Below are 57,671 nucleotides of genomic sequence, written 5' to 3' on the forward strand. Positions count from 1 at the left end.
CCTGCTACTCTTCCCGACCCAAAAACTCATAAAATATATTTTGATTTTGGAACTGAAGGATTAGATGCAGAATATGAACCTTTTCAAAAACAAGTAGATCAAATGATGAAAGAAAAAGGATATACCAAAGGCACTAATTGGGTTACTAAAAAGTTTGAAGGTGATGGGCATAATGAAAAAAGCTGGAATGAGCGCGTTCATATTCCAATTGAGTTTTTATTAAAATAGTTAAGCATTAAAAATGAATAAGTTTTTTTTTATTGGATTTCTTTTTAGTTCCTTATCCTCGATCATCGCGCAAACTTCCCTTTTTAATGAACATCAGAATTTTACAAGACAGGATACATTAAGAGGTTCTATTACTCCTGAAAGATCTTGGTGGGATCTTACCTACTATCATTTGGACATAACGGTAGATCCCGATGAAAAAACAATTAAAGGAAAAAATACAATTGTATATAAAGTTTTAGAAAATCAGCATATACTTCAAGTTGATCTTCAACCTCCAATGACCATAGAAAAAGTGGAACAAGATGGAAAAATACTAAAAGTTCGATCTGAAGAAAATGCTCATTTTATTGAGTTAAACAAAAAACAAGAAAAAGGAAGTCTTAATTCTATAATTGTTTATTATAGTGGTCACCCAAGAGAAGCAGTTAAAGCTCCTTGGGATGGTGGTATTTCTTGGAAAAAAGATACCAATGACAAACATTTTATAGCATCTTCTTGCCAAGGTTTAGGAGCTAGTGTTTGGTGGCCAAACAAAGATCATATGTACGATGAAGTAGATAGTATGCTAGTGAGTGTTACTGTTCCTAAAAACCTGATGAATATATCCAATGGAAGATTACGTAAAATTGAGGAAAGAAACCCAACTACAAAAACATATCATTGGTTTGTAGATAATCCTATCAATAATTATGGAGTCAATATTAATATAGGAGATTATGTTCATTTTGGAGAAAAATATACTGGAGAGAAAGGCGAATTAGATATGGATTATTATGTGCTAAGAGATAATCTCGAAGCTGCTAAGAAACAATTCAAAGATGCTCCAAAAATGATGAAAGCTTTCGAACATTGGTTTGGGCCATATCCATTTTATGAAGATAGTTTTAAATTGGTAGAAGCTCCCTATTTGGGAATGGAACATCAAAGTTCGGTAACCTATGGCAATCAATTTAAAAATGGATATTTGGGTAATGACCTATCAGGTACCGGTTGGGGTTTAAAATTTGATTTCATCATTATTCATGAATCTGGTCATGAATGGTTCGCTAATAACATCAYCAATAAAGATATTGCAGATATGTGGATACATGAAAGTTTTACAGCGTATTCCGAGAACCTATTTCTGGATTACTATTATGGTAAAGAAGCTGCAGCGGAGTATGTAATCGGAACAAGGAAAAGAATAAGAAATGACAAACCGATTATTGGTCATTATGATGTGAATAATGAAGGATCTGGTGATATGTATTATAAAGGTGCTAATATGTTACATACGCTCCGTCAACTGATTGAAGATGATGAAAAATGGCGATCTATCCTTCGAGGTCTAAATAAAGAATTTTATCATAAAACGGTAACTACAAAAGAAATTGAAGATTATGTTAGTCAAAAATCAAATATTGACTTAACTGCTTTCTTTAATCAATATTTACGTGATACAAGAATACCTACCTTAGAATATAGTCTAGATAAAAAAGGTTTAAAATATAGATACACCAATATTGTAAAGGATTTTGATATGCCAGTACGATTGAAAATTGATGGAACATATAAATGGATACAACCTAATTCTCAATGGCAAATCATGAAAATAAAAGGCGATAAAATTGATATCGATCCTAATTTTTATGTAGATACAAAATCAATCTAGTTCAAACAAAACTCAACATTAAAATTAAAACTCGTGAAGTTATATTTTCCACAATGGCAAGGATCAGGAACAGGTAAGATTATAGAGGATGGAGCCCGTACAATTTTAGAATACTTAAAAGATCCAGAATTTATTAATGTTCCTCTATCTGAAATTAAAGCAGGTTCAAATGGAGAAAAGAAACACAACATTAATAACTATGACGCAATTTTTGAGCAATTAGCTAGGCTTCAAAAGAAAATAGAAGAAGAGCAACCAAAAAAAATTACAACAATTGGTGGGGATTGTGGTTTAGAGATTATTCCTGTTTCATATCTTAATCAAAAATATCCTAATCTTGGAGTTATCTGGTTCGATGCCCATGCTGATATTAATACTCCAAATGATTCTCCTAGCTGTAATTTTCATGGTATGCCCTTACGTACTCTTTTAGGTGAAGGTTCAAAACATATGGACCCATTACTTTTTTCTACCATTGATGCCTCACAAATTCATTATATTGGTGTTCGTGATATTGATGATGGAGAACAAACAAGGATTCAAAATGGAAACATTTATGCTCCAAAAAAAGTAGATATCCAAGAGCTTATTACTCTTTTAAAATCAAAAGAGATTACGAATCTCTATCTACATTTTGATTTTGATTGCTTGGAACCAGATGATTATGACAAAACTTATTATCAGGTATCTGAAGGTGTAAAAATTCTCGAAGCAGAAATGTATATCGAAGCATTACAAGAAAACTTCAATATTGTAGGTAGTAGTGTTTTAGAATCTACTACCGTAGAAATTTCAGAACTAACCCCAATAAAAAAAATTATTCATTCATTAGTTTAGTATCTTTTCATTTCTATATACAATTGAAAAATGGAAGTCATTATTACAAAAGGTAAAAAAAGAAATATTCTCACATGTAAAAGAGAAGATGGGACTTCGACGAGTATAAACTTAGGTCCTGATATTCCTAATCATGATATTGCTCATTATATTGTAGAAAAACAATTTAATTTGCAAAATGGTTTTTATGGGAAAATCAAATCTGGAATGACGATCGATGAATTATCAAATAAAGAAATCATAAAAACCTTGGGTTCCGAAACATGGTTGTCTGAAATCATGGCAAGAAATTTACAATCTATTGGTTCGGGAGCAGCAAAAACAGAACAGTTTATTGAATTGATCAACTGGGAAGCGCAAACCATAGATGGAATTCAAGTACCTGCTATGAGTTTAGAAGAAATTAGAAAAATGAAAATGGATTTTGATCAACTGTGTAATGAATGGGATTTAATACCTGAAAATGGAGAACTAAAACTACTATTTACATAAAAACACAACATATATAAAAACATATTTCATCTAAAAGCTTATACCATATGTCAGGAGGAAATTGGAAAGATATGCTACTAGCATCACAAACAGGAGATTTTGAACTCGTAAAATACTATATCAAAAATGGTATTGATATCAATTATCAACATCCTGAAGCAATGACTACACCTTTGATTGAAAGTATAAGATTTGGAAACCTTGAAATTGCAAAATTTCTTTTGGAAAATGGAGCTGATCTTCATGCTAAAGAAGGTTTTAGTGGGGAAACAGCGATGTCCGTTGCAACAGATAAGGGTAATAAAAAAGCATTAGTTTTATTGAATAGCTATCTTAAATAATACTATTTTACTAGTATATATTATCTAGAATCTATATAAAGACTCTTATAAAAAAGTTATTTAAGATAACTTTCTCATCTGTTTAAACCATTACCGTTTATCTTTAAATAAAACAAAAACTATGTTTACTTTATTTAAGAAAAAAACGGAGAGAGAACGTTTACAAAAAAAATACAAAACGTTAATGGAAGAGTCTTACAAGTTATCACATACTAATCGTAAGGCAAGTGATGAGAAACAAGCTGAAGCTGCTGATGTCCTAAAAAAAATTGAACAACTCCCAGAATAATAACAAAGTGCTGATTAATAAAAAATGTACTTATCTTATTTTTTTATTGTATTGACAACTTCTTTTCTTATCATTTTCGATTTTAATAACACCAGTGATTTATCTAATTGGAATGTGATAAACGATGGTGTTATGGGTGGTTTGTCCCAAGGAAAGTTAACACTTAACAGTGACGGTAATGTTATATTTTCGGGTACTGTTTCTTTAGAAAACAATGGTGGATTCTCTTTAGTACGTTATCGCTTTCCTTCTAAATCGGTAAAAGGATATACGAAAGCATTGATAACGCTAAAAGGTGATGGAAAGAAATATCAATTTAGAGTAAAATCAAAAGCACAAGATCCTCATTCCTATATCTCACATTTTGTCACCTCAGGAGATTGGCAAACTATTGAAATATCATTACCTGACATGTATCCTGCTTTTAGAGGAAGACAACTTAATATGCAAAAATATCCATGCTTAAATATGCAAGAAATTGCGTTCTTAATCGGAAATAAAAAACAAGAGAATTTCAGATTAGAAATAGATAAAATTATTTTAAAATAAGCGTGACTAATTCTTTAAATGAATTTCTCTAAGATTTTCCATTCTATTCCTTTCTAAGAAAGCATCTATTGTTTCAAAGTGTTCAATTACTCTTTTATCTTTAAATTCAAACACTTTGTTGGATAAACCTGTCAGAAAATCTCTATCATGTGATACTAATATCAAAGTACCATCAAAAGACAAGAGTGCTTCTTTTAATACATCCTTAGATCGAATGTCCAGATGATTCGTAGGCTCATCCAAAATCAACACATTTACAGGTTCTAAAAGTAACTTCACCATTGCCAATCTAGTTCTTTCTCCACCAGAAAGTACACCTACCTTTTTATCAATATGATCACCGCTAAACATAAATTGTCCCAGAATATTCTTTATTTGCGTGCGAACATCTCCTTTCGCAACCTCATCAACGGTTTGAAAAACAGTAAGGTTTGGATCCAATAATGCAGCTTGGTTTTGGGCAAAATATCCTACTTTAGCATTATGTCCTAAAGCGCATTCTCCTTCAAAATCAATTTCTCCCATAATAGCTTTGATCATGGTAGATTTTCCTTCTCCATTTCTACCCACAAAAGATACTTTTTCTCCTCTTGCTATAGACATGCTTGCTTCTCTAAAAACAATATGATCCCCATACTTTTTTGATAGATCTTTAGCTATCACTGGATAATCACCAGAACGCGCAGATGGCGGAAACCTAAGTTTTAACGCAGAAGTGTCGACTTCATCAATTTCTATAAGCTCCAATTTCTCCAACATTCGCTCCCTAGAATTTACTTGATTAGTTTTGGAATATGTTCCTTTAAACCTTTCTATAAATTGTTTGGTATCTGCGATAAACTTTTGTTGTTCCTGATATGCTTTTATCTGATGTGATCTTCGCTCCTCTCGTAATTGTAAATAATGGGTGTAATTTGCCTTATAATCATAAATTCTACCCATTGTTACCTCTACAGTTCTATTGGTAATATTATCAATAAAAGCCTTATCATGAGAAATTACAATGACCGCTTTGGCCTTATTGATTAAAAAGTCTTCTAGCCATATTACAGATTCTATATCCACATGATTCGTAGGCTCATCCAATAATATTAAATCTGGTTTTTGTAATAAAATCTTAGCCAATTCAATTCGCATTCTCCATCCACCACTAAACTCACTTGTAGGTCTCGTAAAATCTTCTCTTTTAAAACCTAATCCTTGTAATGCTTTTTCTACTTCTGCATCATAATTAATTTCTTCAATTGCATAAAATTTCTCTCCTAGATCCGTTACTTTTTGAATAATTCCCATATACTCTTCAGAATCATAATCTGTTCGAGTTTCCAATTCTTTGTTTAACCGATCCATCTCTCGTTGCATTTCATGAATTTCATGAAAGGCTTTGGAGGCTTCTTCAAAAACAGTACAATCATCATCTGTAAGTAAATGCTGAGGTAAATATGCAATTACAGTTTCTTTGGGGCAGCGAACACTACCACGTGTTGCTTTTTGAGCTCCAGCGATAATCTTCATCATTGTAGATTTCCCAGCTCCATTTTTCCCCATAAGGGCAATCTTATCGTTCTCATTAATAACAAAAGAAACGTTACTAAATAAGGTTTCTCCGCTAAATTCTACAGCAAGTCCATCTACAGAAATCATATGTTTTCATTTTTAAAAGTGCAAAACTATAAAAAAGGATGAGATCAACTAAAATCATAGTCTTAGAATTTCTAATATCTTGCTTAAATCATACTTCTTCCAACTTTTTTAGGGAAAACAACCCTTTTAAAATCCGTCATACACCTGATTCAAAATAGTTTTTCACTTATTGATTAACAGACACTTACACTATAATTTTGTTTTCAAATGATGCTTCCGGAACATCTTAATCAATTATTTAAATACTTTTAAAACTTAAACAATGAAAACAACAATTTTTAAAACCTTTGCTTTTGCAGGAATAATAGGTATTTCACTTTTATCATGTGAAAACAAGGAAGAAGAATTATACGATGATGAAGTACAGGAGATTCAAGAAACTCCTACTGAAAATGCTAAATATGTTGATATATTAGATCAAACTTCTTTTGAAGTTGCTAAAATTCAGAAAGATGGTCATGAATATCATTTTATTGCTGTAGGTGATGATGATGAAATGATCGTAGCAGAAACCTTATATGGTGACGCAGCTAAAAACACTGAAGAAAGTCTTCACAGTATTGACCAATCACCATTTAATCTATTCATTTCATTAACTAATACTTCTATTTCTGTTCCTGATAGAATTGCAAAGACCGCACAACAATCAGAACTAGTAACATCTGGAAGAAAAGTTGACAATAGTAGTTCATTACTTGAAATTAACGATCCTGAATATTTGAATATCAACCAAAAATCATGTTATGATATTGGGGCCACTAACTTTATGAATTCTTATTGCGGAGGAGTTCCTGTAACTTCTACGCCTACAGATATTAGATTTTGTGATAACGGATTATGGAACTCATTAACACGTAGTTCTTATTATGGAGGTGATTGGAAAGAATTAGATGATACTTATACACGTACCAATGTGGTTTGTGGTTTAACTAGATTACAATTCTACGCATGGGAAAATACTGCTTCCTGGCCTTTTAGTGACTGGAAATGGGTTCTAAAATATCAAGTAGATTTGCCAAATGGATATTGGTATTACTATTACTATACTTCTACGAATACAGAAAGACAAGTAAAACGTACAAGACCATATAATACTGGAAACTTTAGAGCCTATACCAGATTCTATTAAAAAACGGATTACACAAAAAATTCAACCCATACTATTGCAATTATAGTATGGGTTATTTTATAAAACTTCTCATTTTTTTGTACATTCCATAAAAGAAGACAAAGAATATGTTTCATCGATATATACTTATTTTGACATGTTGTTTTTCAGTTACTTCCACCCTATCGGGATATGCTCAAAATAAAGTTGAAAAAGAGTATAGAATAAAAAAAACTGAAGTCCCAAAGAATGCCCTGGATTTTATTAATAAATGTTCTTTCAAAAAGAAAATCAAATGGTATGCTGAAGAAAGTCAAGATGGTAAAAGTATAGAAGCTAAAACCTATCACCAAAACAGAAAATATAGTATCGAATTTGATAGTTCAGGAAAACCTGAAGATGTTGAAATAAAAATACCTTTTTCAACCATCCCTAATGATCTACAAAATAGAATCCAATCTTCATTAGATAGTATTTTCGTAAAATCAAAAATCAAGAAAATTCAGAAACAATGGATCAGTGATCGATCTACACTAATTTCTTTAATAAAACGAGAAACTACTCGGAATAAACATACCACCAATTATGAATTAATCATAAAAGGCAAAAAAGAAAAACATTCGGATTATTATGAATTACTGTATTCTGATAAGGGAGTTTTATTACAAATGTTACGAATTGTTAGTGCTAACACAGATAATCTGATCTATTAACGATGAACTTTAAGTCTGTTATAGTTACTTTTTTCTGTTGCTTGTTATATCATTATAATCATGCCCAAGTATCATTTACTACTGGACTATTACCTAAAATCGTAATCTCTCATAAATTATCAGATCGTATTAAATTAATTCATAGCGTAGAATCACGTCAGCAATTATGGGAACTTGAACCTTCTGAAGATTTTTCTTATGATTATTTGCTTACAGATTTCACAAATATTCTCTCCTACAAATTATCTTCTGATCACGTATTTAATATTGGGTATTTATTACGAGTTGAAAAAGATCAACTTGTGCATCGTTCTATATTTCAATATTCAATAGCACAACAATTAGAAACAATAAGAATAGCGCATCGTTTTGTAACTGATCAGACCTTTAGTTCTATAGAATCTGCAGAATTCAGATTACGATATCGATTTACAATAGAAATACCGTTTAACGGTTATAGAGTTGACCCAAAAGAGTTTTATTTGAAAGTTAACAACGAATATCTTGGATCTTATCAGGATAATAACTCAGATCTAGAATTACGACTCATTCCTTTAGTGGGTTATGAAGTAAATGATAAAAGTAAAATCGAAATTGGTCCTGATTATAGAATAAGTCAATTCTTAAAATCATCAACTAAAAATAGATTGTGGTTCAGTATAAATTACTATTATGCTTTTGCCCACAAAAAACTATAAGCATATGGATTCAAAACCCGAATTATATTTTAAAAACGATAAAGAATGGAGACGTTGGTTACATAAAAACCATGCAGATAGTGACGGAGTTTATTTGATTTTTTATAAAGTAGAAAGTAATCATCCAAGTATGCGCTGGGAAGAAGCTGTAAAAGTTGCTCTTTGTTATGGCTGGATTGACTCAACGGTTAAAAAAATTGACGATGAAAAACGAAGGCAATATTTCTGTCCTAGAAAACCCAAAAGTGTTTGGAGTAAACTCAACAAAACTTATATCGTTGATCTAATTAAAAACAATTTGATGCAGGAAAGTGGGTTAAAATCTATAGAAATTGCTAAACAAAATGGATCTTGGATCGCTCTTGATGATGTAGAAAATGGTATTATTCCTGAAGATCTGAAAAGAGCATTTCAGAAATCTCCAATAGCATTTAAAAACTATGAAAACTTTGCCAAAAGTTATCGAAAAAACTATTTGTATTGGTTAAATCAAGCAAAAAGACAAGAAACCAGAGACAAAAGAATAAAAGAAATTATAAGACTTTGTAAAGCGAATACAAAAGCCAGAGATCAAGGGAGATAAATACAAAAAAAAGAATAATCCATAAACTCTAAAATTGATATTCTTACTTAACAACTCTTTAAGACATTTTGATTTCTTTATCCTTATTTTAGATTTAAAACAACCACACACATGCAACTAGCACAAGTAAATATTGCGGAGATGTTAGCTCCTATCGATGATCCAATAATGGCTGATTTTGTGAACAATTTAGATAGAATTAATGAGTTAGCCGAAAAGAGTGATGGATTCATTTGGCGATTAAAAGGTGACGAGGGGAATGCAACCGCAATTACTGTTTTTGACAATCTGTTCTTAATAATTAATATGTCTGTTTGGAACAGCATGAAAGATCTTTTTAATTTCACTTATAATTCTGCACATGTAGAAATTTTAAAACGTAAGAAAGAATGGTTTCATAAAATGCCTAGGATGCATATGGCATTTTGGTATGTTGAGGATGGACATGAACCAAGTCCTTCAGAAGCTAAAGAAAGATTATATTATTTACAAGAACATGGCGAAACACCTTATGCTTTTTCTTTTAAAAGTAAATTTACACCAGAAGATGCTATCAACTATCAAAAGCTATAACATATAAGTCTATGTCAGCAATTATTAATGTTATTCCATTAGGATTTACTTGGGAAACTCAAGATCCATTTCTATTTTGTGCGTATCATGAAGATCTGTACCCAAAAGGAAATTCTAAGTTAGGACCAGACGCTTCTTTGGCAGGTCGAAATATTGGACAAGATTTTCAAGGCAAAGATGGATGGAATATGTATCACGGTAATACGGTTCCAGGTTTTCCCGCTCATCCGCATCGCGGATTTGAGACCGTTACGATTGTACAAAAAGGATTAGTGGACCATTCCGATTCTCTAGGTGCTGCAGGACGCTTTGGAAATGGAGATGTACAATGGATGACTGCAGGAAAAGGTGTACAACATTCTGAAATGTTTCCACTTCTCAATACTGAAAAGGAAAATCCATTCCTATTATTTCAAATTTGGTTAAATCTACCTAGAGCTAAAAAAATGGTAGCTCCACATTTTAAAATGTTATGGCATGAGGAAATACCCAAAATCAATATTGTAGATGCAAATAATCACAATACTGAAATCACCTTAATTGCAGGGAATATAAATGATGCAAAAGCAGTTGATCCCGCTCCAAATTCTTGGGCTAATGATGTAGATAATGAAATTGCCATTTGGACTATAAAAATGGCCCCAAATGCTAGCTTTACCTTTCCAAAAGCCTCTAAAGAAACGAATCGTTCCCTCTTCTTTTTTAAAGGAAATGAGATCCAAACCGAGGAAGGTAAAATACCTGTTAACCATGAACTTCGTGTGTTTGCTGACAAAGAATTAACGATTTCTAACGGTAATATCGAAGCACATTTTTTATTTCTACAAGGAAAACCTATAAATGAAACTGTTGTTAAACACGGACCATTTGTAATGAATAGTCAGCTTGAAATAAGAGAAGCGATTTTAGAATATCAACAAACCGAATTCGGCGGTTGGCCATGGCCTAGTCATGATCATGTACATGAAAAATCTAAAGCACGCTTTGCATTATACCCTGATGGTACAGAAATTATAAAAGGCTCTTCATAAGCCTTTATATAATGCAATAATATAGGATATTCATAGTTTTCGGAAAATTCTCCTTTCAAAACTATGATTAAAGTACTATCTTTATTAATGGAATCAAAAAAGTTAAGTATTTAAATCATGAATGCATATGCAAAAAAAAATACTTCGTTTACTTCCATTACTCCCTCTACTATTCTTGATACATTCTTGTTCAAACTCCTCATTACTAAATGAGAAGGAAAAAGAATGGTTAGCACAAAACGATAGTATAACAGTTGCTATATATCCGTATTATCCTCCCTATCAATTTATAAATGAGCAAAATCAAATTGATGGAATTTTTATAGAATATCTGGAACTTTTAGAAAAAAAAATCAATTATAAATTCAAAAAGAAAAGATATGATCATTGGCCTGAATTGTTAGAAGGTGTAAGACAAAATGATGCACAGTTTATACTAGAAATACAAGAATCTGAGGAAAAAGAATCTTATTTAAAGTTTTATGAAGCTTTATTTGAATCTCAAAATGTGATTATTACCCGAAAAGATGCCAATTTTGGAGATAATCTCGAAAGTCTTTCGGATAAAAGCATTGTGCTTCCGCAAGGTTATGCAATTACTCAAAATCTAAAAAAACGGTATCCAAATTATAGTATAGCCACGCTTTATGATGAACTGACCTGTCTCACTAAAATAAATTCTGGAGAATATGATGTTACGATTGGACCTAAGGCAGTAGCAAACTATTACATTCGATCAAAAAAACTGGATAACTTAATCGTAAAATCTGGAACTGATTTGTATTACACTCCTGGAGTTGCCATCAACAAGAGTAATACTATTTTGGATAAAATTATTTCTAAAACTATCTCGAACATTACAAAGGAAGAAAAACAATCTATTGTAAGTAATTGGTTTTATACAACTGTTACTCCTTTTTACCGAACCTCTAAATTTTGGACAATCATTTCTTTGGTTGCACTATTATCTTTCATTTTTGGAATATCATTTAATTCTTATTTAAAATATAAAATCGAACAGCGAACAGAAGAATTAATTATTGCCAAAGATATAGCAGAAGAAAGCGATCGATTGAAAACCAACTTTATCTATAATATCCCTCAAGAAATCAGAACACCAATGAATGGTATTATAGGTTTATCAGAATTTTTAAATGATGAAAACCTCAGTAGCGAGGATAGACAGAAATACACTCAAATGATTATTGGAAGTAGTAAGGAATTGTTATCTATTATCGATAATATTCTAGAGATTTCTCAATTGCAAACTAAAAGATTTACTATCAAATTAATTGAAGTAAACCTTCAAAATGTATTCAAAAATATTATCGCTAATCACCAAATAAAAGCAGATGAAAAAAATGTCGAATTTTCCATTGAAAATAACTTAAATGACTCTGAAAATATTGTTTTGATGGATCGACCTAAATTGAACAAAATTTTGAACGTTCTTGTAGACAATGCTGTAAAGTATACGGATAATGGTTCTATCAAACTTTCTTGTAATATCGAAGGAGATTTTCTAAAATTTGAAGTCATAGATACTGGTATAGGTATTAGTGAAACCTCGAAAAACAAAATAAAAGAAAGTCTTCATTTACATCCGAATACAGAAAAAACTATTGGTGATTACAGCGGAATGGGATTAGGTCTTACCATTGCTAAAAAAAATGCCGATTTTATTGGCGGGAAATTAACTTTTACCACTAAAGAGAATGAAGGTACCACTTTTATACTAAAAGTACCTTATAACCCTTTAAAAAGAACCACATCTAAAAACGATACAAAAAAATTAAAATCTACTTCCAAAGAAGAAAAAAACATCATTCTAATTGCTGAAGACGGAGAAACTAACTTCCTGTTTTTAAAGACTATTCTTACTAAAATGAATGATTATGATTTTACTATTTACAGAGCTAAGAATGGTCAAGAAGCAGTAACCATATGCCAAGAAAATAAAAACATTGATTTAGTATTGATGGACATCAAAATGCCAATAATGGATGGGTATGATGCTACTTCCTATATTAAAAAAATGAGACCTGATCTACCAATAATTGCTCAGACAGCCTTTTCTATTGAAGAAGATGTACAAAAAGCACTAGATGCGGGTTGTGATGATTTTGTATCCAAACCGGTAGATAGAAAAATATTGGCTCCTATACTAAATAAGTACTTCACTGTTCTTAAAAAAAGAAATAAAGCTTCCTAATATCTAATATGAATCTATGCAAAATAAGATCACACATATTATAATTTTAGTATGCCTAATTATTGGCTGCTCGGCTTGCAAAAACGAAACCATACTAAGTACATCTGAAAAAAAATGGCTAAAAGAACAAGAGGCTATCAAAGTAGCAATATACCCTTATTATCCGCCGTATCAGTTCATCAATAAAAATGATAGTATCGATGGTATTTTAGTAGATCATTTTGGCCTAATCGAAAACAAAATCAATTATAAATTTGAAAAAGTATACTACACAGATTGGAGTTTGTTATTAGATGATATAAAAAATAAAAAGATTGATGTTATCCTCGAAATGCAGGAAACTCAAGGAAGGTCTGAGTATCTAAATTTCTACACGAAGTTTTTTGAGACCCCATTTGTATTAGTAACCAGAAAGGGAATTGATAGCACATTAACGTTCTCCGATTTCATGGATAAAAAAATAGCAGTTCCATTTGGATTTTCTATCGATGACTACCTAAAAGAAAATTATCCCACATTAAAAATCAATAATTTTCAGGATGATATTTCTTCTTTACGAAGTGTTCAAAGAGGAGAATCTGATGTTTTCATTGGTGGCAAAACTGTAGTTAATTATTTGATTAAATCAGAAGGACTTAATGATCTTATGGTTATTGATCAAATCAATCATAATTATATTCCCAGTATAGCTGTTCGTAAAGATTTAGAAATCCTAAATGATATTATTGAAAAAGCTACTAAAAACATTTCTAATCAAGAAAAGCAAGCTATATTAGATAATTGGCTATTTGATATCGTAAAACCATTCTACAAAAAGCCTAAATTTTGGGTGATTTTTGCTTTAATATTTTTATCTGCATTGCTTGGTATTGTATCCATATATTTTTATTTAAAATTTAAAATCAAACAAAAAACCAAAGAACTTCAAATTGCTAAAGATAATGCGGAAGAAAGTAACCGAATAAAAACAAATTTCATTCAAAACATATCACATGAAATTAGAACTCCTATGAATGGAATTATGGGATTTTCTGAATTATTAAAATCAGATTCTTTAACAGAAGAGGAGCGACAAGAGTATACGGATATTATTATAAAAAGTGGTAAAGATCTAATTACATCAGTCGACAACATTTTAGAAATCTCTGTGTTAGAGACAAAACAAAGCAAAGTAAAATTCTCAAAGACAAATTTACAAGAGGTATTACAGCGTCTACTAGATGAATATACTTCTCGAGCTCAAGAAAAAAATCTTGATTTACATTTCAAAAATGAAATTACGGAAGAACAAAATATGATCATTACAGATCAGCCTAAACTCCACAAAATACTAAGTAACCTAATCGATAATAGCATCAAATTTACCAATACTGGTTCCGTAACAATATTTTCTTATATTGTAGAAAATTTTGTTAATGTATCCATAAAAGATACAGGAATCGGAATTAAACAAAAAGATCAGGATATTATTTTTAAAAGTTTCTCGCAATCTGAAAAAGAAATTTCTAAAAATTTTGGAGGTCTTGGTTTAGGTCTGGCAATTGCAAAAGAATATACTGATTTAATTGGAGGAGAAATTTCATTCATAAGCCAAGAAAATGAAGGTAGCTCCTTTTTATTAAAAATACCATACACCCCAAATTCAATGCTAAATAACCCTGAAACTCTAACTGCTAATCAAGAAGAAAAAAACTTACAAAAACATGTAGTACTTATCGCAGAAGATGGAGAAATAAATTTCCTATTCTTAAGAACAGTTTTAACGAAAATGATAGATTTTGAATTTGTCATTTATCGAGCAAAAAATGGTAAAGAAGCTGTAGAAATATGCGAGCAAAATGATAAAATCGATTTGGTACTTATGGATATCAAAATGCCTATCATGGATGGTTATGATGCTACCAAGCAAATTAAACAAATTAGGCCAGAATTACCTGTAGTTGCACAAACTGCTTATTCAACCGAAGAAGATATCGAAAGAGCTCTAGCTGCTGGATGCGATGATTTTGTTGCGAAACCAGTAGATCGAAAAATACTAAGACCTATCTTGGATAAGTATATTTCTATTTTTAAGAAATAGTACTATCAATTATGGCTATTCATGATCAATATCTTGGATTTCTAGATAGTAAACTGTTATGGAAAAATGACACGCTTTTTGAATTACCCCAATTTGATCTAAAAAAAACTGAATATAATCCTTCACTACCAATAAATGTAGCTATTCATGATAACGAAGTATTAGGAAAAAGAATCGAATATTTCTATGAGTACTATATCAACTCATGTACGGACTATAGCGTTGTTGTAAAAAACCTTCAGATATTTAAAGATAAAATCACTATCGGCGAATTAGATTTTATTGTTGAGAATATCAAACAAAATCAATTATTACACATAGAACTAATCTATAAATTTTATATCTACATTCCCAAAAAAGGAGACAATGAGTTAGAAAGATGGATTGGCCCTAATAAAAAGGATAATCTGTTAGAAAAAGTAGCTAAACTAAAGAATAAACAGTTACCACTACTCTATCGCCCTGAGACTATTGAAAAGTTAAAAGAACTTGGCATCTCTGCCGAAAACATATCACAAAAAGTTAGCTTTTTTGCTCAACTTTTTGTTCCCTTGTCTTATCAAAACAACATAATTCCGAAAATTAATAATGATTGTATTTCAGGTTTTTGGATACATAAAAGCGAATTCATTTTAGATGAATATGATCAGTATCAATATTTCATTCCTCAAAAAAAAGATTGGATAACTGCTCCAAGACATCATAGAATTTGGCATTCTTATCAGGAAATTTTAGAACAATTAGAAATACATCTCATCAAAAAAAAGTCTCCATTGGTTTGGATCAAACACAATGAAGACTCTTTTACCAAATGTTTTATAGTATGTTGGTAATAATACTGTTACAGATCATTAATATAGCTGCCATATAGATCCCTAAATCTAAATCCTTCTGATAATCTATATTTACTTAGTTTTTTATACTCTACTAATCCCCACAACAAAAATTCTTTCATAAAATAGCTATCTTTTTTATTGATATCTTCTTGATATTTATTCATAAGATCATTTAGTGGTTTTATAGCATCTAATTTACTGGTGTATTCTGACTCAGGTATATCATCTAAAAGTTCAAAACCACTCTCTTCAAAGAACCAGTCTATTAATTCTTGATACGGACTTCTTTCACTCTCTTTTTCAAGACGTTCAATTTTTGGAAAGTAATCTGGAAAAAGTGTTTTTATAGCATCAGAAATTAACGTATGTGCTACAGCCGCTGCTCCTTCTTGTTCTCCTTCATACACTAATTCTACCTTACCAGTTATTGCCGGAACTACTCCCATAAAATCACTAAGCCTTAATAAAGTCTCATTATCTCCAGATTTAAGCGCTCTATATTCTGCAGTACTTAATAAATTCTCAAAAGCCGTAATACTCATTCTTGCACTAACACCACTTTTGGCATCAATAAACTCACTTTCTCGAGCTTGAAAACTAATTTGTTCTAGTAAATCTTTAGCCAGTTCAGGAACATGTACTAAATCACTTTGTCTAGAATCTAATTTTGCCTCTTGTTGTGTGATTGTTTTAGCAATTTCAACAGTTTCTGGATAATGTGTAAGAATTTGAGATCCAATTCTATCTTTTAAAGGCGTAACAATACTTCCACGATTTGTATAATCTTCTGGATTTGCTGTGAATACAAATTGCATATCCAGTGGAAGGCGTAATTTAAAACCTCTAATCTGAATATCACCTTCTTGTAAAATATTAAACAGTGCTACTTGAATACGCGCTTGCAAATCAGGTAATTCGTTAATAACAAATATACATCGATTTGCTCTTGGAATCATCCCAAAATGTATCACTCTATCATCCGCATAACTTAACTTTAGATTAGCAGCTTTAATAGGGTCAACATCTCCAATAATATCTGCCACTGTTACATCTGGTGTGGCAAGTTTTTCAGCAAAACGTTCATCTCTATGTATCCAAGCAATTGGTGTATCATCGCCTTTTTCTTGGATAAGATTTAATGCATATCTAGAAATAGGTTGAAGAGGATCGTCATTAATTTCTGATCCTTCAACAATTGGAATCCATTCATCTAACAAGTTTACCATTTGCCTTGCTAAACGAGTTTTTGCCTGCCCTCGTAATCCTAACAAGTTAATATTATGTCGAGATAAAATCGCTCTTTCCAATTCTGGGATCACAGTGTTTTCATATCCATGAATCCCTGTAAAGGTCTCCTGATCTGCGCTAATTTTTTCTCTAAGGTTATCTCTTAATTCGTCTTTTATACTTTTACTTTTATATCCTGATGCTTTTAACTGTTCTAAAGTTTTTATGCTTTTAATGTCCATATTTTCTTTTTCAGAAGTATTGTAAACTCTAATTTTATCCTTTAATTCTTTTTGTTCTATTAGTTTCGTAGTCCTCGAAAATCATTTCTCCCAAACCTTTTAATCCTGTATAAAAGGCTTTTCCCTGATTAGCATATGTAAATTCTCTTACAAACTGCATCAAGTAAGGATCTTGTGCGATCATAAAGGTAGTAATCGGTATGTGTAATTTTCTCGCTTGTTGTGCCATCACGTAGCATTTATTAACAATATTGCGATCTAAACCATTACTATTTTTATAGTATTGACCATCTGGGAGCTTAAGACAACTAGGTTTACCATCTGTAATCATAAAGATTTGTTTATTGGTATTCCGTTTTCTTCTTAGCATATCCATAGCTAACTGAAGTCCAGCAACTGTGTTGGTATGATATGGTCCTACTTGAAGGTATGGTAAATCTTTAATTGCAATTGGCCAGGCATCATTTCCGAATACAAGAATATCGAGCGTATCTTTCGGATATCTTGTTGTGATAAGTTCTGCCAAAGCCATAGCAACTTTTTTTGCTGGAGTGATTCGATCTTCTCCATACAAAATCATACTATGACTAATATCGATCATAAGTACAGTACTCATTTGAGCTTTGTACTGCGTCTCCTCTACTACAAGATCATCTTCCGTAAGGTGAAGATCTCCAATTCCATGATTGATCTGCGCATTTTTTAAACTTTCGGTTATCGATATTCGCTCTAAAGCGTCTCCATATTGATAGTTTCTATATTCTCCTGCGTGTTCATCTCCTCTTCCAGTGTATTTTGTTCGATGATTTCCTGATCCGCTACGTTTTAGGTTTCCAAAAATCTGATCCAAAGCTCTTTTGCGAATAGCGCGTTCCGTTTTGGCAGTGATAGACATTTCACCTTTACCATCAGGTTTAATCTCTTCCCGGATATATCCTTTTTTCTTAAGATCTTCCACAAAATCATCTAAAGTATAATCTTCACTCGTGAGTTGATATTCCTTATCTAATTCACGCATCCAATCCAGTGCCTCATCAAGGTCACCAGAAGTATGTGTTATAATTTCCTGGAAAATATCAAAGAGTTTTTCGAATGGAGATTGTTCCGGAGCTTCGTAATGCTTAAAAGCAAAACCTTTTTTAAAAATTCCGTTTTTCTTTTTCATTATATAAATTTAGTACATTTTGTAAAAGATACCGACTGAACAACTGAGTAATCCTTTATAATTAACAAATGTTTTGGATTTGTTAGAGAACCAACTAATTTTTATGACCAATAAACTCCAAAAAACAATTCTTATATTTGGATATAGGCATTCATTAATTATACTTTTTAAAAAGTTATATATGAAATTTAAACTTATATTAATCGTAAGTATTTTGACCCTTTCTTGTGCTTCAAAAGATCCTATAGAACAAATTTTATCTTCAGAAGATACAACTATAAGAAGAGTAGTTGATAATCTTGAAAAACATGAAGTACAAATAATATACAGCCAAATTCATCGAAACGAGAAAAATAAAATCTCTTTTACGGATTATGAGTTTAATGTTTCGGATAGCACCTATTTTTATCCGGCTAGTTCTGTCAAGTTTCCAATAGCACTGATTACGCTAGAAAAATTAAATGAATTACAAAAAAGTGGAATTTCTATTGATAGAAACTCCACTTTCATACTAGAACGAGATACACTTTATACAAATATTGAGAAAGAGATTATTAAAATTTTTGCGGTAAGTAGTAATAAAGCATATAATCGGTTGTTTGAGTTTTTGGGACAAGATTATATCAATCAAAAATTACAATCCAAAAACCTCAAAGGTCGTATTTCACATCGGTTATCTGCATTTCATTCTCATAATTTAAAAACACAGTCAATTGCATTTAAAAAAAATGTAGACGACAGTATAGTTATGTACCAACAAGAAAGTATTACAAATACTCCTCAATCCAAATTATCTTTAGAAAAACTGTTAAAGGGAAAAGGGTATATCTATAATGATTCATTAATGCAACGACCTAAGGATTTTTCAGAAAAAAATTATCTTCCACTACGATCTTTACACGAAATGATGAAACGCATTCATTTCCCTAAAAATTATAGTGAAAAAGAAGGCTTTAATATCTCCAAGGACGATTATAATTTTGTTATTAATGCTATGAAAACTTTACCGAGTGAAACTGGCTATGATAAAAAAGAATACTATGATGGATATGTTAAGTTCTTTATGTTCGGAGATACTAAAGAAGATATTCCTGAGCATATTCAAATTCATAACAAAGTAGGATATGCATACGGTTATCTAACTGATTGTGCCCATATCAAAGATTCAAAAAACAACATTGAATTTCTATTATCTGCAACTATACACGTAAATGAAAATGAAATTTATAATGATAATCAATATGAGTATGACGAAATCGGAATTCCGTTTCTCGCAGAAATAGGTAGAAAAATATATCAATTAGAGCTAAACCGAAATAAAATAGACTAACGTGCGGTATAATTTTAAGAATTATTCAAAAAAACATTGTTAAAATTCATAATCTAACACCTATTTTAAGATTTATTAATCTTTTTTTAACAAAGTTCTATATTTAAAAAGGAAGTAAAAGAATTAACTTTATAATCCCCCTTACGTTAAGAGCGTCAATTAGAGTACAAAATAACAACATTAATATGGTTACAGAATTTATAATGGAGTAATCATATACTACGTACGATCCGATAGTATATGATTCTAAAAACTTACTAAATATGAAAAAACATATACTATTGTTCTTCTTTCTTTTTACTGGAGTATTATACCCAAATGACCTTTTGATAACGTTGGAAACTTCATCTTTTGTTTCAATTCAAACAGATAGAAAACTTTCTGACGAAGAAGTACAACAAAGAGGACTCGATTTACTAGCAAACGAAGTGATAGAAAAAATCGACGAGATCGATTTAAGAAAAATGGCAAGATCTGCAATTTTTGAAACTTCTTATGGTTTTCGATGGAAAATGATCAATCTTCACACAGGAAGTATTATTATCGTTAAAGTAAATAAAGATTTTAAATTAATTTCTGCTCGAAATAGTAAGAAAACTAAAATCATGAATCCTTGATGGAAAATAATTAAGAAAGTATTTCCTTAATGGTATCATAATTGTCGTGGTATTCCCAATATATTACTCTATCAAAAGCATACTTTATTAAAATATATTTTTCACTTATTGATAAAATTCTGTCAACAGCTACCAACTTCTTTGACGGAGAAGCGACCGTAACTTCTTCTGTTATTTCTTGATTTCTTGCATCAAATCCATGTACGATAATATGACTCTGTAACGTTAGTTCTATAAATTTCATAATCCAGATTTTATACTTCAAAGGTATCGCTTTTTCACCTTAACACCCCTTTAAGAGTTTCGCATTCTCATTTTCTTAACTTTAGCTTTTCAATTTCATAATCAATCAAAAAATGTTAAAAAGATACTTCCTTTTAACTTCTATATTATTAGATAATCCTCATTATATCTACCTAATATCATCTTATTTGATGGAAATACAATCTGTAAAAACACAATTTTCAAAATAAAAGATCAAATTCAATTTAATTAACTCACTAATACTAAAATGAAAAAATTACTATTTCTAATATCTCTGATTCTAGCATCGGGGATATATGCGCAAGACTTTTCGATGGACTATGTCAAAAATATGCATCCAAGAAACATTGGTCCTGGAGGAATGAGTGGTCGTGTAACATCTATAGATGTAGTGATTTCTAATCCTGATATCATTTATGCAGGTACCGCTTCTGGAGGATTATGGAAATCTACTTCAGGTGGAATTAAATGGGAGCCTATTTTTGATAATGAAAGTACTGCTTCTATAGGAGCTGTTGCAATCCAGCAATCTAACCCTTCGGTAATATGGGTTGGGACTGGTGAAGGAAACCCTAGAAATAGCTTAAATGGAGGGTTTGGAATTTATAAGTCTCTAGACGGTGGTAAAAACTGGAAGCTAATGGGGCTTGAAAAAACCAGACATATCCACAGAGTAATAGTGGATCCTACAGATCCTAATACGGTTTATGTAGCAGCGATAGGTTCTCCTTGGGGAGAACATCCTGAAAGAGGAATCTTCAAAACAACAGATGGTGGAGAAACTTGGAAAAAAATTCTCTTTGCAAACAATAAAACTGGAGCCGCTGATTTAGTTATGGATCCAACAAACCCAAACAAATTAATAGCTGCACTTTGGGAACATAAACGTGATCCTTGGTTTTTTAAATCAGGAGGAGAAGGTTCTGGATTATATATCACCCATGATGGAGGAAAAACTTGGAAAGAAAAAACAGATAAAGATGGCTTACCTAAAGGAGATTTAGGTAGAATCGGAATCGCCATCTCTAGAAATAAACCTAATATCGTCTATGCACTAATTGAAGCTAAGAAAAATGCATTATACAAATCAGTAGATGGAGGTTTCAATTGGAAAAAAGTAAATGATAAAAACGATATTGGTAATCGTCCTTTCTACTATTCAGAAATTTATGTAGACCCTCAGAATGAAAATAGAGTATATTCCATTTTTACATATGTAAATGTATCTGAAGATGGTGGAAAGAATTTCACCCAGCTAATGCCTGCTTATGGTGCGAATAATGGTGTACACCCAGATCACCACGCATGGTGGATTCATCCAGAAGATGGTAATTTTATGATTGATGGAAATGATGGTGGATTAAATATTACTAAAGATGGAGGAAAAACTTGGAGATTTATTGGTAATCTTCCCGTTGCACAGTTTTATCATATCAATGTAGATAATGAATTCCCTTATAATGTTTATGGAGGAATGCAGGATAATGGAAGTTGGAGAGGACCTTCATATGTTTGGAAAGCACAAGGAATAAGAAATTCTTACTGGCAAGAAATTTCGTTTGGTGACGGATTTGATGTTGTACCGGATAAGGATGATTCTAGATATGGTTGGTCCATGAGTCAGCAAGGATATGTGAGCCGCTATGACTGGATGACTGGAAATAATTATACCGTTCGTCCTACACATCTTGATCCAAAAGTCGAATTACGATTTAATTGGAATGCCGCCATTAACATTGATCCTTTTGATAATAACACCATCTACTTTGGAAGTCAATTTGTTCATAAAAGTACCGACAAAGGATTAACTTGGGAGATTATTTCTCCAGATCTTACTACAAATGATCCAGAAAAACTGAAACAATCTGAAAGTGGTGGTTTAACAATGGACGCTACTGGTGCCGAAAATCATTGTACTGTATTGGTAATAGAGCCATCTCCTTTAGAACGTAATATGCTTTGGGCAGCTACTGATGATGGTAGAGTTCATATTACAAAAAATGGTGGAGCTAATTGGACGGATATTTCCAAAAATATTAAAGGTTTACCAGCAGGAAGTTGGATTGTGCAAATCAAAGCTTCTAATAAGAAAAAAGGTGAAGCTTTATTGGTTGCTAATGATTATAGAAGATTCAACTATACTCCATATGCTTATAGAACTGTTGATTATGGAAATACTTGGCAACGAATTGTAGATAGTGGAGATGTTAAAAGTTATGCATTAAGTATTGTAGAAGATCCTATCGAGAAAAACTTACTTTTCTTAGGAACAGATGATGGGTTATATATTTCTGTAGATGCAGGAAATAAATGGACAAAATGGACGTCTGGATTTCCAACAGTTTCTGTAAAAGACTTAGTGATTCAACCAAGAGAGCATGACTTAGTGATTGGAACTTTTGGTAGAGCTGCATGGGTGTTAGATGATATTAGACCATTAAGAGCTGTTGCTAAAAATAAAAGTGTATTAAGTCAAAAGTTGCAATTATTTGAACCCCCAACAGCTTATCAAGCTGCATATCAACAACCTACAGGAAGTCGTTTTGGTGGTGATGCATTATTTAATGGTGAGAATCGAAAAGGAGGAGCTCATATTTCATTTTTTGTAACCGTAGAACAAAAGGAAGCGTCTAAGACGAAGAAAGATGATGATAAAAAGGATGACAAAGCAGATGAGGAAGAAGAGAACGATGAAAAAGAAGAAAATAAAGTAAAATGGGATTCCATACATCTAAAAATTTATGATGGAGATAGACTCATTAGAACACTTAAACAAAAAACTCCTGATTCTACAGGAATGCATAAAATGAGATGGTTCATGGATGAAAAAGGAGTAGCACGTCCATCGAGAAAGATTCAAAAGCAAAAAAGAGAACCTGGAGGAGTAGGTGTAAAACCAGGCACCTACAAATTAGTTATGGAATATGGAGATCAAAAATCCGAAACAAATATTGTTGTAAAATCGGATCCTAGATTACAAGTTTCGCAAAAGAATATTAATGAAATTTATGATGCCTCAAAAAAACTGGAAACTATGCAAAAAACGGCAGCAGATGCAGTTAAACAATTAGTAGAAAGTAAAAATGTTGCCTCAAAATATCAGAAAGAACTTAACAAGTTGGATAAAAAGAAATTTAAAGAACAAATAAAATCTTCTAAGGAAATTATCAAAAAAATAGATTCAGTAATAGCCATTTATATTGGTAAAGAAGATAAAAGGCAAGGGATCACAAGAAATCCTGAGGTTACAGTTATGCAAAGGTTTGGAACTGCAAGCTGGTACACTGGAACTAGACAAAATGGATTGACCAGTACTGAAAACACATTAATCAAACAAGCTAAAGATGCATTAACAGATGCCATTGATAAGACGAACACTTTCTTCAGAGAAGAATGGACACCTTATCAACAAGCCATGGAAAAATTAGACACTTCTCCTTTTAAGGAAATAAAGACTTTCACAATCAATTAAAACATTTATCAATGAAAAAACTCGTTATTTTAGGAATGGGACTTCTCTTATTCTATTCCTGTAAAAATGAAACCAATGAGGAAAAACCAGAAATTGCACAATCAGTACAAATAGAAGAATATTCTATAGAGCAATTCATGGATAATGAAAATGCCTTTGCTAACGGCTTTTCTAAGGATAAATCTAACGTTCTGATGACTAGTAATCGTTCTGGAATCTACAATATGTACACTACCTCAGTAAAAGGAGGCGAATTGATCCCGGTAACAAAGTCTGATAGCTCTTCTGTTTATGGAATATCTTATTTTCCTAAAGATGATAGGATTTTATTTAGAATGGATGGTAATGGAGATGAAATTTTTAAAATCTTTATGAAAGACAGCTCTGGAATTAAAAGACTTACTCCAGAAAAAAATGTACGAGCTCTGTTTAGAGGTTGGTCTAAAGATGGTAAAAGCTTTTTCTATGGAAGTAACGAAAGAAATCCAAAATTCATGGATCATTATGAAATGAACATTTCTGATTTTTCATCAAAAGTGATTTATGAAAATAAAGATGGGTTGGATTTTGCTGGAATGTCAGAAGATCGAAAATATATTGCTTTATTAAAGCCTGTAAATACAAATGATACCGATCTATTTGTAATGAATACCAAAACAGGTGAAAAAACTAAAGTTAATGAGAATCTAAGTGGTAACTCTCCAGCTGATTTTTCTCCAGACAGTAAATTTCTATACTATACTTCTGATGACGGTGCAGAATTTAGTTATTTAATGAAATATAACCTTGAAGATGGCACAAGGGAAAAAGTAGCACAAAAAGATTGGGATATTACTTCGTTTTATTTTACAAGAAATGGAAAATATAAAGTAATGTTTACCAATGAAGATGCTAAAACGGTAATGAGTGTAGAAGAAGTAGCTACAGGAAAACCTATAGATTTCCCTACATTTAAAGACAAAGAAATTTCTAGTGCAAGTTTTTCAAGAGATGAGACTATGGCATTTCTTAATGTAGCCGGTTCTAGCACACCAAGAAACGTATATTCTTATGATATCGCTACAAAAGAATATCATCAGCTTACAGATGTTCTAAACAAAGATATCAATGCTGATCATTTAGTAGCTTCTGAAGTAGTACGTTTTAAATCCTTTGATGGCCTTGAAATTCCAGCGATCTATTACAAACCAAAACAAGCAACCACAGATAATAAGGTTCCTGCTTTAGTTTGGGTACATGGAGGTCCAGGAGGACAATCAAGACAAGGATTTAGCTCTGTTATTCAGTATTTAGTAAATCATGGATATGCAATTTTAGCGGTTAACAATAGAGGAAGTAGTGGTTACGGAAAAACATTCTATAAAATGGATGACCAAAATCATGGTGACAAGGATCTAAAAGATTGTGTAGCTGGAAAAGATTGGCTAGCGCAGCAAGATATTATTGATCCTAATAAAATTGGAATCATTGGTGGTTCTTATGGTGGTTATATGACAATGGCTGCATTAACTTATACTCCAGAAGAGTTTAAGGTTGGTGTTAATATATTTGGTGTGACCAATTGGTTAAGAACCCTAAAAAGTATTCCGCCATGGTGGGAATCTTTTAAAGATGCTTTATATACTGAAATGGGAGATCCAAATACTGCAGATTCTGTAAGATTACGTAAAATTTCTCCTCTGTTTCATACAGAAAAAGTGACTAAACCACTGATTGTATTACAAGGTGCTCAAGATCCAAGAGTATTAAAAGTAGAATCTGATGAGATCGTTGAAGGAGTTAGGAAAAATGGTGTTCCTGTAGAGTATGTTCTATTTGAAGATGAAGGTCATGGTTTTGTTAAAAAAGAAAATCAAATTGAAGCTTACGGAAAAGTTCTAAAATTCCTTAACACCTATCTAAAAGGTTCAGGATCTGATGTCATTAACGATGGTAAAAAAGAAGTAAAAACTGTAGAACCTCAATCTTAAAAAATCTAAGAGTATATATTTATGAAGAAAACAATTTTAGTAATTGCATTATTAGCTACTGTTATTCAAGCTAATGCCCAAAATACTGGTGAAGACGAATTAGGCGCATGGTATATGTATTTTGGAACGAATCGAATTACTGACAAACTCAGTATTCATTCAGAAGCACAATTCAGGTTCTACGAAATAGCAAATACATTTAATCAATTGTTATTACGTACTGGACTTAATTATCATTTAACTGATAATGCAATTGCTACAATTGGATATGGATATATTAATACAGATGGTACCTTTGCCGATATTCCTGGTGAAGAGAATAGCAATGAACATCGAATATTTGAGCAATTCATTCTAAAAAACAAAGTAGGAAAAGTAGCATTCGAACATAGATATCGTTTAGAACAACGTTTTATTAGTACACAAGCAGACGATTTTACAGAACATCGTGCGCGCTATCGTTTGCAACTTACCTATCCTTTTAATGATAAATGGTTTCTGAATGTTTATGATGAAGTTTTTATCAATTTACAAGAACCTATTTTTGGTCAAAACAGATTATATGGAGCTATTGGATATAATGTAAAGTCGAATTTTAGTATTCAAGTAGGATATCTTAAAAATCACTTTACAGGTATCAACTTTGACAGATTACAATTGGGTATAATCTATAATACTGACTTTAGAAAAGAACAATAGAAATGAGCATTCCTACAACAAAAAATAATCCTGCATTACTATTAATTGATGTTCAAAAAGGGATTAATAGTCCAGGTTATTATGGTACTGAACGTAATAATCCCGAAGCTGAAAAAAACATTGATACTTTATTAAAAAAATGGCGAGCAGAAAAACTTCCTATATTTCACGTAAAACATTGTTCTACCAATCCAGATTCGCCATTAGCTAAAGGAAAATCAGGAAATGACTTTCAGGACTTTATTATTCCCTTACCCAGCGAGCCTGTAATTGAAAAAGATGTAAACAGTGCGTTTATAGGAACAGACCTAAAAGATCAATTAACAAATGATGAGATCGATACGCTAGTAATTGTAGGACTAACTACCGAACATTGTGTTTCGACGAGTACAAGAATGGCTTCTAATTATGGTTTCAAAACTTTTCTAGTAGAAGATGGTGTAGCAGCTTTTGACAAAATTGGTTCTAATGGTGAAAAATATAGTGCTCAAATGGTACACGATATTGAAATAGCTAATCTGAAAGATGAGTTCGCCACTATTATAAAAACTGAAGATATTATAAAATCCTTATAATAACACACATCAAAACTGCTTTTTTCTGACATATATTCACTATTTTTACACTTTTTAAAAACGTGAAAAACATATTTTTTTGTGTTTTTTGTCGATTTAATTTGTTTTTTATCGGTAATTATTTTAATTTTACGGCTAAACCGTAACTTTAAATTATAAGATAATTTCCCCAAAAAATTAATACAACTTAAAATGAAAAGGTATCTATTATTAACAGCTGTAGCACTCATCAGTTTAGTTTTTGATCTAAATGCTCAACAAAAACATATTGATCATATGGTATGGGATCAACTTTTGTTGCTTAATGTATCGAATGACGGTAAAGTAGATTATAAAGGTTTTATTAGAGATAAGTTTTTATTTGATAAATATTTCAAATCCCTAGCTACAAACTACCCTGCTGAAAACTCTGAGGAGACAGAAAAGCTCGCTTATTGGGTAAACTTGTATAATGCGATTGTTATGAAAATGGTTATTGATCACTATCCAATTAAATCCATCAATGATTTAGAAAATCCTTGGAAGAAAAAAGCGATAACAATTAATAATAAAGAATATAGTCTTGATGATATAGAACACAAGATGCTAAGAAAAATGAATGAACCTAGAATTCATTTTCTTCTCAATTGTGCAGCTACCTCATCACCAAAATTGTGGAATAGAGCCTATACCGGTAGAAATATTACTCAAGCGTTAGAAGAAAAAACTATTGAATATATTAACGATCCTACTAAAAATCTGGTTTCAGGAGACAATATAAAATTATCCAAAGTATTTGAATGGTATGCTAAAGATTTTGATAATGGAGATATTAAGAATTATATTAATCAGTTTTCTGATGAAAAAATAGAAAAACAATCTAAAATAGGCTTCTTAGAATATGATTGGAGTTTAAATGAAAAACAATAATTTCATCCTTATAATCCATTAAAAACTGATTTTTATAAATCATCCAAAAGTAAACGTTAACACATTTTTAACCCACAGAAAAAGTTAGAAAAGACCAAAAATTTCGACATTTAGAAAAACAACATTTCGATGAGTCTTTCTAAAATTTCTTTTATAAATAATGAAGGTCAAGTACTTTCGGGTCGTTTGGAACTTCCAGCGGATCAACATCCTCACAATTTTGCCTTGTTTGCACACTGTTTTACTTGTAACAAAAACCTAGGAGCAGTTCGCAATATTAGTAGAGCCTTAACTTCTCAAGGCTTTGGCGTGCTTAGATTTGACTTTACTGGATTAGGAGAAAGCGAAGGTGATTTTGCAGATACTAATTTTTCTGGTAATGTGGATGATCTAATAGCAGCAGCTGATTTTCTAGCAGAAAATTATCAAGCTCCTTCCCTACTCGTTGGTCATTCTCTAGGAGGTGCTGCTTCAATATTTGCTGCTTCAAAAATTGAAGCTATTAAGGCTGTTGCAACCATTGGTGCTCCGTCAGACCCTACTCATGTACAACACTTATTGCGTAGCGGACTAGCAGAAATCGAAGCAAATGGGAAAGCTGTGATCAATCTAAGTGGAAGAGATTTTACGATCAAAAAACAATTCTTAGATGATTTAGAAACCAAATCATTAGCTTCTGTAGCTAAAAATTTAAACAAAGCTTTATTGGTTTTACATTCTCCGCAAGACACTACGGTTGGGATTAAAAATGCAGAAGAAATATATCATGCCGCAAAACACCCCAAAAGCTTTGTTACTTTAGATGGAGCAGATCATTTGTTAATGCGCAAAGAAGACTCTATCTATGCCGGAAATGTAATTGCAGGATGGTCATCTAGGTATATCGATATTCCTGAAGAACCTAAATTAAAGAGTAAACATCAAGTAGTGGCAAGCCTTGGAAATGATGAGGGATATACTACTCAAATGAAAGTAGGTAATCACTATATGGTTGCCGATGAACCTGAAACTGTAGGTGGCAATGATTTTGGACCTTCTCCATATGAATTCGTCTCTGCTGGATTATCTGCCTGTACAGCCATGACTATTAAGATGTACGTTTCTAGAAAAGGTTGGGATCTCAAAAATGTAGAAGTGCATACAAGCTATGATAAAAGACATATAGAAGACTGTGAGAATTGTGAAGATCCAACTGCCAAAATTGATACGTTCGATAGAGAAATCAAATTAGAAGGGGATTTGGACGAAAAACAAATTGCTAGAATTCTACAGATAGCTGATAAATGCCCAGTACACAAAACCTTACATACAGAAACACAAGTAATTACAAAACTGATATAATAACATAGTATACTAGGATTTTATTTCCACTAAAACTTTAAATCCTATACTATACACCTCTAAGGGTATACCCTGATTTTTATAAATCAAGGTATGCCCTTACCTTTTTTTAATGCTATCATGATAGCTTGCATCAGTAAATAATAAACTATGTAATGATGGATAATAGCATTAAAATTTCGAGCTTATTTATAGTACTATTCCTAATACTAGGTTGTAGTAAAGATGACTCGCCTGAAGGGTTTTCGATAGAAAATCAACCACCAACAGCATTTACGATCAACATAGCTGTTGATAAAAATACAGCCCAATTAAACTGGACAAATGCTGAGGATCCAGAAGATGATCCTATAGAATATACTATTCTACTAGAGAATGAACCAATTATTTCACAGAATACTACCAGTTTTATCCTAGATGACCTTCTATACCAACAAAAGTATCAAGGTAGTATCATTGCTGATGACGGTAATGGAAATGAAGTTGAAGTACCTTTTACRTTTACAACCGATTATTTAAGATTATTGTTTTTTGAATCTGACAATGGTTCGGAAAATAATTTTCTATACGAATATGATAGTAATAATGTATTAGTACAGTCAGTACAAAGCTTTCAAAGTATCACAAATACTATGGTTTATGATGATAATGGACGTTTATTATCCATAGGGAATACTACGTATACTTATAATTTCAACGGACTACTTACAAAAGTTAGTGATGGTACTGGCAAAGGAGATTTAAAATTTCTTTATGATGACCAAGATCGTATCCGCGAACTTAACATCCTAAGGACTGGAGATAATAATTATGTCGGTATATCCAAAATGAAGTACACCTATGACACCTCAGGAAATCTTACCATATTACATTTTGAAAGGAGACATACTTCCGATAATACTGATGGAGTTCAATTGACTTTTTACAGATGGTTATTATCCTACGATAATGTTGGAAATTTAGTAGAGCGCACATTTCAAACTAGTGATGACGAAGGTATAACCTATGAAACATCACGTAGACAGGTTTATGCCTATGACGATAAAAAAAATCCCTGGACGCCTATCATCAAAGAGCAGTTTCAGTTTAACCTTCCTACACTATTTGACATCCCAAGAGAATATAGGTCTTTTCGAGTTGGAACTTTTAATATTGATGGATATGGAGTGCAATTTGTAAGGGGAAATCATAACATCATTAATCTACAAGATTATAGAAATGGAAATCTCAATATCGAATTCAATATAGAGTATGAATACAACGAATCTGGTTATCCTGTTTCAGCAAAATATTCTGTAAACGACATATTTCTTTTTCCTAAATGGGTTTATTTAGAATAACAATCACTTTCATAAATCTTTACATAACAATCAAATTTTAAAATTGGATAAAACAATGAAAACATTAACAAAAATTTCAGCAATTTACCTATTTACGTTGCTATGCAGCTGTAGTAGTGACAACGATGATAATCAAAGTATTAATAATACTCCTCCAACACTAACCAAGGAACAGCTTAGCGGAACCTGGATAATCAGTTATTTCGAAAATCAAATAGATAAAACCTCGGATTATGAAGGATTCCGCTTTCTATTTAACGCTATTGATGATGTGGAAGCAGAAGTAGAAGATTTTAACATCGACGGAAAATATGATCTGTTCAGTGATGAAATTAATGGCCAGACCTATACTATAGTTGATATCTCTTTCAGAGAAGACAGTTCATCCGCAATAGTAAATAATCTACTTATTGATCTCATAGAAGAATGGATAGTTACTGCTATTACAGATGATGGAACTACTATAAAGTTTGAAGAACGCATTAGTAATAACCCTCCAGAAATTCTTCATCTCACTAAACTTTAAAAAACAAAATAACAATAAATAATAATTATCATGAAAACACCTATATTTAGATTCGTTTTCCTAATATCTTTGATACTATCTAGCTGCTCTAAAGAAGATATTTTATCGCCTGAACAAGAAGATTCATCTTCATATATATTAAATAATAATGATTTAAAATCCAGCAATAGCGATTATCTAAAAATTCAACTGAAGGTATTATATACCATAGTTGAACAAAACCCTAATAACTCTTTAGGCTGGATATTTAGTGAATCTGATTTTTACGCAACCGATATAAGTAATTTTTCTGGAGTTGTTACTAATCCAGCGGGGCAAATTATAGTCCTAAACCTACAAGATAAGAATTTAGACATTTTATCTCCTCAAATACACTACTTAACATCTTTAAGCCAATTATTTATTGGTAGTAACAATATTACTCATTTACCAAATGAAATAGGAAAACTTACCAATTTACAATACTTAGATGTAAATTTTAATGAATTAACTGCGCTACCGACTTCTTTAATTAACTTAGAAAATTTAAGGTGGTTATCGCTATCATTTAATAATTTCCAAACCATTCCTGAAGTAGTATTAAATTTAGAGAAGTTAGTTGGATTAAATTTATTCTGGAATGATATTTCCGTAATTCCAAATGGCATTTATAAGTTAAAAAACCTAAAAGAGCTAAATCTAGCTAGAAATCAAATCACTACTATTCCTGTAAACATTTCTGCTTTAAGACAACTAGAAAAATTGTATTTAGATCGAAATCAGATTACTAGTTCAAATTCGAATCAATATTTAGGTAAGCTTTATAATTTAAAAGAGCTGAAACTAAATAGTAATAATTTAACTTCAATTCCTTCTCAATTTAAATATCTGCAGCAACTTGAACTAATAGATATATCAGATAATCAAATAACCACTATTCCGCAAGACGTATGCGATTTGGAAAATCAAAATGATACAATTATTCAAACTGACTCCAACGTAAGCTGCCAATAAAAAACCAATCAATCATGAAAACTAGAATAACAACAATCTTATTTTTAATAACCATGTTTACAATACTTAATGCTCAGCAATTACAAACTGGTATTGTCCAGTATCCCGAATATGGAATACAATTTACTATTCCCAATGGATGGTTTGGTAAAGAAATGAATGAAGGATATGCTATGCAATCAAAAACTGAAACAGGACTTGTTATGCTTCTCGTAAATGAATTAACCTCTATAAGCGCACTTAAAGAAGAATTTTCAAAAAATATCACGGAAGAAGGTATTGTACTTAGACCTGAAAATAATATTCAAGTAAAAACAAATTATGTAAAGGGTTATTATACCGGAACTGCTGATGGAGAAACTGTAAAAGTATTAGCATATGGTTGTCTTAATCCTTATGGCAATGGTGTTACTGCTATGATAATGGCAAGAACTAATGATTTTTCAAAAGTTCATGAAACTACTCTTTTAAAAATAAAAAACAGCTTAAAGCTTACAAAACCTAAAGTGAATGAAAGTTTTAACGCAGCCATATGTACGCGTGAGCTTGGTGGGAAAAGATTGAAACATGAAAAGAATACCTTCTCTCCAGGCGGTGTTGGTGGTGTTAGCGGTAGTTATAGTATCACTAGAATTATAGACTTATGTCCATCAGGTAGATTTACGTATTATGGTGGTTCAAATGTTTCTGTGGAGAGTGAAAATGCGCATGGATATAGTGGAGGTACTAATGATAATCAAGGTAAGTGGGAGTTTAGAGATGAAGCCGGAAAAGTATTGTTGTATTTGCATTACAACAATGGAGAATCTAGATACTATCATTTTACTTATGGTGAAGATGGTGGTACCTATTTAGATAATACCAGATATTACCGCTTAAACACTAATTGCAATTACTAGGATTCTCATATTTGGAAAAAGACTTATTTTTAATGTATGTACTTCTATAAATTATATAATTTATCATTAATAGTCACACTATGCTTTTGTTTTAATTCCAATGCGCAACAAGCAGAAAAACTAGACATTTACAATATTTATAAAAAGGACTTATTAAAATCGATAGATTATTGTGATAGCATTCTAAAAAGTAAAACTTCAAATATTTCAGAGATAAAACGATACAAAGCTTTAGCTCAGATGCAGGCTATAAGTTATGATAGTGCATACACTACCTTAAGATCTATAAAAGAAACGGATGGTAATAACAAAGATAGAATCAAACAATTACTAGTTTTAAGTGGTTTGGAGGTATATAAGGGTCAATTTAATGAATCTTTTGAGACACTTGCTATAGCAGATAGTTTATCTCAAAGTATTGATGATAATGAATTGAAAGCAGAAGTTTTATTAGCTAAGTCTACTTATAATAATCAGCGATTTTCGCAGTATGATGTTGCATCTGGTTATTTGTTTGATGCTTTAGAGGTTCATGATGATATTACTACATCGGTAACAAAAAGAATTTATATAAAACTAGCTTATCTACTACAACTAAATGATTTTGCTTCTCAAGGGTATGAATACTTAGATAAGGTAATCTCGCAAGCTGAAAAAGAAGAAGATTTTGGAATTCTAGCGCAAGCGCATTCTATTTATGTATTGCTTTTACATGATGAATCTAGTATTAAACATTTCAAAAAAGCTGAATATTATGCTACTATTCAAAAGAATAAACTGCAACTTGGCTATTTGTATGTAAATCAAGCTAACGTACTTGCTTCTGATGAGATTCAAGACTATGTAGCTGCTCTTGATTATTATCATAAAGCAAGAATATTATTCGAAAAACTCAATAGCCCTAATGGTACACTTGGCACACTGATTAATTTATCATGGTTTTTCTCTGGTGAAAAAGACTATCAAGATTCTGCTTACTATTATACAAGTTCATTAGAAAAAATGGCAAAAGCCTATAAAGTAGAGAATATACATCATCACATTTATTATGCATATTCTGATTTCTATGAACTCAAAGGAGATTATAAAAAAGCTTATGAATATTATGTCAAAGCAAATAATGAAAATGAAAAATTATATAGTGACAATATTCAAAATGCGCTACTTTCAGGAAATAGTGCATACAGACTTAAAGAAAAAGAGTTACAAATAGCGCTTAAGGACAATGAGATCTTAAAACAAGCATCGGAAATAGAAAGAAGTGCATCTAGAAATAAGTTAATGACTGCACTTGCTATTTTTTTATTATTAATTACACTATTAATTTGGTTTCTATACCAGCAAAGACAGAAAAGAAAAGATCAAGAAATTGTGGCGTTAAAAAGAGAACAGCAAGTAAAAACTCTAGAATCTTTAATAGAAGGAGAAGAAAAAGAACGTCTACGCGTTGCCAAAGAATTGCATGATGGTATTAATGTCGATCTATCCGCTATAAAGTATAAGCTCACTTCATTGTTGGAAAAAAACAATGAAGTAATTAATGAAGCGGTCTCTATGATTGATAAGTCTTGTGAACAAGTAAGAGCCATTTCTCATAACTTAGTACCACCAGCGTTAAAGAACTTTAGTTTGGTAGAGACCCTACAAGATTATTGTAGTACTACCAACAGTATTCATGATCAAGAAGTTTCGTTTCAAACAATTGGTGCGATAATAGAAATCCCAAAAAAAGCAGAAGTTAATGTTTTTAGGATTGTACAAGAGTTGGTCAATAACAGTTTGAAACATGCAGAAGCCTCAGAAATTCATGTTCAGTTAAGTTATCAGGAAGGTAATACAATTCAATTGACGATAGAAGATAATGGAAAAGGGTTCAATACAGAAGAGATTACCAAAAATGGTATTGGATTGGCAAATATTAATTCCAGAGTAGCTTATTTAAACGGAAAACTAGATGTAACATCAGATACAAAAGGAACATCCTATGTAATTGATATTAACACTGAACAACTAATATGAGAACTAAAATTGCTATAACAGACGATCATAAAATTGTGTTACAAGGTATCCAAACAATGCTGGAGAGCACTGATGAAGTTACAATTGTTGGGCTTTATACCAATGGTAAACAAACTCTAGAAACTATATCAAAAGACAATCCTGACATATTATTGTTAGACATCAACTTACCAGATATTAATGGCATACAATTATGTAAACAACTAAAACAATTACAATCCAAATTAAAAATCATAGCCATTTCTAATTATGACGAAACTTCCTTTATAAAACGTATGTTGAGTAATGGCGCCGATGGATATCTATTAAAAAACACGGATAAATTAGAACTATTATCAGCTTTTAAAACTGTTTTAGAAGATGGGAAATATATTCAACGAGATATTGAGAAAAAACTACTCAATGAATCTTTAGGAATGAAAACTTCTAAAGGTTCTTTGGTAAAATTAACTCGAAGAGAAAAAGAAGTATTAGAAGCTATCGCTGAAGAATTAACAACTCAAGAAATCTCAGAAAAACTATTTGTAAGTGTAAAAACAATTGAAACACATCGAATGAATATCATGAGTAAGTTAGGAGCAAAAAATAGCGTGGGTATTATTAAAAAAGCAATTGAAAAAGGACTATTATAAGGTCATATTGTTTATTCAAATTCACGATAAATCTCAAAAAATAAAAAGGGAAGCAATACAGGACTCACGCTTCCCTTTTCCCATTATGAAAAGTATAAAAATTCTTTAGGTTTTATTCAGACCAATAGCTTAAAGTTACTTCAATCCAACCTTCTGGTGTTTCATTTTCTCCACTTACTTCTACGATCGCCGAGGAAGCACCATCAAAATAACCATCACGAGCATCAAATCTATATGTCCCTACAGGAAGACTCTCAAAAAGCCCCACTTCATATCTGGAATCAAAATAGATTTCACCTGTTTCAAGGTTGGTAGCTCCATAACCTGGCAATGTACTTGCAGGAATTTCTTGACCAGACCACTCATCCACTAATTTTATAACTACATCAAATCGAACATCACTTTTTTCCTCAATCTCTAGGATCTGATCCTTAGTTTGTTCTGTTTCACATGATACAAAAAAGTGAACAACCGATACTAATAAGATATACTTAATCAATTTCATTATTCATTTGTTTTAAGAGTTTCAAACAAAGTTCTGAATTAAAAGCTGAGTATCGATTATCGAATGATTATCAAAATGTTATCTAATAAAGTTTATCGACATAATCCTATATCAAATAGGTAGAAACATAAAAATCACTAACCATAATAAAGGTTAGTGATTTTCATAAATAATATTTTAGTATAACTCGTGAAAGCTACTGTTTTACCAATCGTTGTGTTCTGATGATTTTTCCATGATCATCACTTATGGACAATATATAAATTCCTGATTGCTGTATAGTGTTAATAACAACTTTATCGTCTGAATTATCATCCAAATTTTTATTGTACAAGACTTTCCCTGCTAAATCATATATCTTAATTTGATATTTACGATTTATCTTTTTAGAAGTTGTAATATAAATCTCATCCTGGAAAGGATTAGGGTATATATTAAAAATCGTATCATCTTCTAACGGAGGAAATATAATGTTGGAAGTCTCTATTGCCCTTCTTGTTGTACCACAAGCACCAAGATTTGTCCAACCAGAAGCAGTGCGCTCGAATAAATAACCTTGATACGTCACCTTATCTCCTACTGCATAACTTATACCACTTTGCCAAGGTGAAATCCCTAAACAAATATCTACTGGGTCCGAACCTCCGTCAGTAGTATATTCTACAATTAATCTAGCTGCTTTTCCTGCTCCTCCTTCATAAGAATCAGCAACTCTTTTTGCAGAAGTACTTGTTAAACTTACTCCTCTTCCTCTGACAATAAAAGTTGCACTGTTTCCTGAGGACCAATTACTTTTATTTACCAATTGCTGAATCATATTTTTTAAATTCGGAGTTCGTTGTCCTGAACCACTTTGTCCACTAGACCATGAATTTGGATTCCAAACTACTTTATTTGAGAATACAGCTCTATTAGAAACATTGTAATCACTAGTACTAAATGCTGAAGAATTACTACTATCATGCAATGCTATTTCTAATTCTGCACTAGCACTATTACTTTCATCTGCTGTAAATTGTAAATATGCATTCGTAATAGTTACCTCTTTGGGTAATGCCAAGGATCTAAAACGAAGACCAACAACCTGATTCCCTGCGTTACTATGACTATCATATACCAATTCTAGATCACTACTATTGGTATACATATCTCCGTTTTGTCTTTCTTCTACATCATCGCTTCCACTAGTAATTGCCACTTCTATACGTCCATTATCAGGATCTACCGTAGTTCCTCTATTAATAGTCACCACACTTCCATTAGAAGGGTTCCAGATATCCAAATTGGTTGGAATCTGAAAAACATTGTTGTTAGAGACCGAACCAACCTGCGAAGCATTATCTACTCTGATAGTTCTTGTTTCAATCTTATTCTCATCAACGAAAATCCATTTAAATTGATTGAACCGAGCAGAATTCCGAGTCCAACTTTTATTATCATTATTAGATCTCAATGGTGCTCCCCAACATCCTTCTCCAGCATATACAGTTCCGTTTTGATTATCTCTAACAAAGCCTTCATCATTACCAGATCCTGTAGTAGGTCTCACAGGCCAAGTAGTTTTTACCGTATGCGCATCACACTCAATAACTAATTTCACTCCTTTATCATAAAACAATTGTGCCCAATTATTATATTGACTATATCCCTCTGATTTATACGAAACATGTGGACGCATGGGTTTATGATATTGCGCCATTTTCCAAATTACATTTGCATTCGCATTCAGGTCATTTCGTAACCAAGTTGTTTGATTACCAGAGATAGAAATCTCCGTATTCAATGTATACGTTCTTATCAAGTTATCTCCAAAAGTTAACGCATAATATACACTTGAGGATGGAGTGTCAAACAAATGGTAAACACTATTATTACTATCTTCATGATTTCCTCTTGTTGCTACAATTGGAAACATTCTACCATCAGACGCAGTTGTTAATTGCCAATCATTGAACCAGTCCCTCCATTGACTATTAGTATCATCATCAGTCATATCACCTCCAAATAACACAGCGTGAGGTTTCAATTTAGCCACCAACCTATTGGCATTTTGTCTTGGTGTTCTATTATTTCTCGAATCTCCACCAGCAATAAAGGATAATCTACTTTTATCAGCAGGTGCAGTTTTAAACCAAAAACGTTCACTGGTTCCTTGACTATCTCTAATCACAAAATAATATGCAGTATTAGGTTGTAAACCAGTAAGTCTAGCAAAAGTATTATTCATTCCTTTATAAGAAACCGTTCTGTCTGGCGTCTTTGTAAATGGATAACTGTTATAATTAGTTCCGTAATCTGTAGTTCCATAGTATACGGTTGCGTTACTCCCCGAATATTGATTCCAACCGATAACAATCGATGTAGCAGGATTACCCCTTAAAGAGAGACGGTATTTATCATTTGAGGCATGGAGTTGTAGCCCACAAACTACTAAAAGTAGTGTAATAAGTTGTTTCATTTGGTAATATGATTAAGTTAGTTTACTCAAAGTTACATTATATAATTGTGTTAATGATCAGTAATTATAAATTCTTAATTAATACTTAATTTTATCACTTCAGCTTAGAAAAAAGATAACCATCATTTTACAATCAATTAACATTTCACTACGTTACTTTGCACAATGAAAACCAATCAATCTCAACTACTCCTTAAAGCCTGTGTTTTTCTTATTTTTATTGGTAGAGCTTACCAACATCTATTTTGGGATGCGCCATATCGTACTTTTTTTTGGGATGAATCTACTCTCAAACCCATTGTTGAAGGATTATTCAATGTTCCTTGGCAAGAATATGTAACAAGTATTCATACAGACGATATGATTCAAACTGGTATAAAAATCAACGGAATCCTCTATTCATTAGCTGCTATTTCTTCACTTTTAATTAATAAAAACAATCTTAAATGGTCCCGAATACCAATAATCATTGGTGGAATTAGCTTAGTTATTTTAACCCTATTGATGACCAAAGAAAAGTTTTATCATGTTGCCCAGTTTTTCGAGCATAGCATTCAATTTGGTTTGCCTTTTGTTTTACTTTATTTTTATTCTCAAAAGTTTCATTTAAAGCGATTTGTAACCACACTTAAAATACTCATTGCATTTACTTTCTTCTCTCATGGTTTATATGCCTTTGGGTTTTATCCCGTTCCTGGAAAGTTTGTAGATATGGTAATACAAATACTCGGATTTAGCGAAGAAAATGCTATAACATTTTTATATATCGCTGGTATATTAGATTTTATAATTGCTGTCTTTATTTTTGTTCCAAGACTTCAGAAATATTCATTATGGTATGCATTTACTTGGGGGCTATTAACAGCCTTTGCCAGAATTGTTGCCAATTTTTATTGGGATTTTCCTCTTCAATCTGTCCATCAATACATACACGAAGTTCTATATCGCCTACCACATGGATTAACTCCATTACTAGTACTTATGCTTCTAAAAATAACTCCCTATTCTAAATTTATAAAACAAAGAGAACCGTCTTATCATTAAAACGGTTCTCCTAACTAACTTAAGATTATAAATCTAATCTACTTGATTATAAATCTTTGTGTTTCTCCTTGAACTTTTAATAAATACATACCAGTATCAAGGTTTCCAACATTAATAGTTTTGCTTCCACTTACGGTTCCTTGTCCTACAATTTGACCAATCATATTCATAATTGAATATGTAGTATTTGAACTTTTAGCATTATCGTTCATTGAAAGCTGAAGTACACCTCCACGCTGTAATGGGTTTGGCGAGATCGTAAATACTGAAATACCTTCTTCATCTTCATTTCCTAAAATCGGAGTAGTTGGTCCAAAATCAGCTATAACCGCTGCCGATCCACCACAAGATCCTTCATAAATCTTAACATTAGAGAAAATAGAATTATTTCCAGATCCAGCATCATTGTCATTAATAAAGACTAATCTATCCATACTTCCTGTATAGAAAGTACCAACAGGGATCGTATATGTAGTAGTTCCACCAGAGTAATTATCAAAGTTGGTTACTCCGTAGTTCTGAGTACCATGAACTTTGAAATATCTACTAGAAGTTAAGGAATTATCATTCTCAAAACCAACTGCATGAATTTCTCCTTGAGAAGTACTACTAAACTCAAATTCTATCACTGTATTCGCAGTAACTGTGTAATCAAGTGCTATAAACTTCCAAGTATTATTTGTTAACGATAAACCAGCTCCTCCACTCACAATTGAAAAATTCCCAGCAGCATCTTGATTAGAGAATGACGTAATTGTAAAAGCATTAAAGTCGATTGAATCACAAGTTGGGTCTGGAGGAGTAGTTCCATCCGTAATGCTTAAATCATCAATCGTAACATCTCCTTGCCAACTTGACCCTGTTACTGTATTCAATCGAAGTTGTACACTAGCTTCACCAGCATATGCGGATAAGTCAACATTTGCCGTATTCCAGTCACTACCTTGTGCTCCAGATCTACTGAATACACTTACCCAATTACCTGTATTATCCGTTCTAGCCTCAACATCAAAAGTTCCGATTGCACTACCAACCATATGATATTGGAAACTTAATGTTGGTGAAGTCAATCCACTGAAATTTAAACAAGGGGAATTTAGAATAGCTCTCTTATTAGGATATCCTGTTCCATTACCAGAAGCTTCTACATAGATATAAGAATTTCCATCCACAGCGCTGCTTGGTCCAGTTCCATTAGAAGGAGTTCCATTTGAATCTACAGTCCAATCTAGGTCATCTGTTGTTACCTGAGACCAATCTCCTATAGATCCTTCAAAACTTTCACTATATGGGAATGAAGCGATATCTCCAGAACATTCATCTCCACCAGGTCCAGGTCCACCACCATCACAAGGATTATCAAAAGAAACTGTTTGATCGGTTTGTCCATTAGAACCTCCATTATTATTTTCATTAGCTCCTTGACCAACACCACGCTCTGCGAATGCCTTCCAAATTAAACACTCATACTGACCTCCATATAAATCTTGATCAGCCTGCAGGATCCCATCTCTACCAGAAACGAAACCAGGATTATTAGCAGTGTTTTTTAATCCTTCAGTTACTAATGCTAAAGCTATATTATTTCCTCCTGTACCATTATAAAAATCTGGATCGAATCCTTCAGCATCGATTAGTGCCCAAGTCATATCCCATAAAATAGTTGCGAATGCGTATCCTACTCCATGTGGTCTTGCCAAACCTCCTATATCTGCATAATCAGTATCATTAATAGATCTATCAATAGAGTATCTTGTTGGACGAATCCCTGCTCCATCAGGAGCTTGACCTAATACATAAGAACCTACACCTCTTCCATCTGTGCCTACATCTCCTGCTTTCATAGTCAACATCAATCCAAAATAATCAGACCATCCTTCTCCCATTTGCTCAGAACCTCCAAGCACATTTGAACTTGGTCCTCCAACTAATCTGATAGAAATTCCATGTCCATATTCATGAACAATAATTACATTATCAAAATCACCATCTCTACCAGGATTTGTTTGATTCCATAGGAACATCTGCATACGTGGATTTCCTCCATCACCAGGAGTTGAGAAGTTTGCATTATTAGTTCCACTCCCATCTTGCGCATCTGCATTTACAGAATCGCTTCCTGCTCCACCTCTACCATAATTATTTTCTTGGAAATTTCCACTAGCTTCATCAAAACCGTATTGATAGAAAATATCATGAATTACATTATTCCAATAAAACAAGTTCGTAATTGCAGCACTACGATAAGTGCTTGGTTGTTGTGTTAAATCCACTGGATAATTAAAATCTAAACTAGCTCCAGCATCTGGAGAAAAACCAGTTCCATTATTTCCATTACTATCATCTTGCGCCCAAACATTATTACCACGCGTAATAGTAAACTCAGCTCCTGCACTACCATTGGTATCATGCCATCCAAAAGGTGAAGCAGTTGCATCAGCTGGATCAGTAATAATAGAACGACCTCCATGAATCGGAGATTCTACAGGAAGTGGATACACATTGTATGAATCTGGTGCAAAAGATGTCATTGCCTTAGCTTCTGCTTCTGTTGGTGCTGTTGGAATAGCAGCTCCAAATAGCACAGATTTTCCATGATCATGAGCATCATGATTATGAGCTGCATGATTTCCATCCCCAAAACTACAAGAGATCACCCAATCTTCTGTGTGTAAGATTTTACCTGTAGAAGCGTCTACATTGGCATTCCACCAGTGCTGTCCGTCTTTTTGATACAAGCTAACTTTCCAAGTAAGAACTAACTGATCCTCATGTTTGATGTATACTTGTTTTGCTTTGATAGGTTCTAATGAAATTCCTGAATTTTCATATATCCAATTCCCTTTCACCTTGGTATTCGATTTTGTTAATACAGGAGTTCTCAGATTATGAGCTCTTGCCACATTTATAATCGCAGTTTCTGGAGAAAGAGAAGCTTTAGTAGAAGTTACTTTAGACTTTACATCTTTAACAAATTGATCAATCTCCCAAGTAACTTCCTGACCATTTTTTACAGTAAGCTTATATGTGGCATACTGAATGGGGATCTCGTTATGAAGCTGTTGGATATAAACGTGTTGAATCGCTGGGTTCAATGAAGGAACAACATCTGTTACCTTCCACTCAGAAACATCGTCTGTAGTAAGAGCCGACTTAGCCGTCGCGCCGTTAAGATGGTTTTTAACAATTCCATCCATGATGTTTTGTGCAAACATTGCTTGCCCCACTAGTAATGTCAGTAAGACAAACGAGTACATTTTTCTCATATGTATAAATTTGAATTTGTGTTAATTAAAGTTAACAAAAACCTAAATATTTCTTACACATATCCAATAACACTGAAATAAATTTACCAATTTGTCATTTTTGTTGAATTTTCTTCATTAAAAAAAATCAACTCAACTTATCAAACTACCAATTGTTAGTTAGCCTACATAAACACTAGAGTTTTGAAAATATTAACATAGTAGTTCTTAATACGTTCTGATAATCAGAAAAATAACTATCCCTTTCTTCAATTACGGTATACCTGTAGATATTTTTTTGTTTTTTTTTGAAAAAACAAGCTTTTTTCACGCTTTTTACTACCATTTGACTAACAAATCAAAAAAAACATTAAACAACTTATTCCGGTAGAAAATATTCAAGCTCAAAATATTTCTATATTTTTGAGTATGACGAATAATCTTAGCTTGTTATTTGTTATAAAGTCAAAAAATCTTGTGTGGATTTAAAAATAAAGTCAATGAAAAGTGCTGTTTTTGAAACTAGTTTGCAGTCAACCCATAGTATATTAATTCCTCAAGAAATAGTCACTCCATTCCTTCAACAAAATCAAAAAAGAGTAGTTGTTGAAATTAGCTTTGAAGAGCAATCAATCCAATTTCATGCTGCGTTACTAAAAAGAAAAGACATCTTTTTTATAATGTTTAGTCAAAAAAAACAAAAAGCATTAGGTATTTTTCCTAGCGATTATTTTCAGGTACAACTTTTCGAAGATACATCAAAATATGGAGTAGAAATGCCAGAAGAATTTGAAGCTGTATTACAAAGTGATCCTGAAGCTTCGGAAATTTTTGAATCTTTCACGGATGGAATGAAAAGAAGTCTCATTTACTTCGTATTACAGTATAAAAATTCGCAAACAAGAATAGACAAGTCCCTTATTATTACCGAAAATATAAAACTAGGAATCCGAGATAAAATGCAAATCATCAAAAAAATATAAACAATAAAGACTATGCCGGAGAACAATCACACTAAAGGTATCCATTTTGGTGGCAGCATACAGGAGTATTTATCAATTGGATATGTTTTTTTATTGGTTTTAGGGGTCGTAAGCTATTCCATATATTATGGATTAATAGGTATTAATATTATTAGTTATTCTAATATTTCTGATATTTTATTAAGTCCTGTGATTATATTTACCAAAGGTATTGTTGTTCCACTTGCCATTATCGGTTTTACCATAATCGTTTATCTCATTCTTTACTTTTCGAGTAAGAATTCTTTAAAGAGAAAGGAGCAATTAATTGCAAAAATAGGAGAAGAAAAATACCATAAACGCTTATTGCAATTAAAAGGTATGAAATCCATTTTTCCTGCAATTATTTTATTTAGCTTTTACATCGGTTATGCGTTAGGTGGAGGTGCAAAAACTAGAGATAAAATTAAAAATAAAACGTACAAAGCTGACCATACTGTTACATTTGTAGATAATGAAACATTAGATATTAAAGTCATTGGCCAAAACAGTTTATACATATTTTATGTTTTAGAAAATTCTTCTGAAATCCTTATTTCGCCATTTGAAGGCAACATAAAAAAATTAAAAAGGAAATAACAACAGTAGGCATCTTATATGTAAATAATAAGGCTTGCTGAAAATAGGTAACGCAACCTTTTTAAAATCATTTCATCTTTTAATCAAACAATCAAAAGATGAAAAAAACAAAAACACTTCTATTAGGTCTCTTCCTAATTTTTCTGCAAAGCTGTTGTCCCTTTTTAGCGGATTGCAATGACGATGATTTTATTATAGAATCTGGATCTCAATATGAACCTATTTTATTAGACCGTACTGATTTTGAGAATTCAGTTGCTTTAAAAGATCCTATTACAATTACTACTTCGGGAAAAATCTATATTAAGGATAATCTTCTTTTTATAAATGAAGTACATAAAGGATTTCATATATATGACAATAGTGATCCAGCATCTCCTATTCCTATTAAATTTTTAGACGCTTCTGGATCTACAGATCTTGCCATTAGAGATAATATGATTTATATCAATCAAGCTACTGATCTAATAGCTGTTGAATATGACGATGCAAACGGTATTACGCTAACCAAAAGAGTGGTTAATGTATTTCCTGAAATTCGATCTCCAGATGGTTTTTTACCATTTGATATTCCGGAAAATAATGTAGTAGTAGGTTGGACACTAATCAATTAAAAAAATACCATGAAAAAATACATTTATATGATTCTCACTTCATTTATAATATTTAATTGTGATTCTGATTCCTCAAATGATTCAGTCCCTTCCGATTCTGATGGTCAAGGAGGTTCTTTAGCTACCTTTACCCTAGTAGGTGACTACCTATATACAGTGGATAATACAGATTTAACTGTGTTTAATATAACTGATATTAAAGATCCAGTACAAGTAAACACAATTCCTATTGGATTTGATATCGAAACGCTTTTTAATTATAAAGATTACCTATATATAGGTTCTAGAAATGGTATGTTTATTTATGGGTTAACCAATCCTGAGTTTCCTCAAAAATTATCAGAAGTAGAACATTTTACAGCTTGTGACCCTGTTATTGCTAATGATACACATGCCTATGTAACCCTACATTCAGATACATTCTGTGGTAATAGTATAAATTTATTAGAAATATACGATATCACAACAATTACAGAACCTGTTTTAGTAAGCTCCAGAAATCTTTCTTTTCCAAGAGGTCTAGGATTATATGGGGATTTTCTAATTGTTTGTGATGATGAAATCAAAGTTTTCGATGTTTCCAATCCTACAGAATCCAATCTGGTTACTTCTGTAAACAAAAAAGCATTCGATGTAATTATTTCAGGGGATTTACTGATTGCTATTGGTGAAACTGGACTATATCAATATAGATTAAACGCTGATAATAATACCGGAATTAGTATCACACAATTAAGCACAATCCAGATATAATAAGATTTAAAAACCTCTTAAATCCTTTGCAATCAGAGAAAACAACGTTATATTGGGAATATCTTAACGTAACAAACCCTGAAATTATGAGAACTATTTATGCGATAGTACTTATTTTTCTATCTATTACCATTGTCAGCTGCAAAGGAGATAAGAATGCAGGAAAGGAATATGAAAAAAAGGTAAATGAAGAAATTTCAAAAGAGACTATCGACGAAAAAGAGGAAATTAAAGAATCCAAAACATTAGCGATTTCATTAATTTCAAAAAATGAAAGTAAAGCTTCTGGAAGTGTAACTTTTACGGAAGAAAGCGGATTAGTAACTATGGTAGCCCATATAGAGGGATTACCGGAAGGAACGTATTCTATTAATATTTATGAAAAAGATGATAATTCTTCAGAGGACAGTTCTGCTACTAGTAATGATTGGTATCCAACGATTGAATCATACGAAAAATGGAAGACTGTAGAARGATATTTAAAAGGTGATGTAGGTAATTTTAAAGCTAATTCTGACGGAAAAGGTGCAATCACATTCGCGACCAACGAATGGTGCATGGGATGTAGATATAAGGATAAAAACATCATAGGAAAAATAATTATTGTACATCAAGGAACAAATGATTTATCATCAGAAAGATCAAAAGCTACCATAAATATGATAAGCTGTGGAGGAGTAATTCAATAATTATCATATAAGAAACATATACAAAAGGGCATTTTAGAACTATCTATTATGCCCTTTTCTTTTTTATAGAAAAGCAGTACATTCGTAAAACGCGAAACCATCTATATGCAGCCTGAAGAATTAATTTTTCAATTACAACAAAAAAATGAAAAGGCCTTTCAGCGCATTTATGAGATGTATTCTGAAAACGTATTTGGTATTATCTATAATATCCTAAAAGATGAAACACTTGCAGAAGAAGTGTTACAAGATGTATTCATAAAAATATGGAATAATGCGGACTCCTACTCCCCAAAAAAAGGACGCTTTTTTACCTGGATACTAAATATTGCAAGAAATGCAGCTATTGATAAAACAAGATCTACTGCTTTTAAAAATTCCAAACAAAACCAAACCTCGGATAATTTCGTAGATATATTAGAACAAAAAAGTAGTTTTTCCAGTAAAATGGATGCAATTGGTATTAAAAAGTATATAGAAATACTAGAACCGATTTGTAAAAAAGTGATTGACTTACTATTTTTTAAGGGATACACGCAAAAAGAGGCTTCAGAAGAATTACAAATTCCTATTGGAACAATTAAAACTCGGAACAGAATTTGTATTAATAAATTAAGAGAGGTCTTAGCAGAATAATTATGGATATTGAAAAATACATATCATCTGGAATATTAGAGCTTTATGTGTATGGAGCACTCTCGGAAAAAGAGAATGCAGAAGTATATCAAGTTTTAAAAGAATATCCTGAAATTGAGGAAGAAGTAAGAGCGATTGAAAAATCACTCCTACAACTATCCGCTTCCACTGCACCTTATAATCCAGAAAGTGTATTCAATTCAATAAAGGATAAATTAAGTTCTGGAGATATTGAAGTAAAAACCATTCCTATACATACGAAACGAACCAAATGGACTTCCTATATTGGTTGGGCTGCGTCTATTGCGTTATTAATTGGATTATTTATTCAGTTTACTAAGAATAAAGAATTACGACAACAAGTTGTAGAATCTCAGATAGAGCAAAACTTATTAGAAGGAAAACTTAATGTGATTGAAAATGATTTATCTAACGCTAAATCATTATTAAGTGTTCTTCGAGATAAAGACATACTTCAAATTCCGTTAGAAGCTCAAAAAGTTGATCCTAGTGCTTATGCTGCAGTGTATTGGGATAAAGAAAAACAAACTGCTTATATTGATGTTGCAGGGTTACCAACTCCGCCGCCAGGAAAGGTATATCAGGTATGGTCTTTACAACTTGATCCACTTACTCCAACTAGTCTTGGTATTCTAGACAAATTTACAGAAGATGAAACCAAAATATTTTCTTTAAAAAACACGAACGAATCCGAAGCCTTTGGTATCACATTAGAGCCAGAAGGTGGAAGTGAATCTCCTACATTAGAACAATTATATACTTTGGGTACTGTTGCTTCTTAACGTAACTAAAAAAGTATCCTATCCAATCGTAACAACTTCTAATTTTAATGCACAACATCTAAAGAAAAATGTTGTCTTTTTTTCATCATAGTCATTCTAAAAATCACGTATAAATACGGTGCTTTTTAATGATTTTTTTGGGGTAATTTTAGTCTAATTAGATCTGTTTTTTTGAAAACTTGTCTACCTAAAATTAACTAAATAACTAACATATGAAAAAATCATCTATTAATGTATTAGGAATACTTATTATCCTAGCGATAACTATTATTTCTTGTAATCAAAAAAGCAAAAAAGAATATATAACTGACTCCGCAATAGAAGATTCAGAGACACAGTTGGCCGAAGTAATGCCTATGAATACAAAACTTCCAGCAGACGTTTTAAAATCTTGTACGGTAGGATCAACTGATTTCAGTTCATGGTTCAAGTCTAAAAGTGTAACAGAGAATGGTATTGTAACACCTGCAAATAGTGTAACTTTTACTCATCAGAATAACTGTGATTTCTACAAATGGTCAGAACAAATGTTTCTTTGGATGACTTCTCCAATTAAAGAAGGAGATTATAGTAGTGGAACAGTAATCGCCTCCCCCTCTTTCTACACAGTTTCTCCCATTGAAATTGTTAATAATACTAAAGAAAGAAAATTAATCCCTCATGCACCAGGACAATTAATAACTGCTGTTGCAAATACACAAAAAACCGATCCAATGATTGACTCTGAAGAAGGGCAAGCAACCGATGATGTATTAATTGCTCAAAAAAATGGCTCTCTCTTATACTATATTACTATGGTGAATGATGTATACGCAAAATTTGTGCTTGGTGCTAAAACCAAACAATTTAGTGATAATGAATTCCCTACAACTCAATCTCAACTTAATGAAATTGAAAAATTTGCAGATAGTATTGGCCAACCATTAAAAGATCCAGAAACCTTAGCTATAGAAATTAAAACTTCTTGGATAGAAACAGATGGATTAACCAATGTCGATGACTATATTACTATGGATGCCATCATTCCTACCTATACAAAAACAGATACCTTATGGACACCAAAAGGATCCAAAACATCAAAGCTAGCATTAGTAGGCGTACATATTGTTGGTAGTACTGCTGGACATCCTGAAATGGTATGGGCAACTTTTGAACATGTAAATAACACTCCTAATTTATCTTACGCATATTTGGATACTTCTAAGCAAGAAAAGACAGTAAACGCTGATACTGGAAATGATTGGTTGTTAAACAATGATAGTGCAAGCAATGTATATAATAAATCACATATGAAATATGAAAATGGAAATATCGTAGCGAACACCAAAACAAGCCCTACCCAAACCATAACCGCTAGCAATACCAAAATGACTAAACCTTGGGGAGTAGCAAATTCTGGAGTACCAAATCCCGAGAACGCAACGGTTGCAGCTTCTAATAGTCAGATTATATCCACTAATAATAGTGTTTTAAGCCAATTAGCACCAAATGATTTACGAAAGAACTATATTTTCATTGGAGCTACTTGGACAGATAACGGTGCTGCACCAACCGGAAAAAGTTATTCGGTTAAAGATACGTTAACTGCGCCTGGTGTTGCTATCGGAACTAGCCAATTAGCAAATAGCACTATGGAAACCTATGCACAAAATGGAGCTACGTATTCTCAATATGGTAGTTGCTTTTCTTGTCATTCAAACGGGCAAACACCAGGTTTACTACCTGTAGATTTGAGCCATGTGTATAAAGAAATAATGGCAGGATTAGTCCCTGAAGAAGAGGCAAAAACTCCATAAATCAAAATATCAATAAAAAAATAAATGCCCTTATCAAATATAACATCTTGATAGGGGTTTTTTAATCATCAAAATCTCCACCACCACCTGTGGGAAGATCATTTATAAAATCGTCAAAATCTAAAACATCAACAAAATCTCCAGAAGGCATTGATACATCCACATCTAAAAGTGCTCTTACCGAGAACTCAGAAACCTCTGTTGTTACATGAATATTGAGATCTACGCCTTTTTTTAATATTTGAAGTCCGAAATTCAACCATTTATTTTTAGCAAGCTTTTCTAGATCGCTTTCCTTTTTTATGGTTGAGTCTTTTTTCCGTAATAATTTTCTAGCAAATTGATCTAAAGCCTTGGTTTGTTTTCCCTTTATAATAGAATCATTACTAATCTCAGAAAACGTAAGTTTAGATTCAGATTTAAGAGGAAAATTAATTTCTTCTGGTAGGTTCATAAAAATCATTTCTAAAAGCTCTCTCTTCACTTTGATGTCTTTAGAATCAAAAACATCCTGATTTAAAAAATCTGAATCATCGTGATACCTTGTAAAGTCTGAAGTAAAACTTTGAATAACGGTAGAATCTTTAACTTGATGAATTAGTTTATACTCCGGTAATAGTTCAAAAGTATGATCTACGGGAGATGGAATACCATTGGGAATGGTTTTAGTTACTAGATAAGATTTATACTTTTCAATACTTAATGTATGTTTATTTCTAACATTACTAAATTTATCTGCATAGTACATTGTCACACTATCTTTTTCAAGATCAATAATAATTCCTGCATAATTATCAAGAACACTATACACACCTCCCCATTTTTGTTCTCTTTTTATTTTATTTTCAGAAATATAATAGGTGGTATGCACTTTAGTTAAAGCTCCGTACAATCCTCTTGTCTCTGACAATTTAATTTCCCCTTCAAAATAGGGTCTGGTATCTTCTTCTTTAGGAGTTTTAGAAGAGTTACAAGAAAGGAATAGGATACTAATAAAAATAAAACTAGATAAAAGACTTTTAGAACTAGGCATCGATTGTACATTATGGAAATTAATCAAAGATATAGAATTGGTGCTTTTTTTAAACCCCAGTTTTCGGTGAAACACAGTTCTTAATTTTAGCTATAAGAAAAAGCCTGTTCGTGATTATACAAACAAGCTCTTTCTAACAACATCAAAAAACAAAACCAACTAACTCACATAAGTATTAATTTTTCTTTATCATAATTATTTTTTAGAATCTATAGGTTATACCGGCTTTCGCAAAAAATGGTGTTCCTGGTGTAAAATGAATCTCTTCTACTGATTCGGTTTCGTTTGCCAATCTAGATTCTGTAGCAAATTGGGTTTCATTCCATTCTGTATCCAATAAATTTTCCACACTAATCGAGAAGTCAAACTGCTTCCATCGATAATTCAATGACATATCGATTACTGTATATCCTTCGGCTACAATACTATTATCCTCGTTAGCTGCTCGATCTCCTAAATATCGATATCGAAGACTTCCTGAGAAATTATTAAAATTCTCTATACTAACTCCTCCTGTAGCAGTAATCTTTGGTGCTAAGGGAATATAATCTTCCCCATCAAGAGCCTCAATACTTCTAGCACTTGTATATGTAAAATCTGTGTCTAGAAACAACCAATCATTTAATTGATATCTACCACTAAAATCAACTCCGAATCTTCTTGTTTTTCCACTTGGTTCTACTATTCCTTCATCTCCAACATAAACAAACTCTTGTTCTAAACCTAAATACCATAATGTTGTATTTAAAAACATTTTTGAAAAAGGTTTCCAATTAAATCCAACATCTATTCCATACGATTTCGGTAAGATATCTTCTCCATTTTGGGCTACTACTACTCTGGTATCATTGCTATGAAATCCTATTCCAGACTTAGCAAAAAGCTGTAAATTATCAGTTGGATCATATTCAATACTTAGTTTAGGTGAAACGATAGCTTTGGTTTGTGACTGTATTTGAAATGGTGTTAACAGTGCATCTTCATACACATATTTAAAATAGTCTAAGCGTATTGCTGGTGTTATTCTGAATTTCCCAAAGTCAACTGTTGCATCCCCAAACGCATATGCATTTGTTTCATTTACATTCCCTAAACTTATATTTTCTAAAGTTTCATTTCGATTTACAGTTCGAGATAATTCATTCCCTTTTACAGCATCATTTCTAAGGCCTATTCCACCATGAAATTCTACTTCTACTTCATTCCAATATTTTTTAGAACTAAAAACACTATTAAAACCAAACAAATTTCTTTGTTCTTTTTGTCTAATTTGATCTCCATTAACTGGATCATTTAAGAAGAATGTAAAATTAGAGTATAGTTCAAAATCATATAATGAATAAAATACATTCGTTCTAAAAGAGCTATTGTCTCCAATAAACTTATCATAAATGAAATTAAAATTAGTTCTTGATGTATTACCTCCTTCTGTATCATCTATAGCTCCAAATCTCGAAATTAATCCTTGAGTTACTGCCCTATTTGGTATTTGTCCAGAGGCATCCCATCTGCTTGTAAAATGAGATGCAGAAAGAGAAATCTTATCTGTATCTCGTAGCTGAGTAGTATATTTTCCCACAAGATTGATCCTATTAAAATTCTGAGGAGAATTAAATGGACCATCGCTTTCTAAATACTCTACTGCTACGATTCCTTTTTCCTTAGGAGAAGCTTCTAAGAAATTAAATAACCCTACTGTTCTTAAAGTATTGAATTTTCCTGCTTCTACTTTAATTTGATTATTTTCAAAACTTTCTTTAGTATTAAATGCCACATAACCTGCAGTATTAAAATTTCCTTGATCAGCAGTATATGAACCTTTCCCAAAACGGATGTTATGTATTGTTTCTGGAATAATAAAATGTAAATCTGAATATCCTTGTCCATGTGCATGTGATACCATATTAACTGGTATACCATCTACCGAAATTGAAACATCAGTTCCATGATCCACATCAAAACCTCTTAGAAAAATCTGCTCCGCTTTTCCTCCTCCTGCATGTTGACCAATAAACAAACCGGGGACTTTCTGCAATAACTCCTGAGAAGAGTTTACAGGATTGATTTTCATGTCTAATTTATTGATCAATTGTAGTGGATTAATTTCTTGTTTTAAAATCAACTCATCCAACTGGAAGATTTTATTTTCTAATTCTATTTTAATACCGTTTTCTATGTCTGTTTTTTTCAAAATGACATTCTTAGTTTCGAAACCTAATAATCGGATGGTTAGTGTATCACCTACCCGTACATTTGCAATCGTAAAGATTCCGTTTTCTAATGTATGTGTATGATTTTCGGTTTCATTACTATAGATGTATACCTCTGAAAGAGGAGTATCTAACATATCGACAACCTTTCCTTTCAGGGTTTGATTTTGGGCATAACTACATACACCGAATATCAGTGAAAGTATTACTAGAATATTTTTCATGGTATATTGTTTAGACCTTTAGATTGTTTATAGGGTAGGTATTTCCTGTGATACAACTGGACCTAATTCATAACTACTTTCGATTAGTTCTTTGATAATCGGATCTGCTTTTTCTGACAAATTATTTGCTTTATAAATCTGCGCAATATGAAGATTTGCAACTGGTTCGAAAGTTTTATCTATTATATATTTTTCAGCAATTTCTAGTGCTCTTTTATGTTCTCCTTTTAGGTTAAGTATATATGCTTTTAAATCATATGATTGTGGAGTAGGACGATTTTCTATTTCCTCATCTGCAATCATAAGAGCCTTATCGAATGCTTCATATTCTTCTGCTAATAGTAAAGCTGTATGGGTATTATACATACCTCCATATCGTTCATCTTTAACACTATTAATGTACTTTATCAGGTTAATCTTTTTAGCAATGTTATCTTTTTGATATTCTGCAATTTCAGCTTTCAAAAGAAAATAATCTGGACTTTGATGATTGGCAGTAATTGCATTCAAAATTTTCAAAGCTTCTTCTGGTTTATTTTCATAAGAGTATACTATCCAGGCGATTCCTTTTTTTGCATAAGCATTAGTTGGTTCTATTTCTAAAGCATTCAGATAGTGCTCATATGATTCCTTAATTCGTCTGGCATGACCATAATAATCGGCTAAATTTGTATATGACCATAATAATAAGTTTTCATTTTTACTGCTTTTTGCTATTTGTAATGCTTTCTCCATATTTCTTATGGTTGCATCTAAGTTTCCTTTAAAGTCATTCCATTTTGCTAAGCGAATTAAGAAGTTATAATCGTTTTGATTTGCAAATCTTTCTAGATATTTCTGAGCATTTTCATACTCTCCCAATTCCATAGATACATCAAAGAGTACCATTTCTGTAGCTTTCGTATTTGTTTTCAATAAATATGCCCCCATCGCAGCTTCCTTAGCTTCTATAAAACGATGTTGAGAAATATAATTATGAGCAAGCGCTAAAAGATACTTTGACTTTCCTACTGTGGCAATAGCAGCAGATTTAGTTAGCACTTTTTCTGCTAATTTTAGATATTCAATTTCTCCAGTAGATTCAAAAAGCTGAGAATACAAAGAAGCTACCGGTGCCAATGCCGTAAGTTGCAAACTATCCTTTTTTATTCTTTGATTCCAAAACTCAAGCTGTGAATTAATTTCATTATGGGTTTGATTTTGCTTTACAGTTAGATACCGTGTATACTCATCTGAGTTTGTAATAAGTTGATCTTTATCATTACAGGATAGCATACATAAACTTAATAGGATACCTATTGTATTTATTAGAATTTTCATGTCACTTGTTTTTTGATTTTGTTTTTTTGATATCACTTGTCATCCTGAGTCTACTTTACACGTCACCTTTGGGTATGCAAAGTCATTTGAGGGCTAACTTTTAGTGTTAAAAGACAGACTCAGTTTGACAGTAAATTGTGTTGATGTGTTTTATCTTAAGAACCGTGAGGTGCTTCTAAATATGGAAAAGAATTAGACGGTGTTTCTCCAGCATTGCTAACTCCATCGGTAACTAAAATTGGTAAATCTGGAGTACCATCATTATCTAAATCCTGACCATTAAATCGATCTCCGTTTTGACCTCCAAAAAGTAATATTAATGAAACATCTATTACATCATCGGTCAAAGTTCTACCTGTTAGTACATTAGTTCCATCAAAATATGTAGTAGGTGCATCTGGTGCTACTTGTAGAACATCTGATGCCAAAACCGTTGTTAGTGTTGTAATATCTAAACCTAGAATATTATTTTCATAAGTGACACCGAACGCTCCGTATAAGTTTGCTAATTGTGTTTCAAATAAAGACTGGAAAGCGTTACCTTGCTGAGAAGGAATCGTAACATTAAAGCTATTTTCAATATCTGGTGTAGCACTAAAAACCGTATTAATTCCTGGACGTCCCATTTGATCTTCCTGAGAAAATGTTCCTGAAAAATCTACCACTACTGGAGGATTAACTACTATAGCATCATCATCACTACTACAACTGGCAAATCCAAGCGTTAACATTAATATTGCCGATATATTTTTTAAATTATTAAGTTTCATAATTATATTTTATTAAATTTTTTTGATTATTGTTTTCTTTTAGCTTCTGCCCAAGTATTAAATACTTCTACACCTGTTCCTGCGGGATGGCTGAATGTTCCTCCTAATAAAGAATTAGGAACTTCTACTACAATGGACAATACATTAGTCCCATCAAAATCATCATTTCCTGGATTATTAAATCCTCCAGGTGCCATTCCACCTATAATCGCATTAAACTGATTGGAATCAAAGAAGAAGGGATCTTCTCTTAACCCAGCAAAATATGAAATTCCATTTTCGGTAGATGTCGTAGCGTTTGATCCTGTACTAATTGCAACTTGTCCTAAATACTGTGTGTCCTCATCTATAGTACTGTTCAAACCAGTTTGAGCGGGCTGATAAGGACCAAAGAAGTACATAGTTCCATCTCTTGGTATTGCTTGAATCACTAAATCTTCAACAAGATCTCCATCATTATCGATATTGATCTCTACTAATACATTTTCATCAAAACTTGCAGAGCTTCCTGGTGCTAATAATCCCTGAACATTTGCTACGAATACAGTGTTGTCAGGATTTGCTCCTTCAAAAGCATAAAGATCTGWAATATCAGCCGTGCTCCCCACAACTGCTGGCGCATCAATATGATCTGCTGCCATAAATACAATCCCTAAGCTCAAAAGACCACCAAGGATACATAAATTTGTTTTTCTAATCTTGTTCATTTTTATTTAATTTTAAATGTTTACGCTTTTACTTACGAGAAGAAAGAGAAGACGGTTTTGCTGAAAATGTTAAAAATTAGTTAAGTATTAAATTTGCTTATACTAATCTTATCAGTATATCATTAGAAGAAAAATAAATTTAACTTTGTGATAAACCAATAGACTCATGAACCCATCAACTTCTGGTTGGATAGATAAGTTTTTAAGAGATTTTGACCTAGATTCTCTTCCTGTATTGTCCCTGGACGAATTATATCCTCAGCTTAGACAGGCTGGTTTTATTTATGGTACTTCGGTAGCATTAGCAATATCACTAGACTCGGAAATCACTTATTCCGAAGAAGAAAAAACGAAAATTAATCTTTTTACAGCATTGGTAATTACGTATTATGAAACTATTGATAATGGTAATACCAAGGATTGTATCAATGCATTGATTGAATTTTATGAATACCTGGATACTAAAAAATCATTCTTTTCTTTTATCAACGCTTTGACTTCAAACAAAAGTGAAAAACTGGAAAAGATTATTAATACCCGTATTCAAACGAATGAATCTATTTTCAAAAAGAATTTTAGTCACCTACTTACAAATGCATTATTATTTATTGATGTGTTGGCATTTGAACATTTTTTAATCCATGATATCAATCCAATTGAATATGCGGCATCTCTAGAAGAAACACTAACGAATATTGTATTTCTTGCATTAAATTCGAAAATACAGAAGGATGACTATTATGAATTATTAGTGAAACTTTTTGCTTCTTCTGTAAGATATACCAAGGTAAGTACTGATGAGGATGCCAGCTTTGACCAAATTAGTTTAGATACTTATACAGATGAAATAGAAAAAAGATATATTCTTGATCTTACTAGTTTGGCAGTTTGGAATGATGATGAAATAGATATTGGAGAACTAGACTTTATGCGCGCATTAGGAGCTGAACTGGTATTACCTACTAAATGGGTTCGAGAATCTTTACATTCGGTGCAATCATTTGTAAACGAACATAAGGACGAGATTTCTTTTTTCAATTACTCCAACCCAGCGCATCATTTCTATAAACAAACATCAAGAACAGTTAGTATCCTAATTCTTAGAAATAAAAAACGACTAATTAAAGAAATCTCGGAAAGCAAAGATTTAATGATTTTATTGGGACAATCAGCGA

General features: G+C 32.1%; 51 protein-coding genes and 1 pseudogene (1 of these 52 running past the window's edge). 40 read left to right on the forward strand and 12 right to left on the reverse strand.

The genetic code is table 11. The features are described from left to right. The 7 genes and pseudogenes from GBO31_RS10270 to GBO31_RS10300 form a co-directional block, all read left to right on the forward strand. Positions 1-228 (forward strand): annotated as a pseudogene (locus GBO31_RS10270) (alpha/beta hydrolase); the annotation flags it as partial. A 13-nt stretch (positions 229-241) separates the two neighbouring features. Then, a complete protein-coding gene (locus GBO31_RS10275; protein ID WP_219008252.1) occupies positions 242-1,882 on the forward strand; it encodes a M1 family metallopeptidase in 1,641 nt (546 codons plus the stop codon). 33 nt (positions 1,883-1,915) lie between these two features. Beyond that, positions 1,916-2,719, forward strand: coding sequence for an arginase family protein (locus GBO31_RS10280; protein WP_219008253.1), 804 nt, complete (start codon positions 1,916-1,918; stop codon positions 2,717-2,719). A gap of 30 nt (positions 2,720-2,749) precedes the next feature. Further along, on the forward strand, positions 2,750-3,211 hold the full coding sequence (locus GBO31_RS10285; protein WP_219008254.1) for a hypothetical protein: 462 nt from the start codon (positions 2,750-2,752) through the stop codon (positions 3,209-3,211). Between the two features lie 47 nt (positions 3,212-3,258). Then, positions 3,259-3,552 carry an ankyrin repeat domain-containing protein gene (locus tag GBO31_RS10290; RefSeq protein WP_219008255.1) on the forward strand — a complete coding sequence of 98 codons (294 nt, stop codon included), beginning with the start codon at positions 3,259-3,261 and terminating at the stop codon, positions 3,550-3,552. A 121-nt stretch (positions 3,553-3,673) separates the two neighbouring features. Continuing rightward, positions 3,674-3,841 carry a Lacal_2735 family protein gene (locus GBO31_RS10295; RefSeq protein WP_219008256.1) on the forward strand — a complete coding sequence of 56 codons (168 nt, stop codon included), beginning with the start codon at positions 3,674-3,676 and terminating at the stop codon, positions 3,839-3,841. A 24-nt stretch (positions 3,842-3,865) separates the two neighbouring features. After that, a complete protein-coding gene (locus tag GBO31_RS10300; RefSeq protein ID WP_219008257.1) occupies positions 3,866-4,390 on the forward strand; it encodes a CIA30 family protein in 525 nt (174 codons plus the stop codon). 6 nt (positions 4,391-4,396) lie between these two features. On the opposite strand, the gene GBO31_RS10305 is transcribed toward GBO31_RS10300, so the two are convergent. Then, entirely contained in the window at positions 4,397-6,034 is a 1,638-nt protein-coding gene (locus tag GBO31_RS10305; protein ID WP_219008258.1) for an ABC-F family ATP-binding cassette domain-containing protein, read from the reverse strand. 262 nt (positions 6,035-6,296) lie between these two features. On the opposite strand from GBO31_RS10305, the gene GBO31_RS10310 reads away from it, so the two are divergent. The 9 genes from GBO31_RS10310 (at position 6,297) to GBO31_RS10350 (ending at position 15,865) form a co-directional block, all read left to right on the forward strand. Then, positions 6,297-7,163 (forward strand): hypothetical protein, encoded by an 867-nt coding sequence (locus GBO31_RS10310; protein ID WP_219008259.1) that lies wholly within the window; start codon positions 6,297-6,299, stop codon positions 7,161-7,163. Between the two features lie 107 nt (positions 7,164-7,270). After that, positions 7,271-7,855, forward strand: a complete 585-nt coding sequence (locus GBO31_RS10315; protein WP_219008260.1) for a hypothetical protein — start codon at positions 7,271-7,273, stop codon at positions 7,853-7,855. Positions 7,856-7,857: 2 nt separating this feature from the next. Continuing rightward, entirely contained in the window at positions 7,858-8,553 is a 696-nt protein-coding gene (locus GBO31_RS10320) for a DUF2490 domain-containing protein (RefSeq protein ID WP_219008261.1), read from the forward strand. 4 nt (positions 8,554-8,557) lie between these two features. Then, entirely contained in the window at positions 8,558-9,136 is a 579-nt protein-coding gene (locus GBO31_RS10325) for a YdeI/OmpD-associated family protein (RefSeq protein WP_219008262.1), read from the forward strand. A 111-nt stretch (positions 9,137-9,247) separates the two neighbouring features. Then, entirely contained in the window at positions 9,248-9,709 is a 462-nt protein-coding gene (locus tag GBO31_RS10330; RefSeq protein WP_219008263.1) for a DUF3291 domain-containing protein, read from the forward strand. Between the two features lie 11 nt (positions 9,710-9,720). Further along, entirely contained in the window at positions 9,721-10,740 is a 1,020-nt protein-coding gene (locus tag GBO31_RS10335) for a pirin family protein (protein WP_219008264.1), read from the forward strand. A gap of 127 nt (positions 10,741-10,867) precedes the next feature. After that, a complete protein-coding gene (locus tag GBO31_RS10340; protein ID WP_219008265.1) occupies positions 10,868-12,952 on the forward strand; it encodes a hybrid sensor histidine kinase/response regulator in 2,085 nt (694 codons plus the stop codon). A gap of 16 nt (positions 12,953-12,968) precedes the next feature. Further along, a complete protein-coding gene (locus GBO31_RS10345; protein ID WP_219008266.1) occupies positions 12,969-15,032 on the forward strand; it encodes a response regulator in 2,064 nt (687 codons plus the stop codon). A gap of 11 nt (positions 15,033-15,043) precedes the next feature. After that, the gene (locus GBO31_RS10350; RefSeq protein WP_219008267.1) at positions 15,044-15,865 is read left to right on the forward strand and encodes a DUF1853 family protein; all 822 of its coding nucleotides are present in this window, start codon (positions 15,044-15,046) and stop codon (positions 15,863-15,865) included. Between the two features lie 8 nt (positions 15,866-15,873). On the opposite strand, the gene GBO31_RS10355 is transcribed toward GBO31_RS10350, so the two are convergent. Further along, positions 15,874-17,337: a magnesium chelatase gene (locus GBO31_RS10355; RefSeq protein ID WP_219008268.1), complete on the reverse strand. Its 1,464-nt coding sequence runs from the start codon at positions 17,335-17,337 to the stop codon at positions 15,874-15,876. 34 nt (positions 17,338-17,371) lie between these two features. Next, a complete protein-coding gene (locus GBO31_RS10360) occupies positions 17,372-18,502 on the reverse strand; it encodes a vWA domain-containing protein (RefSeq protein ID WP_219008269.1) in 1,131 nt (376 codons plus the stop codon). A gap of 181 nt (positions 18,503-18,683) precedes the next feature. Here GBO31_RS10360 and GBO31_RS10365 point away from each other — a divergent pair, with 181 nt between their 5' ends. Beyond that, complete coding sequence (locus tag GBO31_RS10365) at positions 18,684-19,832, forward strand: serine hydrolase (protein ID WP_219008270.1); 1,149 nt, start codon at positions 18,684-18,686, stop codon at positions 19,830-19,832. A 263-nt stretch (positions 19,833-20,095) separates the two neighbouring features. After that, positions 20,096-20,449: a hypothetical protein gene (locus GBO31_RS10370; protein ID WP_219008271.1), complete on the forward strand. Its 354-nt coding sequence runs from the start codon at positions 20,096-20,098 to the stop codon at positions 20,447-20,449. Positions 20,450-20,459: 10 nt separating this feature from the next. Here the strand turns inward: GBO31_RS10370 and GBO31_RS10375 are convergent, their stop codons facing one another. Next, positions 20,460-20,693 carry a hypothetical protein gene (locus GBO31_RS10375; RefSeq protein WP_219008272.1) on the reverse strand — a complete coding sequence of 78 codons (234 nt, stop codon included), beginning with the start codon at positions 20,691-20,693 and terminating at the stop codon, positions 20,460-20,462. Between the two features lie 267 nt (positions 20,694-20,960). Between GBO31_RS10375 and GBO31_RS10380 the strand changes: the two genes are divergently transcribed. The 12 genes from GBO31_RS10380 to GBO31_RS10435 all read left to right on the forward strand — a co-directional run bounded on the left by GBO31_RS10380 (position 20,961) and on the right by GBO31_RS10435 (position 36,088). Continuing rightward, positions 20,961-24,185 carry a VPS10 domain-containing protein gene (locus GBO31_RS10380; protein WP_219008273.1) on the forward strand — a complete coding sequence of 1,075 codons (3,225 nt, stop codon included), beginning with the start codon at positions 20,961-20,963 and terminating at the stop codon, positions 24,183-24,185. An 11-nt stretch (positions 24,186-24,196) separates the two neighbouring features. Next, the gene (locus GBO31_RS10385; RefSeq protein ID WP_219008274.1) at positions 24,197-26,155 is read left to right on the forward strand and encodes a S9 family peptidase; all 1,959 of its coding nucleotides are present in this window, start codon (positions 24,197-24,199) and stop codon (positions 26,153-26,155) included. A gap of 21 nt (positions 26,156-26,176) precedes the next feature. Next, positions 26,177-26,854, forward strand: coding sequence for a DUF2490 domain-containing protein (locus GBO31_RS10390; protein ID WP_219008275.1), 678 nt, complete (start codon positions 26,177-26,179; stop codon positions 26,852-26,854). Positions 26,855-26,856: 2 nt separating this feature from the next. Beyond that, entirely contained in the window at positions 26,857-27,429 is a 573-nt protein-coding gene (locus GBO31_RS10395) for a cysteine hydrolase family protein (RefSeq protein WP_219008276.1), read from the forward strand. Between the two features lie 192 nt (positions 27,430-27,621). Beyond that, positions 27,622-28,338: a DUF547 domain-containing protein gene (locus GBO31_RS10400; RefSeq protein WP_219008277.1), complete on the forward strand. Its 717-nt coding sequence runs from the start codon at positions 27,622-27,624 to the stop codon at positions 28,336-28,338. 129 nt (positions 28,339-28,467) lie between these two features. Next, on the forward strand, positions 28,468-29,679 hold the full coding sequence (locus tag GBO31_RS10405; RefSeq protein WP_219008278.1) for a bifunctional alpha/beta hydrolase/OsmC family protein: 1,212 nt from the start codon (positions 28,468-28,470) through the stop codon (positions 29,677-29,679). Positions 29,680-29,834: 155 nt separating this feature from the next. Continuing rightward, positions 29,835-31,019 (forward strand): fibronectin type III domain-containing protein, encoded by a 1,185-nt coding sequence (locus GBO31_RS10410; RefSeq protein WP_219008279.1) that lies wholly within the window; start codon positions 29,835-29,837, stop codon positions 31,017-31,019. Positions 31,020-31,074: 55 nt separating this feature from the next. Further along, positions 31,075-31,545 carry a hypothetical protein gene (locus tag GBO31_RS10415; RefSeq protein ID WP_219008280.1) on the forward strand — a complete coding sequence of 157 codons (471 nt, stop codon included), beginning with the start codon at positions 31,075-31,077 and terminating at the stop codon, positions 31,543-31,545. Positions 31,546-31,575: 30 nt separating this feature from the next. After that, positions 31,576-32,538 carry a leucine-rich repeat domain-containing protein gene (locus GBO31_RS10420; protein ID WP_219008281.1) on the forward strand — a complete coding sequence of 321 codons (963 nt, stop codon included), beginning with the start codon at positions 31,576-31,578 and terminating at the stop codon, positions 32,536-32,538. Between the two features lie 14 nt (positions 32,539-32,552). Further along, a complete protein-coding gene (locus GBO31_RS10425; RefSeq protein ID WP_219008282.1) occupies positions 32,553-33,437 on the forward strand; it encodes a hypothetical protein in 885 nt (294 codons plus the stop codon). 36 nt (positions 33,438-33,473) lie between these two features. Beyond that, positions 33,474-35,456: a tetratricopeptide repeat-containing sensor histidine kinase gene (locus tag GBO31_RS10430; RefSeq protein ID WP_219008283.1), complete on the forward strand. Its 1,983-nt coding sequence runs from the start codon at positions 33,474-33,476 to the stop codon at positions 35,454-35,456. Then, positions 35,453-36,088 (forward strand): response regulator, encoded by a 636-nt coding sequence (locus tag GBO31_RS10435; RefSeq protein WP_219008284.1) that lies wholly within the window; start codon positions 35,453-35,455, stop codon positions 36,086-36,088. Before GBO31_RS10430 ends, GBO31_RS10435 begins: the two co-directional genes overlap by 4 nt. Before the next feature lie 112 nt (positions 36,089-36,200). Here GBO31_RS10435 and GBO31_RS10440 read toward each other — a convergent pair whose 3' ends face one another. Both GBO31_RS10440 and GBO31_RS10445 read right to left on the reverse strand, forming a co-directional pair. Next, positions 36,201-36,593 (reverse strand): hypothetical protein, encoded by a 393-nt coding sequence (locus GBO31_RS10440; RefSeq protein ID WP_219008285.1) that lies wholly within the window; start codon positions 36,591-36,593, stop codon positions 36,201-36,203. A 196-nt stretch (positions 36,594-36,789) separates the two neighbouring features. Then, on the reverse strand, positions 36,790-39,051 hold the full coding sequence (locus GBO31_RS10445) for a fibronectin type III domain-containing protein (RefSeq protein ID WP_219008286.1): 2,262 nt from the start codon (positions 39,049-39,051) through the stop codon (positions 36,790-36,792). 165 nt (positions 39,052-39,216) lie between these two features. Here GBO31_RS10445 and GBO31_RS10450 point away from each other — a divergent pair, with 165 nt between their 5' ends. Beyond that, positions 39,217-40,095, forward strand: a complete 879-nt coding sequence (locus GBO31_RS10450; protein WP_219008287.1) for a DoxX-like family protein — start codon at positions 39,217-39,219, stop codon at positions 40,093-40,095. Between the two features lie 38 nt (positions 40,096-40,133). Here the strand turns inward: GBO31_RS10450 and GBO31_RS10455 are convergent, their stop codons facing one another. After that, on the reverse strand, positions 40,134-43,361 hold the full coding sequence (locus tag GBO31_RS10455) for a M36 family metallopeptidase (RefSeq protein ID WP_219008288.1): 3,228 nt from the start codon (positions 43,359-43,361) through the stop codon (positions 40,134-40,136). Positions 43,362-43,840: 479 nt separating this feature from the next. Between GBO31_RS10455 and GBO31_RS10460 the strand changes: the two genes are divergently transcribed. The 8 genes from GBO31_RS10460 (at position 43,841) to GBO31_RS10495 (ending at position 50,232) form a co-directional block, all read left to right on the forward strand. Next, positions 43,841-44,323, forward strand: coding sequence for a YdeI/OmpD-associated family protein (locus GBO31_RS10460; RefSeq protein ID WP_219008289.1), 483 nt, complete (start codon positions 43,841-43,843; stop codon positions 44,321-44,323). Positions 44,324-44,335: 12 nt separating this feature from the next. Beyond that, entirely contained in the window at positions 44,336-44,941 is a 606-nt protein-coding gene (locus tag GBO31_RS10465; RefSeq protein ID WP_219008290.1) for a hypothetical protein, read from the forward strand. Positions 44,942-45,039: 98 nt separating this feature from the next. Then, a complete protein-coding gene (locus tag GBO31_RS10470; RefSeq protein ID WP_219008291.1) occupies positions 45,040-45,555 on the forward strand; it encodes a hypothetical protein in 516 nt (171 codons plus the stop codon). A 9-nt stretch (positions 45,556-45,564) separates the two neighbouring features. Beyond that, a complete protein-coding gene (locus GBO31_RS10475) occupies positions 45,565-46,308 on the forward strand; it encodes an LVIVD repeat-containing protein (protein WP_219008292.1) in 744 nt (247 codons plus the stop codon). Positions 46,309-46,394: 86 nt separating this feature from the next. Then, positions 46,395-46,997, forward strand: coding sequence for a superoxide dismutase family protein (locus GBO31_RS10480; RefSeq protein ID WP_219008293.1), 603 nt, complete (start codon positions 46,395-46,397; stop codon positions 46,995-46,997). A 105-nt stretch (positions 46,998-47,102) separates the two neighbouring features. Then, positions 47,103-47,633 (forward strand): RNA polymerase sigma factor, encoded by a 531-nt coding sequence (locus GBO31_RS10485; RefSeq protein ID WP_219008294.1) that lies wholly within the window; start codon positions 47,103-47,105, stop codon positions 47,631-47,633. A 2-nt stretch (positions 47,634-47,635) separates the two neighbouring features. Next, on the forward strand, positions 47,636-48,436 hold the full coding sequence (locus GBO31_RS10490) for an anti-sigma factor (protein WP_219008295.1): 801 nt from the start codon (positions 47,636-47,638) through the stop codon (positions 48,434-48,436). A 212-nt stretch (positions 48,437-48,648) separates the two neighbouring features. Next, a complete protein-coding gene (locus GBO31_RS10495) occupies positions 48,649-50,232 on the forward strand; it encodes a hypothetical protein (RefSeq protein ID WP_219008296.1) in 1,584 nt (527 codons plus the stop codon). A 61-nt stretch (positions 50,233-50,293) separates the two neighbouring features. Here the strand turns inward: GBO31_RS10495 and GBO31_RS10500 are convergent, their stop codons facing one another. The 5 genes from GBO31_RS10500 to GBO31_RS27190 all read right to left on the reverse strand — a co-directional run bounded on the left by GBO31_RS10500 (position 50,294) and on the right by GBO31_RS27190 (position 56,496). Next, positions 50,294-51,265 (reverse strand): hypothetical protein, encoded by a 972-nt coding sequence (locus tag GBO31_RS10500; protein WP_219008297.1) that lies wholly within the window; start codon positions 51,263-51,265, stop codon positions 50,294-50,296. Between the two features lie 202 nt (positions 51,266-51,467). Then, complete coding sequence (locus GBO31_RS10505; protein ID WP_219008298.1) at positions 51,468-53,699, reverse strand: TonB-dependent receptor; 2,232 nt, start codon at positions 53,697-53,699, stop codon at positions 51,468-51,470. Between the two features lie 27 nt (positions 53,700-53,726). Beyond that, positions 53,727-55,019, reverse strand: coding sequence for a tetratricopeptide repeat protein (locus GBO31_RS10510; protein WP_219008299.1), 1,293 nt, complete (start codon positions 55,017-55,019; stop codon positions 53,727-53,729). A 155-nt stretch (positions 55,020-55,174) separates the two neighbouring features. Then, positions 55,175-55,789 carry a DUF4331 family protein gene (locus GBO31_RS27185; protein WP_219008300.1) on the reverse strand — a complete coding sequence of 205 codons (615 nt, stop codon included), beginning with the start codon at positions 55,787-55,789 and terminating at the stop codon, positions 55,175-55,177. A gap of 26 nt (positions 55,790-55,815) precedes the next feature. Beyond that, positions 55,816-56,496: a DUF4331 family protein gene (locus GBO31_RS27190; RefSeq protein ID WP_281422463.1), complete on the reverse strand. Its 681-nt coding sequence runs from the start codon at positions 56,494-56,496 to the stop codon at positions 55,816-55,818. A 166-nt stretch (positions 56,497-56,662) separates the two neighbouring features. Here GBO31_RS27190 and GBO31_RS10525 point away from each other — a divergent pair, with 166 nt between their 5' ends. Further along, positions 56,663-57,671, forward strand: the 5' portion of a protein-coding gene (locus tag GBO31_RS10525; RefSeq protein ID WP_219008301.1) for an LETM1-related biofilm-associated protein. Its footprint extends 173 nt past the window's final position; 1,009 of the gene's 1,182 nt are visible here — the first part of the coding sequence; the start codon lies at positions 56,663-56,665; its stop codon lies off the right edge, out of view.

Origin of the sequence: Aquimarina litoralis (assembly GCF_019295435.1) — a bacterium.
Classification (GTDB): Bacteria; Bacteroidota; Bacteroidia; order Flavobacteriales; family Flavobacteriaceae; genus Aquimarina; species Aquimarina litoralis_A.

Excerpts from the sequence above, each read along its gene's own strand:
- GBO31_RS10330 (WP_219008263.1), top strand. The coding sequence starts at position 9,248 with ATGCAACTAGCACAAGTAAATATTGCGGAGATGTTAGCTCCTATCGAT.
- GBO31_RS10355 (WP_219008268.1), bottom strand. The coding sequence starts at position 17,337 with ATGGACATTAAAAGCATAAAAACTTTAGAACAGTTAAAAGCATCAGGA.
- GBO31_RS10335 (WP_219008264.1), top strand. The coding sequence starts at position 9,721 with ATGTCAGCAATTATTAATGTTATTCCATTAGGATTTACTTGGGAAACT.
- GBO31_RS10490 (WP_219008295.1), top strand. The coding sequence starts at position 47,636 with ATGGATATTGAAAAATACATATCATCTGGAATATTAGAGCTTTATGTG.
- GBO31_RS10465 (WP_219008290.1), top strand. The coding sequence starts at position 44,336 with ATGCCGGAGAACAATCACACTAAAGGTATCCATTTTGGTGGCAGCATA.
- GBO31_RS10485 (WP_219008294.1), top strand. The coding sequence starts at position 47,103 with ATGCAGCCTGAAGAATTAATTTTTCAATTACAACAAAAAAATGAAAAG.
- GBO31_RS10300 (WP_219008257.1), top strand. The coding sequence starts at position 3,866 with ATGTACTTATCTTATTTTTTTATTGTATTGACAACTTCTTTTCTTATC.
- GBO31_RS10505 (WP_219008298.1), bottom strand. The coding sequence starts at position 53,699 with ATGAAAAATATTCTAGTAATACTTTCACTGATATTCGGTGTATGTAGT.
- GBO31_RS10340 (WP_219008265.1), top strand. The coding sequence starts at position 10,868 with ATGCAAAAAAAAATACTTCGTTTACTTCCATTACTCCCTCTACTATTC.
- GBO31_RS10325 (WP_219008262.1), top strand. The coding sequence starts at position 8,558 with ATGGATTCAAAACCCGAATTATATTTTAAAAACGATAAAGAATGGAGA.
- GBO31_RS10510 (WP_219008299.1), bottom strand. The coding sequence starts at position 55,019 with ATGAAAATTCTAATAAATACAATAGGTATCCTATTAAGTTTATGTATG.
- GBO31_RS10450 (WP_219008287.1), top strand. The coding sequence starts at position 39,217 with ATGAAAACCAATCAATCTCAACTACTCCTTAAAGCCTGTGTTTTTCTT.
- GBO31_RS10500 (WP_219008297.1), bottom strand. The coding sequence starts at position 51,265 with ATGCCTAGTTCTAAAAGTCTTTTATCTAGTTTTATTTTTATTAGTATC.
- GBO31_RS10370 (WP_219008271.1), top strand. The coding sequence starts at position 20,096 with ATGAAAAAACATATACTATTGTTCTTCTTTCTTTTTACTGGAGTATTA.
- GBO31_RS10395 (WP_219008276.1), top strand. The coding sequence starts at position 26,857 with ATGAGCATTCCTACAACAAAAAATAATCCTGCATTACTATTAATTGAT.
- GBO31_RS10495 (WP_219008296.1), top strand. The coding sequence starts at position 48,649 with ATGAAAAAATCATCTATTAATGTATTAGGAATACTTATTATCCTAGCG.
- GBO31_RS27185 (WP_219008300.1), bottom strand. The coding sequence starts at position 55,789 with ATGAAACTTAATAATTTAAAAAATATATCGGCAATATTAATGTTAACG.
- GBO31_RS10440 (WP_219008285.1), bottom strand. The coding sequence starts at position 36,593 with ATGAAATTGATTAAGTATATCTTATTAGTATCGGTTGTTCACTTTTTT.
- GBO31_RS10475 (WP_219008292.1), top strand. The coding sequence starts at position 45,565 with ATGAAAAAATACATTTATATGATTCTCACTTCATTTATAATATTTAAT.
- GBO31_RS10460 (WP_219008289.1), top strand. The coding sequence starts at position 43,841 with ATGAAAAGTGCTGTTTTTGAAACTAGTTTGCAGTCAACCCATAGTATA.
- GBO31_RS10375 (WP_219008272.1), bottom strand. The coding sequence starts at position 20,693 with ATGAAATTTATAGAACTAACGTTACAGAGTCATATTATCGTACATGGA.
- GBO31_RS10420 (WP_219008281.1), top strand. The coding sequence starts at position 31,576 with ATGAAAACACCTATATTTAGATTCGTTTTCCTAATATCTTTGATACTA.
- GBO31_RS10345 (WP_219008266.1), top strand. The coding sequence starts at position 12,969 with ATGCAAAATAAGATCACACATATTATAATTTTAGTATGCCTAATTATT.
- GBO31_RS10310 (WP_219008259.1), top strand. The coding sequence starts at position 6,297 with ATGAAAACAACAATTTTTAAAACCTTTGCTTTTGCAGGAATAATAGGT.
- GBO31_RS10350 (WP_219008267.1), top strand. The coding sequence starts at position 15,044 with ATGGCTATTCATGATCAATATCTTGGATTTCTAGATAGTAAACTGTTA.
- GBO31_RS10470 (WP_219008291.1), top strand. The coding sequence starts at position 45,040 with ATGAAAAAAACAAAAACACTTCTATTAGGTCTCTTCCTAATTTTTCTG.
- GBO31_RS10390 (WP_219008275.1), top strand. The coding sequence starts at position 26,177 with ATGAAGAAAACAATTTTAGTAATTGCATTATTAGCTACTGTTATTCAA.
- GBO31_RS10295 (WP_219008256.1), top strand. The coding sequence starts at position 3,674 with ATGTTTACTTTATTTAAGAAAAAAACGGAGAGAGAACGTTTACAAAAA.
- GBO31_RS10290 (WP_219008255.1), top strand. The coding sequence starts at position 3,259 with ATGTCAGGAGGAAATTGGAAAGATATGCTACTAGCATCACAAACAGGA.
- GBO31_RS10425 (WP_219008282.1), top strand. The coding sequence starts at position 32,553 with ATGAAAACTAGAATAACAACAATCTTATTTTTAATAACCATGTTTACA.
- GBO31_RS10315 (WP_219008260.1), top strand. The coding sequence starts at position 7,271 with ATGTTTCATCGATATATACTTATTTTGACATGTTGTTTTTCAGTTACT.
- GBO31_RS10405 (WP_219008278.1), top strand. The coding sequence starts at position 28,468 with ATGAGTCTTTCTAAAATTTCTTTTATAAATAATGAAGGTCAAGTACTT.
- GBO31_RS10415 (WP_219008280.1), top strand. The coding sequence starts at position 31,075 with ATGAAAACATTAACAAAAATTTCAGCAATTTACCTATTTACGTTGCTA.
- GBO31_RS10400 (WP_219008277.1), top strand. The coding sequence starts at position 27,622 with ATGAAAAGGTATCTATTATTAACAGCTGTAGCACTCATCAGTTTAGTT.
- GBO31_RS10285 (WP_219008254.1), top strand. The coding sequence starts at position 2,750 with ATGGAAGTCATTATTACAAAAGGTAAAAAAAGAAATATTCTCACATGT.
- GBO31_RS10305 (WP_219008258.1), bottom strand. The coding sequence starts at position 6,034 with ATGATTTCTGTAGATGGACTTGCTGTAGAATTTAGCGGAGAAACCTTA.
- GBO31_RS10320 (WP_219008261.1), top strand. The coding sequence starts at position 7,858 with ATGAACTTTAAGTCTGTTATAGTTACTTTTTTCTGTTGCTTGTTATAT.
- GBO31_RS10455 (WP_219008288.1), bottom strand. The coding sequence starts at position 43,361 with ATGAGAAAAATGTACTCGTTTGTCTTACTGACATTACTAGTGGGGCAA.
- GBO31_RS10435 (WP_219008284.1), top strand. The coding sequence starts at position 35,453 with ATGAGAACTAAAATTGCTATAACAGACGATCATAAAATTGTGTTACAA.
- GBO31_RS10365 (WP_219008270.1), top strand. The coding sequence starts at position 18,684 with ATGAAATTTAAACTTATATTAATCGTAAGTATTTTGACCCTTTCTTGT.
- GBO31_RS10380 (WP_219008273.1), top strand. The coding sequence starts at position 20,961 with ATGAAAAAATTACTATTTCTAATATCTCTGATTCTAGCATCGGGGATA.
- GBO31_RS10445 (WP_219008286.1), bottom strand. The coding sequence starts at position 39,051 with ATGAAACAACTTATTACACTACTTTTAGTAGTTTGTGGGCTACAACTC.
- GBO31_RS10430 (WP_219008283.1), top strand. The coding sequence starts at position 33,474 with ATGTACTTCTATAAATTATATAATTTATCATTAATAGTCACACTATGC.
- GBO31_RS10385 (WP_219008274.1), top strand. The coding sequence starts at position 24,197 with ATGAAAAAACTCGTTATTTTAGGAATGGGACTTCTCTTATTCTATTCC.
- GBO31_RS10360 (WP_219008269.1), bottom strand. The coding sequence starts at position 18,502 with ATGAAAAAGAAAAACGGAATTTTTAAAAAAGGTTTTGCTTTTAAGCAT.